We start from the raw sequence: 57,671 nt of genomic DNA, 5'->3' as shown, positions 1-57,671 counted from the left end.
AAGCAATGCTCTCGGTTTTGACCTTTATTTGGTTAAAATTCCGGGACTATTGGATAGAGAAAGTGTTTATGGCTATTGGGATGAGAGTCAGCAGTTCATTGCGTTTCAACACGCAGTTTTGCATTGGCTAAGTGCGATGCAGATCCGTCCAGATGTTTTTCATTGCCATGATTATCATACTGGATTGGTTCCCTTCATGATTGATAATTGTTATGAATTTAGCTTTTTGAAAGGCGTCAAAACTATTGGAACCATTCACAACGGTGAATATCAGGGAAGCATGGATTGGAAAATGTCAAGCTTCCTTCCACATTTTGATGGCTGGAGGTCGGGTCTTCTAGACTGGAATGGAAGAATTAATCCAATGGCGGCGATGATCAAAAGTTGTAATGCTTTCAATGCGGTTTCTGGTGGTTATTTGCAGGAATTGTTCTACAGTTTTCAAGGTCTCGAACCATTGATGAATCAGGAACGTCAAAAAGCTTTCGGAATTATTAATGGAATCGATATGGAAGTTTGGGACCCTCAAACCGATGAAATGCTAAAATTCAATTATAACAAAGACTACGCGGAAGAAGGAAAGTGGGAAAATAAAAAAGTGATCTGTGCAGAGTATGGCCTTAATCCTAATCTTCCTCTTTTTGGATTTATAGGCAGATTTGCTGGTGAGAAAGGCGCTGATCTGTTGCCAGAGATTGTGGAAAGAAGCATTCAGGAAACCAACGGCGCTTTGAATATCATCGTTTTAGGTTCAGGAAATCAGGAAATAGAAAATAAGCTGAAAGAATTGCAATATAAATTCAATGTCAATTTTGCGATTGATCTTGGTTATAAGGAATATCTTTCCCATCAGATCTACGCTTCTGCAGATTTTCTCTTGATGCCAAGCCGAGTAGAGCCTTGCGGACTGAACCAAATGTACTCTATGAGATATGGGACGATTCCAATCGTGAGATATACTGGCGGTTTGCGAGACACTGTTCAGGATATTTCGACAGGTGGAAGCGGACTTAATTTTACAAATGCTGGTGCAGAAGATGCGGTACATGCCATCAAAAGAGCTTTGCATATCTACAGCCAAAAGGATCTGATGAAGGGTTTGATCTATAATAATATGTCATTTGATTTCTCCTGGGAAAAATCGGCGCAAAATTATTTGGATCTTTATAATTATTAATAAATTTCGATTCACATTGGCGTAATATTGGTAAACAATTATTAACTTTAGTCAAATAATAAACTTATTAAAATAACCAAACACATCTATGAAAGAAAGTGTAATTTCCATTGTACTCGGTGGCGGTAGAGGTAGCCGATTGTTCCCATTGACAAATACAAGATCAAAACCAGCAGTTCCAATTGCGGGAAAATACAGATTGGTAGATATTCCGATTTCAAATTGTCTCAACTCGGGACTTAATAGGATCTTAGTACTGACCCAGTTCAATTCAGCATCATTAAATTCACACATCAAAAACTCTTATCACTTTGATATTTTCAGCAAAGGATTTGTAGATATTTTGGCTGCGGAACAGAATGTAGAGAACGAAAACTGGTATCAGGGAACGGCGGATGCAGTTCGCCAGACCATGAAACATCTGGAGAAATATGAGTACGAATATATTCTCATCCTTTCAGGAGATCAGCTTTATCAGATGGATTTCCAGAAAATGATAGATTTTCATAAAGAGCAGGGCGGCGATATTACCATAGCCACCATTCCTGTAAATGCAAAGGATGCCACAGGATTTGGGATCATGAAAGCAGATGAACAAGGCAATATCACTTCTTTTACAGAAAAACCAGGACTTGATATCTTGGATGACTGGAAATCAGAAGTGAGTGATGAGAGCCGATCAAAAGGAAAAGAATATCTGGCATCCATGGGAATCTATGTGTTTACCAAAAATGTTTTGAGAAAATTGTTCTCAGAGCATGAAGGTGATGATTTTGGTAAAGATTTCATCCCAGCTTCTATAGGTAATTACAGTGTTTTGAGTTATCAGTATGATGGATATTGGACAGATATCGGTACAATCGAATCTTTTTATGAGGCCAATCTTGACCTTGCCCAGGATCTTCCGCAATTCAATTTGTTCAGTTCCAATCCTATTTATACCAGAGCCAGGATGCTTCCTCCATCAAAGATCAACGGGTCATATGTGAGTAAAACGATCATTGGAGACGGTTGTATCATTATGGCGGATAAAGTGGAAAATTGCATCATCGGAAATAGGACCAGGATCGATCGTGGTTCTACGATCGTCAACTCATATGTGATGGGAGCGGATTATTATCAGACAGCGCAACAAGTTGTACAGAATGAGGCCAATGGAATCACAAGTATGGGGATCGGAAAGTATTGCTACATAGACAAGGCGATTCTTGACAAGAACTGTTACATTGGCAACAATGTCAGGATCATTGGTGGTAAGCACCATCCAGATGGAGACTACGATACGCATTCTGTGAAGGAAGGAATTGTGGTGGTGAAGAAAAATGCGATCATCCCAGACGGCACAAATATTATGTAATTTTAATATATATTTACAAAACCCTTCATCGAGAAGGGTTTTTGTTTTTTAATTTTGGCAAATAATTTGTCATAGAATATTTACAAACAACAATTAATGAAGAATATTTTTTTATTTGTCGGGATTTTCTTTTTTTCTGTGCTTTCAGCTCAATTTGATAATATCAATCCAGGTGAAGTCATTGGTTTCAGAATTCATTATGGTTTTATCACAGCCGGAAACGCAACTTTGTCCACAACCAAAACTTCTTATAAAGGCCAATCGGCTTTCTATGTGAGAGGCGTGGGTAAAACAAGTGGTGCAGCCAAAGCTTTTTTCAAAGTGGAGGATGTGTATGAAAGTTACATCAGTGACAAGAAAGAGCCTCTGTTCTATGTCAGAAATGTGTCCGAAGGTAGCTACACCCAACATTTGCAGAGTACCTTCAATACCTATAATAATACCTTGGTTTTGGTGGATAAGAAACATACAGACCGGCCAGCGAAAACAGTGAAAGTTCCAAACGATGTTCAGGACATTTTGTCTTGTTTCTATTATTTGAGGAGTGTTGACAATTTAAAAGTTGGAAGCGTTTTGAAAATGAGTGTCTGGATCGATGACGAATTATTTCCATTCCAACTAAGAGTCGCAGGAACAGAGAAGATCAATACCAAATTTGGTAAGATCAATTGTCTCAAAATTATACCGTCTGTCATAAGTGGACGTGTTTTCAAGGACAAAGAGGGTGTTACGATGTGGGTCACCAATGACCAGAATCGAGTCCCGGTTCTGATAAAAGCAGAACTCGCAGTAGGTTCTTTGAAAGCAAGTATCGATACCTATAGCAATGTTAAATATCCTATCAAATTCGAAAAATAAGTATATTGAAAATCACTCTTTTATGAGTGATTTTTTTTTGTCAAAATAATTTATTCAATTGAAATTGTGGGATCAAAAAGAAATTTAACTTTGAAATAGACAAATTCAAAACCAATAAAAATGCAAAAATTGACAGTAACCACAGAGATCAATAAACCAATAAATGAGGTTTGGATTTTCTTCAATGATCCCAAACACATCATCAATTGGAACTTCGCACATGAAAGTTGGGAATGCCCTTCAGCAAAAAATGATTTGAATGTACGAGGAAAATTAGAGGTAAGAATGCAGGCAAAAGACGGAAGTTTCGGTTTTGATATGGTTGGGATCTACGATGAGGTATTAAAAAATGAAATTATCAAATATCATTTCGAAGATGGCAGAAACATAGAAGTTATCTTTGAAAAATTATCTGACAATAAAACCCAAGTCACAGAAAACTTCGACCCGGAAAATCAAAATCCTTTTGATTTCCAGAAAGACGGATGGCAGGCTATCTTGGATAATTTCAAGAAATATGCTGAAAGTATTTAGTATCGATCAATGATTTACGGAACTTCATTGATCTAAAGTCTAATATCTAAATTATCAATTATGAACAACGATATTTTTCCCTGCATTTGGTTCAACCAAAATGGGAGTGAAGCTGCAAAGTTTTACACTTCGATTTTTAAGAATTCAAAAATAACGATGGACACTTCTATGGTGATCAATGTAGAGATCGAAGGGCAAAAGCTGATGTTTCTGGATGCGGGTCCGCAGTTCAAGCCAAATCTTACCTTGTCTCTCATGATGATCTGTAATTCTAAAGATGAGGTGGAAGAGTACTATCAAAAACTTTCTGAAAACGGAAAAGTAATGATGGAACTGGATTCTTATCCCTGGAGTGAGAAGTATGCTTGGGTGGAAGACCAGTTTGGGATATCTTGGCAACTCTATTACAGTATTGAACACTTTAGTCAGAAATTCTCACCCGTTATGATGTTCACAGGAAAGAATAACGGAAAATGCAAGGAAGCTTTGGGCTACTACACTTCAGTCTTTCCCAATTCCAAAATCGAAGGCGTTATGGAATATCCTCCCGGACAAGGCGAATCGGAAGGTAATATCGGACATTCACAGTTCATTATTGATGGTTATACGATGATGGCGATGGATAGTTCTCATCAACACAATTTCAATTTTTCCGAAGGGACATCGATGGTTGTGATGACGGATGATCAGGAAGAAACCGATTTTTATTGGAATAAATTGACTGAGAATGGCGAGGAAAGTATGTGCGGTTGGCTGAAGGACCAATATGGATTCAGTTGGCAGATTACACCAAAACGACTGATCGAGCTCACAAATACAGACAATCCTGAGAAAAACAAAAAAGCATTCGACGCAATGCTGAAAATGAAAAAGATCATCATCCAAGATATCGAAGACGCAGCAAATTCTTAAAAACAAAACGTTATGGAAACATTAAAGTATCAAACAGAAATTAATGCATCTGCAGCAAGAGTCTGGGATGTTTTGTGGAATGAAAATACTTATTCCAAATGGACACACTTCTTCTGTCCGGATTCCCAGATGACAACGGATTGGGAAGTGGGAGGCAAAACGTATTTCACAGATTCTAGCAAAAAAAACGGAATGATAAGTACCATCGAGAGAATAGAGGAGCCAAAATATTTGGTGTTCAAACATTTGGGTGAAATAGCTGATGGCGTAGAAGATGTGACCAGTGACAAAGTGAAAGCATGGAACGGCAGTTTGGAAGCATATTATCTTGAAGAAAATAATGGGAAAACTACATTAAAGGTAGAGGTAGATTCCCATGAAGATTTCAAAGATATGTTTGACAAAGGTTTCAAAAAAGGTTTGGAGGTCATCAAGGAATTGTCTGAGAATCATTAACTGTCAACGATCAGAAAATAAATAAAGAATGGCAACTGTCAATCCTTATCTCACATTCCACGGGGCGTGTGAAGAAGCTTTCAAATTTTACGAATCTGCATTTGGGGCCAAGGTTCCTTTTTGGGGAAGATTCGGCGAAATGCCACCGATGGAAGGAATGCCACCATTGGCAGACGCTTACAAGAACCAGATCATGCACGTCTCACTTCAAATTTCCAAAGAAACAACCTTGATGGGAAGCGATTCTCTACCGGGAATGGGCGAGCACAAAAGCGGAAACGATTTCTCGGTTTCCATCAACACGGATTCTAGAGAGGAGGCTTTGAATCTTTTTACCAAGCTCTCCGAAGGTGGGAAGGTGACCATGGAACTTCAGGACACTTTTTGGGGTGCTTATTTCGGTATGTGGGAAGACAAATTCGGGGTCCAATGGATGGTGAATTATGACGATCCGGAGAAAGTTCAGGCTCATTGATATTTAAGGATTTCGCTCGGCGGTCCGGCAGATCTCTGAAAATTGATATTAAAGGTCTTACAAGTAGTTGTCTTTAGCAGATCAACTTCATTAAAAATCAATCATAGTCATTAAACATTAAAAAAATCAAGCTATGCCAAAATTAAATCCATATCTCAATTTTGATGGGAAAGCAGAGGAGGCTTTCAAGTTTTATCAGTCCGTTTTCGGGGGAGAGTTTGTAGGAGGTGTGATGAAAATGGGAAATGCGCCGGGGACAGAAAACCTGTCCGAGGATGACAAAAACCGCGTGATGCACATTGCACTTCCTATCGGGAAGGACCTGCTGATGGCGTCTGACATCGTACCATCCATGGGGCAGGCGCTGCATCAGGGGAATGGGAATTATATCTCTATCTTCCCGGACAGCAGGGATGAGGCGGATAGGATCTTCAACGCGTTATCTGTAGGTGGCGAGGTGGAGATGCCTATGGAGGACCAGTTCTGGGGTGACTATTTCGGGAGCTTCAAAGATCAATTTGGGGTGTATTGGATGGTGAACTACAGCGAGGATGCTGGATATGAGGGGTAATGCTCACGATCATAACAACAAAAAGCTTTGCAATGGTGCAAAGCTTTTTTTGTGGAGGTGGTCTTCAAGCTAAATTCAGTTATGCTGTTGGTTATCGCTTTGTATTGTGAAGCTTTCACGTTACGGAAGCCATCATTCTCGTTACGGTTGGAATATTTCTCGTTACGGTTGGAATATTTCTCGTTACGGTCTTCATATTTCTTGTTACTGAGGTTATATTTCTCGTTACGCCTGTTATAATTCCCGTTACGATTGTCATATTTCCTGTTGCGGTAGCGATATTTCTTATTACATGATCGGTATTTCTTGTTACAGGAAGGTTATTTCTTGTTACGGAAGGTATCTTTCTCATTAAGGATGTTGTATGTCCTATTGAAGTGGTGACCTTGCTGCTTGTGATGGACCACATCTTTCTATTTTCTGAATCTCAGTGCATTGACCTGCTTGTACTGTGGGCTGGCTGCGCCGAATACGGATTTGACGTAGTTCTTGACCTCGCTGGCGGTCTCTAGGAGGTTGTCTTTGCCGTCGTAGATGATCTTGTCGCGCTCTATCCTTGCATTGCTGATCTTGGTGTATGCTTTGGCCACCTCGTTGTTTTTTGTGGTAAGGTCTGCGATAAGGTCTTCCAGGGTCGGGATCTGAAGGTCTGCCTCGTTGGGCATATAGGTGGGTTCATTTTGCAAAACGGTCTTGAGTCCAGTGAAATGCTGTGTGAGCTGGTCGTAGGACTGCTGGCTGGCGGAGATGCTGTTGGGTGCGGGCTGATCGGGGTCTGTGGGGACTGGAGGTGTGGCTGAGCGCTTGCCCTGGATCTTTTTGTTGATCGCCTTGGCGTCTTTGATGGTCTCTGCGGAAGCGTCTGTAGACTGAAGGGCATTGACAAGTCGTGTGGAAAGAGGCCTGAGGTCTGCAAATGCTTCTATGCGGGTATTGACCTTGCCGTTGTAGAGTGTGTTTTTTGTGATGACGTCCAGAAGTGCTGCGTCGGCATCTGCCTTCAAAGTGATGAGTGTGGGGAGTGTGAGGCTTCTTTTGGATGGGTTGTAATCTGCGCCGTACTCTGTGACGAACTCAATCATCTTTTGGAAGTTGGCAATGTTGCGGGCGTGCCCAGTTTCGTAGATGGTACTCATTTGTATTTGTTTTTAATTGTTTATTAAAACAAATATAAAATTAATATTGAATAGTACGGATTGTCCGATAAAATATTTTGTGTGAGTGGTGCTGGGTTGGATATAATACTTAAGTAGATTGACGGCCTGTGTGATATGCTGGACCTGGCAGAAGAATCTATTCAATTGAAATCGTTTCCTGTAAACGTTTTAAAAAAGTCCTTTGTGCTGTAGGTCTTATCTTCGTAGGCGAAAGTTTTTCTGAAGGGGTGGATTGCTACCTCATAGGTTTTGGCCCCGTGTGGATAAATCCGGAAAACGACATGTAATGTACTGCCGTCCGCCACATAGCGATCGAGATTGAAGATGTGGACCACAGGGATGATGACCTCTCCGGTGCGTGCATCCTGCAATCCAAAACCTGTGACCCAAAGACTCATCCTGAACTCTTCGAGTTCTGTAATGATTTTGAATTGGCCGTTTAAAATCAAGGTTTCCCTTCTGGTGTCATTTTGCATCCTGATGAAATGTTTGATCGTTGTGGTCTTTTGTGGATTGGTGTAAATATAAACATTAGAGGCATGGGTTTTATAAATTTGATGTATCCATGTTATCATTTGTTAACGTCAGAATAATCATCAAGTTACGGTGCCGGGCGATGCGAATGGGCTGTGTGAAATTTTGGTAATGTCCCGGAACCTCCCATCCAATGGCACAAATTCTGATAGGTAGACGATATCAAATCACAAACTATGGCACTAGAATTACAACTGGCCCATTGCGATACGTGCAATGGATATTACTCTTCGACAGTCTTGAATCCCAAAGACCTTCATCATCCTAGAATCATCGACCACTTTTTCTATCACGGGGAACCATGGTTCACGTTGGATAGAAAGACATTTGATCAAACTGTAGATCATCAGGCGGACAGTGTCCGTATTATAGATTTTGAGGACCACATCAAAGATGATCAGCGCTATTGCACCTGCGGCAAAAAGACCAAACATGTCAAAGAACATCTTTATTATCTGGCTCCAAGTACCAATAGAAATAAGAAGACACTGACGGAATATGTGGATCAGGATATCTATTTCTATGACCTGTACATCACGTACAATAACTTCCATCAGGACCTTCCGACGCGGCAAGCCATCTAGCAATGATATTTGCAGAAAGTGATACAGTATTGTCCTTGCCATCTGATCGGTATGATAATTTCAACCTTTGATGTCAACTTAAAAAATCAAGTATGATGGACGGAAAATTTATGCAGATCCTGGGATGGGTAGCGACGGTGACGGCCATGGCCATGTACTTTTCCTACATCCCACAAATCTCCCACAACATGGATGGTGACAAGGGCGACTGGCTACAACCATTGGTGGCAGGGATCAACTGCAGTCTGTGGGTGACCTACGGTTTTATGAAAAAGCCGAACCGTGACTGGCCTATTGTAGTGGCCAACTCTCCCGGAATCTTTTTTGGGTTGTTTGCTTTTGCAACGGCATTGTAGTCATGCGATGGTTCTTATTGATTTGAACCATTGGTAATGTAATATGTAATGCGTGGCTCAATTTGTGTAAGTAAGCCTAATACCAAAATCAATCTGATATGTACAAGAAAATAATTGCAGGTCTGGGTGGCGCGATCGCCCTGAACCTTTTGCACGAGATCGTAAGAAATAACTTTGACAATGTTCCAGAAGTGAACAAGGTAGGAGAGGAAGCACTTAATAAATCCTTGGAAACCGTGGATATGAAAATCACAGACAAGGACCAGCTTTACGCAGCCACGCTTGCCGGTGATGTCATTAGCAACGGAATCTATTATGCTGCTACGGCGACCAGCGGTTTCAACCTGGTTTCGGGTGTTGCGGCGGGTGTAGGAGCGGTAATGCTGCCTGAGAAAATGGGATTGGATGACTCTCCTGTTGCGGGAAGTACACAAAAGAAGCTGATGACGGTGGGTTATTATCTGTTTGGCGCAGTGGTGACGAAGCTGATCTATGATAAAATAAAATAATAGGATTATAAAAAAAACCTCGCTCCAAAAATGAAGCGAGGTTTTATTAATTAAAGAAAACAGAAACTTAAACTTTTAAGATTTCCGCTTCTTTTGTTTTGTAAGCGTCATCAGACTTTTTCACGTAAGCGTCTGTCAGATCCTGGATGTCCTTCTCAGCACCTTTGATCAGGTCTTCTGCAACACCTTCCAATCTTTTCAGTTCTTTGTTAGCATCTTGTCTTGCATTTCTGATCACGATCTTTGTTTGGTCAGTTTCACCTTTTGCCTGTTTTGCAAGGTCGCGTCTTCTCTCCTCCGTCAAAGGTGGAACGTTGATGATGATGACATCGCCATTGTTAGAAGGTGCAAATCCAAGGTTGGAGTTCACGATTCCTTTTGCGATCGCACCAATCGCCGTTCTGTCCCAAGGTTGGATAGAAAGCGTCATCGCATCTACCACAGAAACATTGGCCACTTGGGTGATAGGCGTTGGAGCACCATAATATTCTACCATCACGTCCTGAACCATAGATGTAGAAGCACGTCCGGCTCTGATTTTCTGAAAAGCGTGTTCCAAATGCTTGATTGCAGCATCCATCTCTTGCTTTGCGGAGGCTACAATGAGTTCTAATTCTTCCATTGTATATTTAAAATTTGATAATTATATTATTTAATAAATGATGTTTGATTAGCGATAAATGATATTATTTGGGCAGCTATTTCCGCCTTCCGTTCCCAAACCTAACGAAGTGGTTAGACGAAGTCAATCTTTTTTGCCTTAGCTTTCCAGCCACAAAAAAGGATTTCCACTCAAGTCGGGCTGCAAGGATTCTAGGTTCAAAAGTTACTGTCTAACAATATCTGAACTTTAAATTGAATCATTTATCAATCATCTTTGATCATTTATACATTCACTAGCGTTCCGATGTTCTCACCGTCTACCAGTTTTTCCAAGTTACCTTCTTTGTTCATGTCAAAAACGATGATTGGTAATTTGTTCTCGTGACTTAGTGTGAAAGCGGTCATATCCATTACTTTCAGGTTTTTCTCAAACACTTCATCGAATGACAAACTATTGAATTTCACTGCATCTGCATTTTTCTCAGGGTCGCTGTCGTAGATCCCGTCCACTCTTGTTCCTTTTAGAATCACGTCTGCATCAATTTCTATCGCTCTAAGTGTTGCAGCAGTATCTGTTGTAAAATAGGGGTTTCCTGTTCCAGCTCCGAAGATCACCACGCGTCCTTTTTCAAGGTGACGAACAGCTTTTCTTTTGATAAAGGGTTCAGCCACTTTGTCCATTTCGATGGCAGATTGTAATCTTGTGATGATCCCTGCATCTTCCAAAGCACCTTGCAAAGCCATTCCGTTGATCACGGTTGCCAGCATTCCCATGTAATCACCTTGAACTCTGTCCATTCCGGTTGCAGCACCTGCCAATCCTCTGAAAATGTTTCCACCACCGATAACGATTGCAACTTCGCAGCCTTTATCCACGACTTTTTTGATCTCGACCGCGTATTCTTTCAGTCTGTCATTGTCGATTCCGTATTGGCGTTCTCCCATTAGTGCTTCACCACTCAGTTTCAGAAGGATTCTTTTGTATTTCATTTATATTTTTATTACTTTTTACTGGTCGATTGAAACATTGGTCATTAATGTTTCAAATTTATTTTTGATTTTTGACTGTGCAAATATAATGAAAGGAAAAGAATTACGTTAATGAAAAAGATAGTCGTTGAAAAATTTTGATAAGCCTCAAAATAGATTATTTTTGCAAAGCTAAAAGACAGTGTTGAAGAACTTTTACAATCTTTTTTTTATCGTAATTTCCAGTGTGGTTTTTTCTCAAACGGGAACCACGATTTATCAATTTCTTAACATTCCGATCTCTCCAAGACAAGCTGTTTTGGGCGATGCAGTCTCTGTGCGTGATAGTGATGTTAATTTTACTGCTGCCAATCCAGCCTTGATGAACATTGATATGGATAATATGATCTCTGTGAATTATGCTTCATATTTAGCTGACACAAAGATTGGAAGTATCAGCTATGTCCGTGATCTGGAGTTTGGTCATCTCATGTCATTCAATGCAAGGTATATGGATTACGGCTCGATGCCAAGAACAGATGAGAATTCTATCATCAACGGAAATTTTTCTGCGATGGATGCTTCTGTGGGATTGGGCTACGCTTATCAGTTTGAAGATAATTGGACGATCGGTGCCAATGTCAATTATATCACTTCGAAGATCGATACCTACTCATCTTCTGCAATTACAGCAAATGTAGGTGTCACTTATTACTTTGATAAGAGTAATGAGACCTTAGCTTTGGTATTTAGAAATTTTGGTTATCAGATCCAGCCTTACAATGGTGTGCGGGAAAGATTGCCATTCCGGGTAGACCTGGGTTACACAAAGATCTTGGATGAGTTTCCGGCTGCACTTACCATTACGGCTCACGACCTTCAGCAACCTAATATTTCAGCAACAACTGACATCAATGGTCAACCGACGAAATTTGGGCGAAAAGTTTTGGATCACCTTTCTTTTGGTGCTGAGTTATTTCCAGGACAGGCCTTCAACATCCGATTTGGTTACAATGTGAAAAGAGGAGGCGAGTTAGCAGTTCTCGATCAAAGAAGTTTTACAGGTTTGTCTGCGGGTTTCAGCTTGAAGATCTCGTCTTTCCGTTTCGACTATTCCCACATGCGTTATCACAATGCTTCTAATGTCAATATGCTTGGGCTTACTTTGGATCTAATTGAATTGGGAGGAAATAGAAGATAGAAATTAAGACTCAAGAAAAAAGTATAAAGATTCAAAACTTAATTTCTTAATCTTTCAATTTCATAATGTCAAAATCTCAGAATTTTTTAATTTTGCGCTATGACAAAAAAACCGGTTATCGCAATCGACGGATTTTCATCCACGGGGAAAAGTTCCATTTCTAAAATCATTGCAAAGACTCTCGGCCTGATCCATATGGATACTGGTGCACTTTACAGAGGTATCACTTATTTTGCACTTCAAAACTGTATTGATGACAATAATGCTGTTGACATCGATCGATTAATAAAAAATCTTCCGAAAATTAATCTGGAGTTTCAGAATGTTGATGCTGAACTACAATTGTTCATGAATGGAAACAATATCAATAAAGAGATCCGTTTTCCACAGGTTTCAGACCATGTAAGTCAGGTTGCAAAGGTGGCGGATGTTCGTAATTTCCTCTTGAAAACCCAACGAGATATTGCCGAGAAAGGCGGTGTGATCATGGATGGCAGAGATATCGGGACAGTTGTCCTTCCGAATGCGGATTTCAAATTTTTTATGACAGCCAGTCAGGACGAACGTGCCAGAAGGCGTTTTCTAGAATTGGAATTGGCAGGTGAAAAAACAGATATTGAAACCGTGAAGCAGAATCTGATTTCAAGAGACAAGATCGACAGTGAAAGGGAGGTTTCTCCTCTGAAACAGGCAGATGACGCTATCCTCATCGATAATACAGACATCAATAAAGAGGAAACCATTGCTTTGATTTTATCTTATATCAAAAAGTTTTAACAAAATTTTAAGAGGTTGTTTCTTTCTTTGGCATTTTAGTTGTAAATTTAAAATCATTATTATCAATTTTAAATTAACTCAAAAATAATAACAATGTCAAAAAAATCAAACTCAGCAGCAGTATTGGCTGCATTATTAGCAGGAGCAGCAACAGGTGTAATTTTAGGTTTACTTTATGCTCCCGAAGAAGGTAAAGAGACCAGAAAGAAAATCAGAGACAAAGCCAACGATCTAAAAGATAAAGCGGTTGACGAATACGGAAAAACTTCTGAAGTTGTAAAAGATAAATATTCTGAAGTGTCTCACAACGTAAAAGATAAATACAACTCTTTATCTTCCACTTTCAAAGAAACAGCTCAAAATGTAGCTTCTACTGTAAAAGACAGCTATGACAAATATAAAGATCAGATCGTTACCAAAACTTCTGATGTTGTAAAAGACGTAGAAACTGAATTGGACGGTTTGAAATAAGCCTTATAATACAGCATTCTCGAAAAGGAATTTAGAAACTAAATTCCTTTTTTTGTAAATAATAGTGTTATTTTATATTTAACAAGATACATATGATTGATATTATAAAAGATTATACGACTAAGCGTCTGGATCTGATCAAGCTCCAATTCACGGAGAAGTCGTCACTTTCCGCTGGGATTATTGTATTCATTTCCATTGTGGTGATCGCATTTTCATTCTTTATCATTCTTTTCAATTTTGGGATAGCATTCCTGATCGGTCAATCGTTAGGAAATATGGGATATGGATTTTTGATCGTTGCAGGATTCTATTTTGTGCTGATGATCGCGGTTTTCTTCCTCAAGAAATTGATTGTCAAATCCATCGCAAATCAGGTAATTGACTTTCTAAAAAAATAAACTTATGGCAACTAAATATACTAATCTTGATGAACTAAGAAGTGAAAAAAGACTTCTGAAACAAGAAATCGGCGAGTTGGAAGATATTTTGACCTTCAAAAGTAAAAAGGACAGCCTGAGTGTCATGACCAATGGTCTGACAGATAAGCTCCTGAAAGAAACTGAAGATGAGGATGGCGAAAAATCACTTTCATTGGATACTCAAAATATCATGAGAGAGATCTCTTCCGGAATGAAAGAGACAGCATCTAAAAAAAATATTCTAAATTTGGCAAACGATGGCGTAAAGTCCGGATTGTTGGAAACGACCATCAAAATGGGAACTGTGGCGCTAGTAAGTAATTTTGCAAAAAAAAGTGTGATGAATAAAAATTGGAAAAGAAAAGCAGTTGGTTTGGCATTGGTGTATCTTGCACCTTATGCCCTTAGATTTATCAGAAAAAAATTGGATGAATATCAGAAAAACAAAACAACGTCCAGTTTAGAAAAATTAATCTAAAATTTATTTTTTAGAAAATACTTCGCCCAAGATGATTCCGGCGGACATAGAAACATTGAGACTCTCTGTTGACTGTGATTTTCCGAATCTTGGGATGGTGATCATTTTTGAAATAAGATCTTCCGTGGAAGGTCTTATTCCGTTTCCCTCATTACCAAACACCAAAGAAAATCTTTCTGGAAATTGGGTTTCATAGATGTTTTCTCCATTCATATCGGTTCCTAAAATGGGATATTGATAGTCTCTCAGATATTCATCAAGATTGGTGTAAAAAACATTTACCCTTAAGAAAGAGCCCATTGTCGCCTGTATCACTTTTGGATTATAAACATCCACTGTATCATTGCTACAAATGATCTGCTCTATCCCGAACCAATCTGCCAATCTGATGATCGTCCCAAGATTTCCCGGATCCTGAATTCCATCCAATATCAATTGAATTTTTACATCAGTTAAAATTTTACTTTCAGGAATCTTACAAACGGCCACAGAATCTTTCGGATGCTGAAGAAAACTTATCTTTTTGAGGTCATTAGGCAAGATTTTCTCAATTCCTTTCGTTTTGAAAGTAATATTTTCCGGATCTATGGAATATAGGTTTTCGATTTCGTAGTCAGAATTGGGTAGTTCTTTTATAATTTTATTACCCTCAACTAAAAACAAATTGTATTTTTGCCTGTATTTCTTTTTGTCCAGAGATTGTATAGTCTTTATAGTATGAGCCGTAAGCATATCAACAAATATTTCCAAAAATATCATATATTTTGTTACTCCGCAATTTTAAGTGCGATTTTGTACGCATGTAACGTCACTAAAAAAGTTCCTGACGGAGAATATCTTCTCACACAAAACAAATTCGAATACACGGATGGTAAAATTTTAGGCGATGAGCTTCCTGATCTGGTGGCCCAGAAACCAAACAAAAAAACATTGATGGTTGTTCCTTTGGGACTGATGTTCTACAATGCTGCCAACCCAAAGTATGATACGATCCTGAAGGAATATATGACCTACCCAAGTGAGATGAGAAATCAGAAACTCAGGGACTCCTTGTTCGTGAAATATGACCATCCTGAGTATGTGGGGAAAAATCTTTTTTGGAACAGATTCTTCCATACAGTAGGAAATGCGCCAGTGATCCTAAGCGATGCAAAAACCAATCAAAGTGCGAAGAGTATCAATAATAGATTGATCAATCGTGGCTATTGGGATGCAGAAGTTAAAACAACGGTAGATAAAGATTCTGCTGCTAAGAAAGCAGAGGTGGAATATGTCATCACACATAAAGACCCAACATACATCAAAGATTATTATTACAATATCCCGGACCCGAACATCAGAGCTTTGTACGAGTTCAAACTTGATAAAAGCCTTGTAAGAAAAGGTCAGATCTTGGACGAAGGTGTCTTGGAAAAAGAAATTGTGAGAATCAACGATTTGATGAGAGATGAGGGATATTATAAATTTAATAATGACAATCAGGACATCTATTTTATTGCGGATTCTTTGAAAAGCAGAAAGGATGTTCCTGTGGTAATGTCCATTCACAAAGATTCTTTGGATACGCCTTACAGAAAGGCTACTATCGGAAATATTAGTGTTTCTGTTGCCAGGAATATTAATAACGTCGGCAAACTGCCACTGAAAGACAGTCTTAGAGGGATCAATATCTATAGAAAAGACAGTGCATACACTGTGAATTCTTTATGGTTGCCAATCACTTTGAGGAGTGGAGAGGTCTATAAGCAGTCCAATCTGGACCTTACAAGAAGGAATCTGATCGCGATGAACAACTTCACGATCCTGAAAGCTTCTGATGAACTTAGAAAAAAGGGAACCGCTGCAGAAAGAGACAGCATTATTGATGTAGAATACGTTTTGAAACCTTTGCCAAAGTATGAGTTCAATATAGCAACAGATATCCATTATTCTCAGATCCTGAATTTTGGTTTTTCTCCGTCGGTTGATCTTACCACCAGAAATGTGTTTGGAGGCGCGGAGAATCTAGTGACCAGTTTTTCCGGGATTATCGGGACCACAAAAGATCCAAAAGACCCGAATGCATTTTTCAATGCGTACGAGTTGTCTGCGCAGACATCGCTTCAGTTTCCTAGGTTGCTGGTTCCTATAAGAAGATATTATAAGCTGATCCCCAAAAGATATTCGCCTACAACCAGTATCAATCTTGGAGCATCTGTCCAAAATAATATTGGATTGGGTAGGATCAACTTCAATACAGGGCTTTCTTATAATGCCAATGTGAACGACGGACTTGTACAACATAGACTGACCTTGTTCAATACACAGTTGAGTTTGACTCAGAATAAAGATAGATACTACGGTTATTTCCCAGCTGATAATGAATATCGGGAAAACATCTTCGACCTTTACAAAGTTGATCATCCTGAAGTTAATCCAAATAATTATTCTTTTGATCAGATTTCTGCAATCATTTTAAATGATACCCCTTTTATTGCCAACCTTTTAGCTACCGATAGTGGATTACTGTACAATTACATGCAGTCCATTTACAATAAGGAGCGCCAAACGCAGGACGTTATTATTTCTTCTATCCTATATAATTTTAGTTATAATGAGATCGGAAAAAAAGATTACAGAAATCCATTTGCATTTACAGGGAAAGTGGAGATCGCGGGTAATTTCCTTAATCTGATCACCAAAAAAGAAGAGAACTATTTGCTGTATGGCAATACAAAAACCATCTTCAATATCCCGTTCTCGCAGTTCATTAAGTTTGATTTTGATTTCCGAAAGTATTTTACCTTTTTCAATGATCGTGCAAAGCCGCACACATTGGCGGTTAGACAATTTGTTGGGATAGGGATTCCTTATGGTAACTCTACGGAGATGCCTTTTGTAAGGTCGTACTTCAATGGAGGTGCGTACGATATTAGAGCCTGGGTTGCTTTTGGTGGATTGGGACCTGCGGATTCCCAGTTGGATGAGCGCGTACGTTCTTATGCGATGGACAATGTGAAATTGACAACCAGTATAGAATACCGTCTTCCTCTTACAGATACTTTTGAAGCCGCACTCTTTACAGATGCAGGTAATATTTGGGGTCTTAAAGACAATGGATTCGGAGACCAGTTCAAATTCAAGAAGTTTATCAGTCAGATGGGTGTTGGTAGCGGATTTGGGATCAGGATGAATATCGCTTATGTGAATCTGAGATTGGATATGGCTTACAAAATACATGATCCTAACAGACCTGAGGGTGAAAGATGGGTGATTGACAAGATACAGCCATTGAAGCCAACCATCAACTTCGCAATCGGTTATCCATTCTAAATTTATTATTAAAAAATGCGTTTTCTCAAATTTATCATCATAATTATTCTCTGCTTATTCGGTGTATATTCTATTTCTATGAATTTTGTGGACGACAGCAAAAGTTTCGTTCATCATTCAGAGATTGCTTATCCTGTAGACAAAGTTTTTCCTCAGTTCAACAATCTTCAGAATTTTACGGCATGGAATGATTTCTTTAATGGGAAAGAAGACGTCAGCTATCGCTTTTTTACACCATACGAAGGTCTTGGAAGTTCGATGAAATTCTCTAATAAAAAGAACAATGAGTTCGGAGATATGTTTATCCGATATTCCAATAAAAACAGAACGCTGCGTTATCAACTTTTCGAAGGTGAGAGCGAAAATCCTTATCTGATCGATGTTAAGTTCATCCCAGCTGGCAACAAGACCAAATTAATTTGGAATATTCATACACCAAAAAGAAGTTATCTGGAAAGGTCACTGAATCTGGTTGCAGAAGATTTCTTTGTTGAGAACATCGATAAAAGTATGAAGAATCTCTATTCGCTTTTAGGGAACAAAGTGGACAGAGACCAGCAATTGGCATCGGTGAAATATGACAGCGTGATGGTTGAGAACAGGGAAGGTGGACTTTTGCTTGGCGTAAATGTAAGCACACGAAATACAAAGGAGATCATCTTTAAAAACGTTTTGATGAACCACAACAAAGTCCTCAACTTCATCAAGTCCGATCTTGCTAAAAAGGATGATGAATTCGGTGTTCCGGTACTCCTAACAAATGCGGCAAGTCTCAAAGATAAAGAGATCTCATATTTCTATGGCATTCCATTGTCAAAACGGGTTTCTGTCAGTGATAACAATTTCAATTTTCAAACCGTGAATGCCTCAAAGGTCTATGTGATCTATTTTCAGGGAAATTATAACAACCGCATAAAAAACATCCAGGAACTGCTGAAAAAGGCGAAGAAAGACACGCTCAGAAACGGGCAGCTTATGGAAGAGTTCCTTGAAGAACCAACTGATGTTCAGGATGTAAAGTTAAAATTATCTCTCCCCGTTTATCGATAGTTTATCTGATAAATATCACGTATATTTACGGTAATAAAACAGTACATTATGTGCCATTCCACAAAAATTTAGTAAATTTGTTGGCAATTATTTAATAATAAAATTTAACAGATAGTCTGTAATAATGGATAAATTTTCATTTCTAAATGCTGTACATGCTCAATTGATTGATGATATGTATGCGCAATACCAAAAATACCCGGATTCTCTTGAGCCTTCTTGGAAATCTTTTTTTCAAGGTTTTGATTTCGCTCTAGAAAACTATGGCGATGATAATTCGGATTCGGCAGCGCCATCCAGTTCTGCTCCTGTTCAATATGCTCAGCAAGCTGTCACTAACAATGCGGTTTCAGAAGATATTTCGAAAGAATTCAAAGTGGTGAGTCTGATCGAGGCTTACAGGTCAAGAGGACACCTTTTTACAAAAACAAATCCAGTAAGGGAGAGAAGATTCTATTTCCCGACACTTGATATAGAAAACTTCGGATTGTCCAAGGAGGATCTGAATAAGAAATTCAATTCTGCAACACAAACCGGAATGCCTGGTCCTGCAACTTTGCAGGAGATCATTACACATCTGGAGAACATCTATTGTGATTCTATCGGTGTGGAGTACATGCATATCCAAAATGTGGAGGAGAAGAAGTGGATCATGGAATGGGTAAACGTCAACGAAAACCACCCAACACTTTCTGCTCAGGAAAAAACTGAGATCCTTTTCAAATTAAACCAAGCGGTGGCGTTTGAAAATTATCTTCATACAAAATTCGTAGGTCAAAAACGTTTCTCTCTGGAGGGAGGTGAATCTTTGATCCCAGCTTTGGATCAACTGATTACAAGATCTTCACAGTTAGGTGTTGATGAGGTTGTTCTTGGAATGGCTCACAGAGGACGTCTGAATGTATTGACTAATGTTTTCCAAAAATCATACAAACAAATTTTCTCAGAATTCGAAGGGAAAGAATTTGAAGAAGATGTATTCTCTGGTGATGTAAAATACCACTTGGGATCTTCTAAAAAAATTACCACAGCAAATGGGGAAGAGGTTAGAATTAATTTAACGCCGAATCCATCGCACCTGGAAACGGTAGCTGCCCTTGTAGAAGGAATCTGCCGAGCTAAGGTAGATAATGTTTACAAAGACGACTATTCTAAAGTTTTACCAATCGTGATCCACGGAGATGGTGCTATTGCTGGTCAAGGTATAGTTTATGAGATCGCTCAGATGATGAATCTGGAAGGTTACAAAACAGGTGGAACAGTTCACATCGTTGTGAATAACCAAGTTTCTTTCACAACCAATTATACCGATGCAAGATCGTCTGTATATTGTACAGATATTGCAAAAGTGACAGATTCTCCAGTAATGCACATCAATGCCGATGATGTAGAAGCTGTGGTTCACGCCATCAGATTTGCGGCTGATTTCCGTGCGAAGTTTGGTAAAGATGTTTATATTGACCTTCTTGGCTATAGAAAATATGGTCACAATGAAGGTGATGAGCCAAGATTCACCCAGCCAAATCTTTATAAATTAATCTCAAAACATCAGAATCCAAGAGAGATCTACAAAGATCTTTTGATCAAAGAAAATGTTGTTTCTGACGAGGTTTTGAGCAAAATGGAGAAGGAATTCAAAGCGCTGCTTGATGAGAATTTTGATGCTTCCAAAGAGATCGAAAGAAATACGATGGACGTCTTCATGAAAGACGACTGGACAGATTTCCCATTGGGGACGAAAGGTGCTGTTGCCAATTCAAACGTTGACACCACATACGATCTTGAAAAATTGAAGGAGCTTGCGGTTAAGATTTCTACACTTCCTTCAGACAAAAAATTCATCAATAAAATTACCCGTCTTTTCGAAAACAGAGTAAAGATGGTTGAGAATAATTCTTTGGATTGGGCAGCAGGAGAGTTGTTGGCTTATGCGACACTTCTTACGGAAGGTTATAACGTAAGACTTTCCGGAGAAGATGTGGAAAGAGGAACATTCTCTCATCGCCACGCCGTTGTTAAAACTGAAGATACAGAGGAAGAATATATCCCATTAAGACAAATAAACGAACAAAGATTTGATGTTTATAACTCACATCTTTCAGAATATGGCGTTCTAGGTTTCGATTATGGTTATGCAATGGCCGCACCTAAAACATTGACCATCTGGGAAGCTCAGTTCGGTGATTTTACAAATGGTGCTCAGATCATTGTTGACCAATATCTAGTTGCTGCCGAGGAAAAATGGAAGATCCAAGATGGTTTGGTAATGATGTTGCCTCACGGATCCGAAGGTCAAGGTGCAGAACACTCTTCTGCAAGATTGGAAAGATTCCTGACGCTTGCTGCCAATGAGAACATCATTGTTGCAAACATTACTTCTCCAGCTAACTATTTCCACTTGTTGAGAAGACAAATGAAATTCGGATTCAGAAAACCATTGGTGATCATGACGCCTAAATCATTGTTGAGACATCCAAAAGTAGTTTCTCCACTAGAAGATCTTGCAACAGGAAGTTTCCAACCAATTTTGGACGATCCTACAGCTGATCCTGCAAAAGTGGAAAGATTGGTGCTTTGTACTGGTAAATTATACTACGATCTTTTGGCTAAGAAAGAAGAATTGAATGATGATAAAGTAGCCTTGGTAAGACTTGAGCAAGTTTATCCATTGAACTTCGAAAAAATTACAGCGATCTTCGATAAATATAATAATAAGAAAGACTTGATCTGGGCTCAGGAAGAACCTGAAAATATGGGAGCTTGGAGTTTCATCTTGAGAAACTTCCGTGATACCAATATCCAGTTGATCTCTCCAGTTGCAAGCGGAACGCCAGCGCCAGGAAGTCACAAAATGTTCGAGAAAAACCAGACGAAGATCATCAATTCTGTTTTTCAATGTAACGGTGAACCTGTAAAAAGACCTGTTACAGCTTAATAAAATTAATAAACTATAAAGAATAACAGTCTTCACGGATTGTTCTGAAATTAAAAACAAAAAAGAGTATGTCAATATTAGAAATGAAAGTTCCTTCACCGGGAGAATCTATCACAGAAGTAGAAATTGCGACTTGGTTAGTACAAGACGGTGATTACGTAGAAAAAGATCAGCCCATTGCAGAAGTAGATTCTGATAAGGCAACTTTGGAACTTCCTGCTGAGCAAAGTGGTATCATCACTTTGAAGGCAGAAGAAGGTGAAGTGGTTCAAGTTGGTCAGGTGGTTTGTCTTATTGATATGGACGCTGCAAAACCAGAAGGTGGTGCTGCTCCAGCTGCAGAAAAACCAAAAGAAGAGCCTAAAGCTGAAGTTAAAAAAGAAGAACCAGCTCCTGCTTCAAAAGTAGAAGCTGCAAAAACTGAAACTTACGCTGCTCAAACACCTTCTCCTGCTGCTAAGAAAATCCTTGACGAAAAAGGAATTGCGCCGAGTCAAGTAAGTGGTTCTGGCAGAGATGGCAGAATTACAAAAGATGACGCTGTTACAGCTTCGGTTCCTGCAATGGGAAGTGCAAGCGGCGGAAACAGAGGAACATCAACTACAAAACTTTCAGTCCTTAGAAGAAAGATTGCTGCAAGATTGGTTTCAGTGAAAAACGAAACTGCAATGTTGACGACTTTCAACGAGGTTGATATGTCTGAGATCTTCAGAATCAGAAAACAATATAAAGAAGAATTTGCTGCAAAACACGGGATTGGTCTTGGATTTATGTCTTTCTTCACGAAAGCTGTAACCAGAGCATTGAAACTTTATCCAGATGTGAACGCTTCTATCGACGGAGATTTCAAAACTAGCTATGACTTTGCTGATATTTCTATCGCAGTTTCAGGGCCAAAAGGTTTGATGGTTCCGGTTCTTAGAAATGCAGAAAATATGTCTCTAAGAGGTGTTGAAGCTAGCATAAAAGACCTTGCGCTTAAAGTAAGAGACGGAAAAATTACAGTTGACGAGATGACTGGCGGAACGTTCACTATCACCAATGGTGGAACTTTCGGATCGATGTTATCTACACCGATCATCAACCCGCCACAATCTGCAATCTTGGGAATGCACAACATCATCCAAAGACCAGTTGCTGTTGACGGACAAGTCGTGATCAGACCAATGATGTACGTTGCGATGTCTTATGATCACAGGATCATCGACGGTAAAGAATCCGTAGGTTTCTTGGTAGCCGTAAAAGAAGCAATCGACAATCCTGTAGAATTCCTTATGGATGGCGACGAGAAAAAAGCTTTGGAATTGTAAGAGATTTCATTGAGATAAAATTAAAAGAGAACAATTATTTGTTCTCTTTTTTTTATTATATTTATTTCCTAAAACACATATTATGGATCAAATGGAAATTTTTTTCGAATCACCTTTGTACAAAAAGGCAGAGGAAATAGATGACACTCTAAAATCTATCGCTAAACTCATTCCAGAAAGGAAAGTTTTTTTTGTTTTTATGAATGCGCTGATTCTCAAGGCAAGCGGTAGAATAACAAGTAACTTAATCAGGGCGCAGGAGAGCAACCGCTATGATAGAAAGATGCATTGTGCAGCATTGGTTAGAAGTTCTTGTTTAGAAGTTTCAGGATTAGGTGAAGAATTTCGTAAACGAGGTTTTTCTGATAGCAAATATTTCAGTATTGTAGATAGGCAAATAGAAGAATTTAGAATTCTTTTTCTAGACTGGGTCGCTAGTTTTGACAACAAACAGTTCATTACCGACAGATGGGGTATTTTTAATCCACCGGGAATTTCTATTAATCACAAACAAAATCCAGACGATATTGCCCATTTACTAGCCGAAGATGACGATAATAGCAATGACGAAGGTCTTATGGATAAACTTCTCGGAAATGATGATGATTAATAAAAAGTATTATATTCTTTAGAAAATAATTTGTTAAAATTACAATGAAATAGTTTGTTCATAATTTTGAGGAAATTTCACGCCTCAATTTTAATAGGCAGAAAATTTGTCTTTATCATATATTAATCTTAAAGCTAATTTAACTCAGAAATATCTGGAAAAACCATTTCCAAAATTCACAATTAATCCTTACTTTTGAGCAATGGAAAATTTCATCGTATCCGCACGCAAGTACCGTCCGCAAGAGTTTGACACTGTTGTTGGGCAATCACACGTTACCGATACTTTGGAACACGCCATCGAAGAAAGCCAGTTGGCTCAGGCTCTGCTTTTCTGCGGACCAAGAGGTGTTGGTAAAACAACCTGCGCGAGAATCCTGGCACGTAAAATCAATGAAAAATCAGGTGCCGCAGATGATGATGGTTTCGCATTTAACATTTATGAATTAGATGCCGCTTCCAACAACTCTGTTGATGACATCCGTGAATTGATCGACCAAGTGAGATTTGCGCCTCAAGTCGGGAAGTATAAAGTTTATATTATTGACGAGGTTCATATGTTGTCTCAGGCTGCTTTCAACGCGTTTCTGAAAACTTTGGAAGAACCGCCGGCGCACGCTATTTTCATCTTAGCAACGACTGAGAAGCACAAAATCATTCCAACGATTCTTTCCAGATGTCAAATCTATGATTTCAAAAGAATAACAATTGAGGATATTCAGGAGCATTTGCGAAAAATTGCCGAGAAGGAAAATATCACTTACGAAGACGATGCACTTTATCTGATTGCTCAAAAAGCTGATGGCGCTTTGAGAGATGCGTTATCTATTTTTGATAGACTAAGTACATTTTCTCAAAAAAATATCACGCTTGAAAAAGCAGCGGAAGTACTTAATATTCTGGATTACGACCAATATCTGAAAATTGCTGATTTAGCGAAGGAAAATGATATTCCTGGTGTTTTGACAGCGTTCGATGAGATTGTGAAAAAAGGTTTTGACCCACATATTTTCATCGCCGGATTGGGAAATCATTTCCGCGATCTGATGATGGCTCAAAATCCCAAAACTTTGAACTTGATCGAAGTTGGAGAAAAAACCAAATCCAAATTTGCAGAGCAATCCCAAAAATGGAAAGCCCAGGAATTGATAGACGGAATCGAGATTTGTAATTTCGCCGACATCAATTATAAAAATTCCAAAAATCCACGTTTGACTGTTGAGATTGCCTTGATGCAATTATCAAGTCTCACGGCAGGTTTGGAAGCTAAAAAAAAAAGTTCTTAATATTAGCGCCGCTTCTTGAAGCTAATTTAATTTCCGAAACCAAACCAGTTTCTACTGAGCCAAAACCTCAGACAGAAATCAAACCAGAACCTGTAAAATCAGTTTTCGAAGAACCTAAAAAGGTGATTCAGAAAGCGTCTGAACCTATCGCGAGGAGTTCTTCCAATTCTAAGTTCAGCATCAAAGCGGCTTTGGAGAAAAAGGAGGAAATTAAGAAGGATGAATTTGCAGAAATAAAAGATGAAAATCTCCCTTCCAACCATTTCTCTCAAACTGATGTTGATAACGAGTGGAATATCTTCCTGAAGGATCTAGCAAGAACAAACACCTTTGTTTACAACGCAATCAGCAGCTTCAAATTAGAAAAAACAGATGAACACATCATTACTGTCAAATATTCTTCCGAATTTGCAAAGTCAGAATTCGACAGATTAAGTATTGAGTTCTTCAACCATTTCAAACATAAAGTCAGTAATTTCAAGATTGAAATCGAATATCAGACTGATTTAACCATCAAAAAAGAAGTTTTGACAAAGCGTAAAATATTCGAAAAATTTGTGGAGATCAATCCGCTTTTGAAAGACTTGGATGATTTGATGCGTTTCGATTTGACGTAGTTCTATAACCTTATTTGGTACCATTGGATAAGTTCAGCTTTTTAGAAATCACTGCTTGCATCGGAATTTTCGTCATTCTATTTCTTGCCTTGTTTTTGCTGACCGTGAAAACGAAACACAAATTAGGAAACCGACTTTTCGCTTTTTTTCTTATCGCAAATGCCGTAGATGCTAGTAAATTTTTGATACATCATGTTCCTGAAAATCTCATCAACCTTGAAGTTTTCCGTTGGAGTTTTGTGTATCTGGTTCCGGCCTCGTTTTATCTCTATGCAATGTCGGTTTGCTATTCTAATTTCCAATTAAAACCGAAACATTTTCTGCACGCCATTCCATTTGTTGCTTACAATTTGAATTTAGTTTCTGGGGTATATTTCGAGAATACTGCGATGAAATTGGATTTTATAAAGAATATGAATCAAATGCCTATCACTCATTTTTTTCAATTTCTTTTCGAATTGCTATTTCAAGTTTATTTTATCGCTTCATTTCTGGTTATTAGAAAATCCAGAACTGTTTATCTCGAGAATTATACGAATCCGAATATTTCTGTAATTAATGCACTTTACAAAATAACGATTCTATATTATCTCTTACATTTTTTGGTACTTCTAAGATGGCTGGTTACTTTTATCATTGGTATGGGAGAGGTCAGAGCCTGGATTGTAACCCTTGATGGTTTTTCGTTTTTATTTTGTACTTGTTGGTATTTATTTGTTGCATTAAACAATCCTGAATTTTTCAGAGGAGTGAATTCCAATCTTAAACCTATTGTAGATGTTGTTCCGAAACAAAAATCTTCCACTTTAATTAATGACGAAAAAAATAAACAAATAGAATCTTTGAAAGATTTTATGATTAAAAATGAACCCTATTTGGATTCATCGTTGACGATTCAGGATTTGGCAGAGCAGGTGAAAATGCCGGTCAAAGATTTATCCGCTTTGATTAATCTGTATATGAACAAACATTTTTTTGATTTTATTAATGAATATCGAATCGAAAAAGCGAAAGAAATATTGAAAGATTCTTCACAAAAAGACCTGACAATTCTGGAAATTCTTTATCAGGTTGGTTTCAATTCCAAATCTTCATTCAGCACTTCTTTTAAAAAACATACGGGAAAGACGCCTACGGAATTTCGGAAAAGTTCATTTTAAGCATCGAATTTATTGAAAAATGAGTTCGACTTTTTTTAATCGGTCGTGTTCTGAAACGTTTTAAAGCATCTTTGCAGAAAGCTTTTCAAAAATCAATCAAATCCTGTCTCCAAAAAATTAATCAAAATGAAAAACCGATTTTTCTTATTATTACTAACTGTTTTATTTACAAATGTTCTTTCTGCCCAAGAATTAGATAATCCAAAAGAAACAAAGAAGCTACATCAAAATTCGACTGAACAAAAATCAGAAATCAATCAAATTGATTCCTTAATGACAAAATCTTACGAAAGAGGTTTATTCAATGGAAATATCCTTATTTCTAAAAATAATAAAATAATCTATCAAAAATCATTTGGTTTTACTGATGAAACGAGACAAACAGCTCTAACTGATAAATCAATATTTAACATTGGTTCTATTGCAAAAGAATTTAATGCTGTCGCCATAATGATTTTAGTTGAACGTGGTCTTCTTAATCTGGATGACCCGATTTCCAAATTTAATTTGGAATTACCAAAATGGGCGGAGAAAGTGACCATACGTCATCTGATTAATTATGCAAGTGGTATTCCTCCAATAGAGTCAGGGCTAAATCCGGTAAGTGATGCAGATGCGTGGAAGATTTTGAGAAGCATTGATAATTTATTGTTTGAACCTGGAACAAGTTACAAATACGATAACGGCAATGTATTTTTGCAAAGAAGAATCATTGAGAAGGTAACTGGAATGTCTTTTCAGCAATTTGTCATTAAAAATATTGTTAAACCTTTGAAAATGACAAATTCAGTTTTTGACCCCAAATTGGGCTATAAAAATCGAACGTCTTGTTATGATATGGACAATGTACGATGTCCGGAAATGAATTTCATTAGTGGATGGCTTTGGGTAGACATCAATAATCTCTATAAATGGATTGAAGCGCTGAATTATAATCGATTAATATCCAAAGAATCTTTTCAGACTCTGTTAAATAATCCATACGCCAAAGATGAAGGTGGTTCACTTGGCAGATACTTTGAAAAGGAAGAACTACAGAGACACAATGGCGTATCATATAAATTTGAATCCATTTTTTTAAACGATTTTAAAAATAATATTACGATAATTCTAGTGTCCAATAATCTAAATAGAGTTTGGGATTTAGGGCATATTATTCACAATTTAATGTTAGGAAAAGATTATGAAATTCCTAAAAAATCTGTTTATCAAGCGATAAGAAAAGAATCTTTCACAGATATAAACAAAGCTGTAGAAACTTACTATTTACTCAAAGAAAATTCTAAAAATGAATATAGCTTTGAAAAACCAGGTGAACTGAATAAATTAGGATATGAATTATTAAGAGGTGGTAAAAATAATGAATCAATAGAAATATTTAAATTGGCTACAAAAGAGTTTCCTAAAGATGCCAATCTATTCGATAGTTTAGGAGAAGCCTATTTTATAAATAAACAATATGATTTAGCATTAGATAGCTATAACAAAGCAATCAGTTTTGGTGGAACCAACGGTAATGCAGAAAAAATGATAGAAAAAATCGGGAAAGAAATAGGAAAATAAAACCTTCTCCAATGTAACAAACATTTTTCTGAGTTGTCTTATTAAGTAGAAAATCAATTATCCCAAATGAAAAAACTAAACCTAATCCTCCTTCTTTTTTTATCGCTCAGCATTTTCGCACAAAATGTAAATTCAAAAGTTGATGAAATTATCAATCGTGAAATGAAAGAAAGACGAATTCCCGGATTACAATTGGCTGTTGTTCAAAATGGAAAAATCGTATTAAGCAAATCGTACGGTTACGCAAATATTCAAGACAATATTCCTGTCAAAAACACCACCATTTTCCCCATTAATTCAAACACAAAAATTTTCACTGGTGTTTCTGTAATGCAATTGGTAGAACAAGGCAAAATAGAACTCCATACGCCTATCAAAAAATATCTGAATGATTTACCTTCGGAATGGCAAAATATAACGGTTGACCAATTGTTGACGCATATTTCTGGTTTGCCAGAAATCCTACAGCTTCTTGATCCTCTCACAGGTAACATAGGTCCGTTAAAAACCGAACAAGCCATTTGGGAAAAACTGAAAACACTTCCTTTAGAATTTAAAACAGGCGAACAATTCAGTTACAATCAAACCAATTATTATTTATTAGGAAAGATTATCGAAAAAGTTAGTAATCAATCATTTCCGGATAATTTCGAAAAGAAACAGTTTGAAGTTGTTGGGATGAAACACACATTATTTGGTGATTCAAGAGATTTGATACCGAATTTTGCGCCCACATATCGTTACAGAAATTTCTTTGATGGTAAAAAAACTGATGATAAATTGGTAAATAATTATACCGAATTTCCTGATTTTACAAGAACCGGAGCAGGAATCAATAGCACAGCTGAAGATATGGCAAACTGGATAATTGCTTTGCAAAATGGTAAATTATTTCAAAAATCTGCAACATTAGATTTGATGTGGTCGCCAAGCAAATTCAACAATGGAAATCCGACCAACTGGACACGGGGTTGGGGAATTGCAAAATTTAGAAAAAACCACAAAGCAATAGGAATGTCTGGTGGAAATAGATCTGCTTTGTTGATTTATCCAGATGATAAATTGGCAATCATTGTTCTGACCAACTTAGGCGGAAGTGCTCCTGAAGATTTTCTGGAAGAGATTGCAGGGTGTTACAATGCCGATATTTTAGAAGCTGATCCTTTAACTTTTTTGAGGAAAAATCTGCGAGAAATTGGATTTGATAAAGCGATTGATTTTACAGAAAAGACAAAAAAGAAAAATCCCGCATTTGATCCACAAGAAGTAGAATTGAATAATTGGGCTTACAGAATGATGGCAAATAATCAGCAAACTGAAGCTTCAGAAATTTTCAAACTTAATGTCCATTTGTTTCCCAATAGTTGGAACGCTTATGACAGTTATGGCGAAGTATTATTAAAAACAGGAAATAAAAACAAGGCAGTTGAAATGTATAAAAAATCGGTTGAGCTGAATCCTAAAAATGAAAACGGGAAGCAAATGCTTTTGAAAATCAAAAAGGAAATTGGGAAATAAAACCTTCTCGAATGTAACAAACATTTTTCTGAGTTGTCTTATTAATTAGAAATCAATTATTTCCAAATGAAAAAACTACTTTCCATTATCATATTAACATTCGGATTTTCCGTTTTTGCTCAGAAAACAGCAACTGAAAAGCAAATTTATACAGCAATGGATGCTCAGGCAGAATTGTTTTTGAAAGAGTCAAAAGCGAATTCCTTTTCTATCGGAATCGTAAAAGACGGGAAAACCTACACCAGACATTACGGTGAAATTGATAAAGGAAAAGGCAATAAAGCCAATAATTCTACATTGTTTGAAGTCGCTTCCATCACCAAATTATTTACCGGAACATTGATGGCAAAAGCTGTTTTGGATGGAAAAATTAAACTGGATGACGATATCAGAAAATATATTACAGGCTCTTATCCTAATCTTCAATTTAATGGAACACCAGTAACAATCAAAGATTTGGTTTCACTGAAATCCGGTTTCAATAAAGATTTACCTGACAGAAGTAAGCTTTTTAAAAATAGAAATGATAGTCTCGCTTTTAAAGTTGAAAAATTAGAAAAAGCTTATACGAAAGAACAGTTTTTCAAGGATTTAAAATCAATAAAAGTGGAGACTTTGCCAGGAACAGTTTACAATTATAACAATGGAACAGTTCAGCTGGCGGCTCATATTCTGGAGAATGTGTACGGGAAAAGCTATGAGACATTATTGAAGGAAAATATATTAATTCCTTTAAAATTAAATAACACAAAACTTCATATCAATCCAAATGAAACCATTGCCAATGGTTATGATGGGAACGGCGTTTTGATGCCATTTTTGCCATACTCGCTTTGGGGTTCTCAAGGTTATTTGAAATCGTCATTAATTGATTTGACCACATTTTTGAAATTTGAACTTGATAAAAATAATCCGCTTGTTCAGGAATCACAAAGAGATTTATTGAATAATAAAACCTATTGGAACGCTTATTTTTGGGATGAAGTGACCGTCAATCACAACGGGCGAAATGCCAGAAAACACGGTGGCGCTTTCGGAACGCAGAATTTGTTTTGGGTTTTCCCGGATTACAATATGGGAATTTCTGTCATTACAAATCAGGGTGGAGAAAATACTTACGGGAATTTGTATAGTGCTGTCCAAAACCTGATGGATGATTTGAAGCCTTTTGGACAAAAATTAATTGGAAGAGAAATCGAGAAAAAATGCTTTGAAAATATCGATTCCGGAATAGCTTATTACAAAGAACTAAAGAAAAATAAACCAGATGCTTACAACTTTTCTAACGAATCTGAACTCAATATTCTTGGTTACAAACTGATGAGAAGTGGAGCCGTAGCGTCTTCTATCAAACTATTTCAACTTTATGTTTCCGAATTTCCAAATTCAGCAAATCCTTATGACAGTTTGGCAGAAGGTTATTTTAACAATAAGGAATATGCACTCTCGAAAGAAAATTATCAAAAATCTTTGGAACTAAATCCAGATAATTCCAATGCTCAGGAAATGCTCAGAAAAATTGAGAAAATAAAATAGTACTTATTTGATATTGTGGGGTTTAAGGTGAGATAGTTTTCAGAGCTTGAAAATTTTCACGACCACTCGCTACATCTTTTTGCCTTTTCTTTATAAAATCAGTTGGCCTTATGCCATTGATCTCCTGAAACAAATTAGAGAAATTGGTTCTCGACGCGATGCCGCATTTTTCTGCCAAGGTCTCTATCTTATAGCTGAGATATACGTTGTCATTGTAAAGTTTATTTGTTATGTAGTTGATTCTAAGTTCACTTAGATATCGGTTGAAGTTCATGCCTTTATGTTCATTGATGATCTGAGATAAATAAGTGGAATTGGTGTGAAGCTTTTGGGCCAGTTTGTTGATGGTCAAACCATGTTCTATGAAACCGTGCTTTTCCTCAAAGCATTTCAGTTTTCCTAAAATGGTAAAGATGAGTTCAGAATTCAAAATGCATTTGTCGTCTTCCTTCAAAATGTGTTCAGAAGGTTGAGCTTGCAGATAGGCGTTGTTGAGTATCTTATCCTCCAGCATTCTGTAGTTTATTTTGATGCTTTTCTCAATCTTATACTTTCGGATGATAATTAAGCCCAAGACAATGGCAAGCAGCGAAAGTCCGAATATGATCCATTCTCCCCAAGATGTTTTAGCTTCCAGTCGTTTTTTTTCATCCTGAAGTGCAATGGTGTCGTATTCTTTATGGATTTTAGACGAGAGATAAGAAAAATCATTGGAAATGATCCTATCTGCTTTTAGAAGTTGTTTCGTGTAAAAAAGTTCCTTCTGTTCGTCTTGTTGCTTTTTGTAATAATTGATCAACAATTCATAATTTTCCCTCAGTTCTGGAAGCATGAAATTGTGTTTTTGAAAGAACGAGTCCACCGTTTGAAAATGCTGAATAGCTCTTTGCTCATCATTCATTGCCAAGTAAGCTTTACCAATGTAGAAGTGGTCAACTGTTGCCCATGCAAAATCATTAATGTGCGTAATAGGTTTCAAGGCGTTTTGCAAATTGATCAGCGCATTATTATAATCATTTTTTCTAAGGTCTTGAATGCCTTTTTCCTTTAAAAAATACCCATATTCCTGTTGATAGTCTGCATTATTCTTGGTTTGTAACAAGCCTAATTTGATCAGTGAATCTGCGGACTTGTGATCTTGAAGATTTCTATGGCAGATGATGATCCTGTGCAAGCTGTTGAGATAACCTTTTTTATTATTGAAGGTAACATTTGGATGGGCACTTTGCAGCATTTTTTTTCGGAAGTATTCGTTGGCTTTTTGAAAGTGGATGATGGCAGAATCGTAATATCCCAAATAGCTTTTCAAAACACCGAGGTGGTACAATATCTCATTTGTAAGATACTCATTGCTAGAGTTTTTTGAGTATTCGTAAGCTTTCATATACTCATCCAGCGCAGGTTTGTACTTTTTATAATTGAAATAATAGATAATGCCTTTTCCCAGATAGGCGTCGCTTATAAGGTCATTATTCTTTGTTATCAGGGCGGATAGGATAGTGCTGTCAGCGTATTTGATTTTAATAGTCTCGGAAGCTGAAAAGTAATTACGGGTCAAAAACAGGTTCAAATTCTCTTATTTCCCTTGGTCTAGGAGGTGGATGGGCTAAAGTTAATCTTACAGGTTCTGCAAATACAAAATTAGGAAATCCCGCACTTTTCACAGACGGAGTCTATACGGCTAGCCAGGCCGGAATTTATGCTGTTAATTATGAATATCAGTTTACCGAGGGCGTAAACATAGAACTATTAGGAGGAAAGCAGTTAGGGCTAATAAAAAATGGAACGACAATCTGGGAAGAAAAACCGTTTGAGGGTGTTAGGGTAGTTGTTGCAGGGTTGATCAATTTGGCAAATGTCCCTTTGACCTCCACAAAACTAACCTCGTTGATACAACTCAATACTGGTGATACGGTCACTTTTGCGGTCAATTCACCTGGTTTATTGCCAGCGGATCTCACATTATTGAGTAGTGCAAAAGTCAATATCTACATGTATAAAATTTCAAATTAAACATCAAATTATTCAATACAAAAACGCATAATGTTTATAGATAAAGTACAAATGTTGAAACCAAATTTTAGAAAAGCAAAAGAATATTCTGCTTTTCTTTTTTTAATGAATTAATTCAGACATTTATCAGTTAACGAAAAATTAATTGCTAAATCATAGTTCTCATTTCCCATTAATTTATATATTTGTTCAAGATTTCGATGAAAGTGATTGAAATCAATTAAACCAATTAAGCTAAAAAGCCTTCCAGTAAGGTATTAATAAATGGAATCAATCCAATTTCCATATCTTTCAAATATTGCATCTGCCGAGTATTTTGGTGGGTCATTTAGCTTTTTTGGAACTTATTATAGAAATTTTAGAACCTATTACCGATTTTATTGGTTTAGCTAAAAAATTTCTTTCTCAAAAATCTACGGAAACATTCAACTATCCGTATCTCATTTAAAGTTTTTAAACGTTTTTTTTGGAAAAGAATTATAAAGTAAAATTTATAACAGATATACTATTGTATTAATTTAAAATATATAAAATTAAAAATATGAACTTAAACGAATTGAAGAACGATTGGATCAACGACTTCGCAAATCCAATGATCATCGCAGGACCTTGTAGCGCAGAAAGCGAATCTCAAATGCTTGGAACAGCAAAAAGGCTTAAAGAAAGTGGTGCACAGATCTCCGCTTTCCGCGCAGGAATCTGGAAACCAAGAACAAAACCAAACGGTTTCGAAGGTGTAGGCGTGATCGGTCTCAACTGGCTGAAAAAAGTAAAAGAAGAATACGGTTTCAAAACAGCGACTGAGGTTGCAAATGCGCATCACGTTTTCGCAGCTTTGGAAGCAGACGTTGACATCCTTTGGATCGGCGCACGTTCTACAGTGAATCCTTTTACAGTTCAGGAAATTGCTCAGGCATTGAGAGGAACCAACAAACCAATTTTGGTAAAAAATCCAGTAAATCCAGATCTAGCACTTTGGATCGGCGCATTGGAAAGATTATTAGGTCAAGGCATTGAGAATGTGGGTGCGATCCACAGAGGTTTCTCCACTTACCAAAAAACAAAATACAGAAATATCCCGAACTGGCAGATCGCTTTGGATTTCAAAAATCAGTTCCCGAATATCCCACTGTTCATCGATCCATCTCACATTTGTGGGAACAGAACAGGTTTGGCTAGTGTTGCGCAGGAAGCTTTCAATGTAGGTTACCAAGGGGCGATCATAGAAAGCCACGAAGATCCGGACAACGCTTGGAGCGATGCTTCTCAGCAGATCACGCCAGAAGTTTTGGCAGAGATGATCAACAATCTTCAGATCCGTAATTCCGATATCTCAGGTTATGAAGACGAGATGGGAAAACACAGAACACTCATCAGCGATATGGATTTCCAATTGATCGAATTGCTTTCTCAAAGAATGAAGATCTCCGAAAAGATCGGAACTTTGAAAAAAGAAAACAACATTGCCATCTTCCAGCCAGAACGTTGGAAAGTGATCACAGAATACGCCAACCAAAAGGCGAGCGAAACAGGAATGTCTCAGGAATTCATCGAGAAAGTTTTCAAAGCGATCCACGAAGAAAGTATCGAAGTTCAGAACGGAATTATGATCAACAAATAATTGTCAGTCTGAGGTTTTCAAGACTTAGAATAATTTGGGCAGCTTTTCCGCCTTCCACTCCCAAACCTAACGAAGTGGTTCGACGAAGTCAATCTTTTTTGCAAGATGTTTTCAGTTCAAATTGAACATTAAGACAAGCAAAAAAGGATTTCCGTTCAAGTCGGGCTGCAGATTCAACGTAGAACACTTTTTTTCAACCAAATACAAACAACCCTTTTAGATTTAAACTCTGAAAGGGTTTTTATTTGTCAACACGATAAAAGCTTTAACTTTGTGAAATATTAAAATCTACTTTTTGAAAGGAATCATCATCAAATCTACAGGAAGCTGGTATCAGGTTTTGGAAGAAAAAACTAAAACAGTTTACGAAGCCAGGATCCGAGGCAAATTCAAACTCATAAAAACAAGACTTACAAATCCGCTTGCAGTAGGAGATGAAGTCGAATTTTCTTTGGAGCAAGATGATGTGGCCTGGATCACAAAGATTTTCCCGAGAAAAAATTATCTCATCAGAAAATCGGTGAACCTTTCCAAAGAAGCGCACATTATTGCGTCCAACGTGGATGTAGCTTGTTTCATTTACACTTTGAAATTCCCTGAAACGTCTTTAGGATTTTTGGATCGTTTTTTAGCGTGCTGCGAAGCTTACAATATTCCAACTTTGATATTATTCAATAAAATGGATACTTTGAATGACGAGGAAAAACAAATCGTAGAAAACATCGAAGCCATGTATCAAAACATCGGTTACGACACTTTGAATATCTCATCCTACACAAAACTGAATCTCAATTTCTTAATTGATAAAATTAAAGATAAAACCTCTGTATTTTTCGGACATTCTGGTTGTGGAAAATCAACTTTGGTGAATGCGATGCAACCTGATCTTCATATCAGAACTGGCGAGATCTCAGAATCTCAACTCAAAGGAAAACACACCACGACTTTTGCGCAGATGCATTTCTGGGATTTTGGAGGGTCGGTAATCGATACGCCAGGTGTTCGGGAATTTGCAATGATCGATGTTCAGAAAGAAGAAATTCAGCATTACTTTCCTGAAATTTTCAAAGCGGGAAGAAGTTGCAAATATCACAACTGTATGCACATCAATGAACCAAAATGTGCTGTTCTTCAAGGCTTGGAAACAGGTGAATTGGAGGAGACAAGATATATCACTTATCTTAAGTTGATGGAAGAGGCAGAAGAGATGAATAAAGATTAAAAAAAGTCCTGTAAAATATTTACAGGACTTTTGCTTATATAAAATTGAAACTTTAGAATTTCCAACCAACGGTTACAAAGAAATTATTTCTTGTATTCTTAACTTTAGAAACGGCGTATGCATCGCTGTTGACATCAAATCCACCATTGAAATATCCCGAATTGTAATCTATATTTCCTTGAAGGAAAGGACTACTATATTCAGAAGTGATACTTTGGTAAGATGCGTCGATATAGAAAGCTCTGAAATCATAGCCCAAACCTGCGCCAATGATGTTTCGTTTTCCAACCAAAAGATCAGAAAAAGATTGATTGGAAGTTGAGCCATCATTGTTGTAACCTAACAAAGATAGATTATCAAAACTGTTGCCTTGGTAAGCGTATCCACCTCTTAATCTAAATCCAGATATTCTATATTCTGCACCAACTCGCACTTCAGAAGAATTTTTGTAGCTATCATTGAAGAAGTCGTTCAGTTCTCTTTCTGCATTTCCATATTCTTTATACTTTGGTTTTGTGATCCCTTGGATAAAATCGACATTCAGAGCGAAGTTCTTGCTTGGAACAAATGCGGCACTTAGTGTGGCTTTCATTGGTGTCACCAAACTTCTATCTTCGGTAAATACGTCGGGTTGATCGTAGTTGTAATAATATTGATTATAAACACGGTCAATACTCCACCAGGTAGGAGATTCTAATGCTGCACCCACTCGGAATTGATTACTCAATTTCGCAATGACACCTATATTGGCTGAAAATCCATCTGAATGTTCCTCATATCCTGTGTATTGTTTATGATAAACAAGTGAGGTGTCATCATAGTCTGAATAGAAACCTGCAGAGTCATTTTGACTTAGGAAAGAGTTGTGAAAATTAAGACCTGCTCCGAAATATAATCTGTTATCGTAATTGGCCCCAACTGCAAAATTCATTTTCGACTGATCACCGTATCTATCGTAGGCATGGCCTTGGAATGTATAATTGATTGGTGTTCCTGGAGTGGTCAGATTATCAACAATTTTGATATTGCCATTGGCAGCAGATTCAGAATAATTATCTAATGATTGTGTCGCGTAATTGACTCCAATGTTCACAAACTTCCATTTGGAATTGGTATCGCCAAGATTGATGGTTAAAACACCTCCAGTATTGCTAATGTCAGTATTATTAGTTTTATAATGAAGCGAATTTCCTGCTAGGCTAGTCGTATTCTTGTTACTGTTAACACCAAGTGTCAAATTCAAATCGTTTGTGATGAAAACGCCGATACCAGCTGGGTTTACATTGGCAGATGATACATCACCTCCCAACGCGCCAATCGATCCTGCCATTGCATTGTACTTCGCTGTTCCATTGATTGGATTTGCTGAATAAACATCTACTGTATTTGTGATCACCGAAATATCCTGAGCTTTCAAATAAACGAAAGAAACTGGAATGCTTAGCAGTAATAAAGTCTTTTTTAGCATTTTTATATGAAATGTATTTTAAATTTAAAGTTATCTTCTTCCACCGCCACCGCCGGATCTCATTCCGCCGCCAGAACCACCAGATCTCATTCCGCCTCCAGAATTGAAACCGCCTGAGTTGCCACCAGATCTAGATGGGGTCGAGTAACTTTCGTTTCTGAATCCACCATTATTAGGGGTAGTTCTGATATTACCACTGTTAGGATAGGTTTGAGTCCTAATTCCTCCGTTATTTGGATAAGAGTTTCTTACGTTTCCGTTGTTTGGATAGTTTCTTATGTTTCCGTTATTTGTTCTAATACCATTGGGATTTCTCATTCCGTTATTAGAATTTCTGATGGCACTATTTCTTGTTCCAACATCATTTCTGATATTTCCTGTTGTTCTCATCCTGCTATTATTAATACCTTGGAAACGGCTGTCATTTCTACTTGTAGATCTATTTTGAGAGATCATCCCGCCAAGTCTTCCGCCACCATTAGCACCTGATCTGTTGTAGTAGATTGGATGAGAATATCCGCCACCGTAGTAGCCTCCCCAGCCACCATAACCGTAGCCCCAGAATGGATCATAAAATCCACCACCCCAGCCCCAAGGCGAGTAGAAGGAGTTACCCCAACCGAAGCCCATTCCCCAACCCCAAGAGTTGAAAGGACTGTTCCAGCCATACATGCCGTAACCTGGATATCCCCATCCACCACCAAAACCTCCGTAGCCAAAGCCCATTCCCCAGCCGCCATAGCCCCAATTGTTGAAGCTTGTATAATTGGTTTCTGTTCCAGTGTAAGATCCCCAATCGGAATCATTGGTCAAGGCATATCTATTCTGCTGATCCTGGATGTTCTGTTGGTTATTGTCATAGATGCTTGGATAAGTATCTTGATAATTATAATAGTCATCAACCTGATTATTTCCGTAAGAATAAGTTCCCGCGGGTAAAGAATCTTTATTTGGGTCGTAGTAAACACCATCAGTTTCAGAATAACCACCTGTGTAGATCACACAAGAGGTCAAAAGAGAACTGCTGGCAATCAAGATCAAAGCTTTTGATTTGATCAGATTTAAAAAGCGATTATTGTTGATAATTTTCATTTTATGAGAAGTATTAAGTTTGCTATATTTGTATTCTTAAAAGAAACCAAATTTTATACCAGTAATTATTTACAAAGTAGCGTAAAATTAGGCTTTTTATTTAGATTACGAAAAGTTAAAAAAGTTAAAAATTAGTTTAAAAAATATGGCAAAATTAACATCAAGAGCAGAAGATTATAGCAAATGGTATAACGAATTGGTTGTTAAAGCAGACCTAGCAGAGAATTCAAGTGTTAGGGGATGTATGGTGATCAAACCTTATGGTTACGCGATCTGGGAAAAGATGCGTGACGAAATGGACAAAAAGTTCAAAGAAACCGGACACCAAAACGCCTATTTCCCCCTGTTCGTTCCCAAAAGCTTATTCGAAGCGGAAGAGAAGAATGCAGAAGGTTTTGCCAAAGAATGTGCTGTGGTAACACATTACAGATTGAAAACTGACCCGAATAATCCATCGAAGTTGATTGTAGATCCAGATGCAAAACTGGAAGAGGAATTGGTTGTACGTCCAACCTCCGAAGCAATCATCTGGAGTACTTATAAAAATTGGATCCAATCTTACAGAGATCTGCCGATATTGATCAACCAATGGGCGAATGTTGTACGTTGGGAAATGAGAACGAGACTTTTCCTTAGAACTGCCGAATTCCTTTGGCAAGAAGGACACACAGCTCACGCAACAAAAGATGAAGCTGTAGAGGAGACCGAAAAAATGCTTGAGGTTTATGCAAAATTTGCTGAAGACTTTATGGCAATTCCAGTTTTCAGGGGGATCAAAACACCATCTGAAAGATTTGCAGGAGCGGACGAAACTTATTGTATCGAAGCTTTGATGCAAGATGGAAAAGCGCTACAAGCAGGAACTTCCCACTTCTTAGGTCAAAGTTTCCCTAAAGCTTTTGATGTGAAATTTACCAATAAAGAAGGAAAACAAGAATATCCTTGGGCTTCATCTTGGGGAACTTCTACAAGATTGATGGGCGCGTTAATTATGACGCATTCCGATGATCTTGGTTTGGTCTTGCCTCCGACTTTGGCTCCGATTCAGGTTGTGATCGTTCCAATCTTTAAAGGTGAAGAGCAATTGGCCGAGATCAGTGAAGTGGCTTTGGAAATTCAAAGCAAATTGAAAGCGAAAGGAATTTCGGTTAAATTTGATAATGACACGCAGAACAAACCAGGTTGGAAATTCGCTGAATATGAATTGAAAGGTGTTCCATTGAGAATTGCGCTTGGACAAAGAGATCTTGAAAACAGAACAGTAGAATTGGCAAGAAGAGACAACTTGACGAAAGAGACTGTTTCCATCGAAGGTCTTGATGTTTACATTGAAGAGTTGTTGAAAACAATTCAAAGTGATATTTACAACAAAGCACTGAAATTCAAAGAAGAAAATATTACGAAAGTTGATTCTTACGAAGAATTCAAAAAAGTCCTTGTGGAAAAAGGTGGATTCATCTTGGCGCATTGGGACGGAACTGCAGAGGAGGAAGAGCAGATCAAGCAGGAAACCAAAGCGACCATCAGATGTATTCCTTTGAACAATGAGCAGGAAGATGGGATTTCATTGATATCAGGGAAACCATCCAAGCAGAGAGTTGTATTCGCAAAAGCTTATTAATACTATATTTCTATAAATTAAAATCCGGAGAATTTCTTCGGATTTTTTGTTTTAAAATAAATTCGAAATTCAAAAGTTAAATCATAATTAGTTAAAGTTTTATTAAAATTTTTAACAATGAAAATTTGTGGATTAATATTTGGTAACATTACAAAACATCAAACTTTAAAAAATAAACTATTATGTCAATTAACTTAATCGACCTGATCAAAGGTCAACTAGGACCAGCTACGGTCTCTCAAACTGCAACTCAACTTGGAGAAAGTGAATCTGGAATTTCAAAAGCGATTTCAGCTTTACTACCTGCTGTGGTTGGAGGTTTTGCAAACAGCAATACACAATCTGAACTTTTCAGTACGGTAAAAGAAGCGGCTTCATCTGGCGTATTATCCAATTTATTAGGAAATCTTAGCGGAAGTGATTCTGTCATCTCAAAGATTTTAAGTCTGATCTTCGGAGATGGAGATAAACTTGCTGCTATCACAAATGCTGTTTCATCATACGCGGGCATCAAAACTGAATCAACAAATTCATTATTAAACCTTGTGACTGGCGCAACTGCCGGGACTTTGGGAAAATATGCCAACGATAATAACCTAGATGTTTCCTCATTTGGAAATTTACTGAGTGATCAGAAAGGATTATTATCATCCATACTTCCTGCAGGATTTAGCTTTGCTTCTTTAGGTTTGGGTAATTGGTTTGGATCAGTAGACGCTGAACCAATCAATGTTGTTCCAGAACCTTTGCAGACGCCCATTTCAGATGTAAATCCAGTAACACCAATTACAGAAGAGCCTATTATAACTGAAACGCCGAGACCTGTAGTGACAGACGCTCCAAAAGTAGATGTTACTAGAAGTGGATCAACACACGAGATTGTTCCGGATAACTCGGGAGGTGGCAGTATTTGGAAATGGTTGTTACCATTGCTTTTACTATTACTTTTGGGTTGGTTCTTCTGGAAGCAATGTGATAAAAAAGTAGAACCAGTTCCGGTATCAACTGTTGATTCTACGACTGTTGTTTCAGATTCTACCACGCCAAAAGGTGATTCTATAGTGATAACTAGAGAAACTTTGGTTGTGACTCTGCCAAGCGGTAAAACCTTACAAGCTTACAAGGGCGGAATTGAAGATCAAATCGTGACCTTCTTGAAATCTGACGAATATAAAAACTCTACAGAAGCACAGCTTAAAGACAAATGGTTCAACTTCGATAATTTGAATTTCGAATTCGGAGCTACGAAATTGACACCTGAATCTCAAGTTCAGTTGAATAATTTGAAAGCGATCTTGGTAGAATTTCCAGATGCTAAAATCAAAATTGGAGCTTACACAGATAAAAAAGGCGATGCTGCTACAAACTTGAAATTATCAGGAGACAGAGCTGCTGCTGTGAAAACTGAACTTAACTCAGCACAGGTTTTAGAAGCAGAAGGATATGGATCCAAATTTGCAAAAGTTCCTGCTGAAGCCACTGACAAAGAAAGAGAGTCTGACAGAAAAACGGCTGTGAGATTTACAAAGTAAAATCAATATCAAATTAAATAGAAACTGCCAAGCAATTGGCAGTTTTTTTATTGTTAACTTGCGAGTTAAGTACAGTATAACTATTTTTGTTAGTCTAATCTAACAATGAAAATCATTGAATCCATCAAATCATAATACAGGCTGGAGAACCGAGAAAAGTTCGAATTCACTCAATGAGGTTTTTTCCAGCGTCAACATTCCCAAAGATGGGAGTTTCAAAAAGAAATTATTGGCCTACATGGGACCAGGATTATTGGTCGCAGTTGGTTATATGGATCCTGGAAACTGGGCCACAGATATTGCCGGTGGAGCGCAGTTTGGATACACGTTGCTCTCGGTCATTTTAATTTCAAACTTATTTGCCATTTTGTTGCAACATCTTTCCGTAAAGTTAGGTGTCGTAGCGGAGCGTGATCTGGCTCAGGCTTGTAAAGACCATTTTCATCCGGCTGTTAATTTTGTCCTTTGGATCTTTTGTGAAATTGCCATTGCTGCTTGTGACCTTGCCGAAGTGATCGGATCAGCGATTGCCCTGAATTTGTTATTTGGAATTCCGCTCAGTGTGGGTGTTGTGATAACGATCATCGATGTTTTTCTGATCTTATTCCTGCAAGCCAAAGGTTTCCGATACATCGAAAGTATTGTCGGTGGTTTGATCTTTATCATTTTCATTGCATTCTTCTACGAGATATTTCTGAGCAAGCCTGAGATATTCCCATTGTTGGAAGGGCTGATCCCCAAGAAAGAGATCATCACAAACCCTTCGATGTTATACATTGCTATTGGAATATTGGGTGCCACAGTGATGCCTCATAATCTTTATTTGCACAGCAGTATTGTGCAAACGAGAAATTATCCAAGGACGACGGAAGGGAAAAAAGAAGCTTTGAAGTTCGCAAGCATCGACAGTAGTCTTTCGTTGATGTTGGCTTTCGTCATCAATGCGGCAATCCTAATCATTGCTGCGGCAACTTTTCATACATCGGGGAACAAAGATGTGGCTGATATCAATGATGCCTATATGCTTTTGACGCCGCTTTTGGGAACGACTTTGGCGAGTATTTTCTTTGGAATTGCTTTGTTGGCTTCTGGACAGAATTCTACTTTAACAGGAACATTGGCCGGACAAATTGTGATGGAAGGTTTCCTTAATATCAGATTAAAACCTTGGGTCAGACGATTAATCACGAGGACAATCGCGATCATTCCAGCGTTGGTCATTTCTATTATTTATGGTGAGAAAGGAACGGCTGAACTTTTGGTTTTCAGTCAGGTGATATTGTCGATGCAGCTGAGTTTTGCGGTGGTTCCATTGGTCATGTTTACAAACAGCAAAGCGAAGATGGGAGAGTTTGCCAATAAAATGTGGCTCAAAATCCTGGCGTTTGTCATCAGTGCTATTATTATCGTTCTGAACCTTTATCTTTTGAAAGAGACTTTCTTCCCTCAATAATTAGAAATTAATAAATAAAAAAACCGTCTCAAATAAGTGAGACGGTTTTTTTATGTTCTAAAGTTGTATCGAGGACCACCTTTCGTTCTTGCGAAGCGCGCCCCGACCTGAGTGGAGCTCTTTTTTTGCGGCTGGAAAAGCTAAGGCAAAAAAAGCGGGAACGGAGGGCGGATAAAGGCGCCCAAATCATCTTACCCCAACTTCTTGGAATCAGCAACAAATTGCGCCAATCCAGAATCTGTCAGTGGGTGATTCAATAGATTAAGGATCGATGGTAGAGGAGAAGTGATGACGTCTGCACCGATCTTCGCACAGTTGATGATGTGCATAGGACTTCTGATAGAGGCTGCAAGGATCTCAGTTTCGAAGTGGTAGTTATCAAAGATCAAACGGATCTCCTCGATCAAGTTAAGACCGTCAACAGAAATGTCATCCAATCTTCCTAGGAATGGAGATACATAACTTGCACCAGCTTTTGCTGCCAAAAGTGCTTGTCCTGCTGAGAAGATCAATGTACAATTGGTTTTGATGCCTTTGTCTGAAAAATATTTCAAAGCTTTGATCCCGTCTTTGATCATTGGGATCTTCACAACGATTCTTTCGTGAAGTGCAGCTAGCTCATCACCTTCCTTAATCATTTCTTCGTAAGTCGTGGAAAGAACTTCGGCTGAAACATCGCCATCCGAGATATTGCAAATGTCAACATAACGTTTGTTGATCGCTTCTTTGCCGGAGATTCCTTCTTTTGCCATAAGAGAAGGATTTGTAGTAACGCCATCCAGAATTCCAAGATCTTGTGCTTCTTTGATCTGTGCTAGGTTGGCTGTGTCAATAAAAAATTTCATATGTAGAATTTTATAAAATTGTTATGTAAATATATCATTTTAATTAGCATCTGAAAAATAAAAAAAAGAAGCCCGAAGGCTCCTTTATGATTATTTCAGTGCAGTTTCTTTCGCTTTAAATTCATTATACTTGGCAGTATTTTGTGTCGTCATGTACATTCCTTTCAGAAGACCTACGATCTCTTTGTTATTGGGATCTGCCTGGTACATTTGTTCTGCGTATGGCAATGCTTTTTGAAATCTTGCTCTTCTTTGTTCTAGAACTTTATTTGCAGCATCGATCTTGCCATCTTTTCTTAATGCTTTGTACTCATCAATAGCTTTTGCATCGTCTTCACCTATGATTGTGAAAACGAGATTGTTAAGTGCATTTGGGTATTTTGAGTCCATTTCTACCAATTTTTTATAAGTAGCTTCTGCTTCTGCTTGTTTAGATGGATCCTTGCTGTACATCACCCCAAGATTGTAAAGGCTTTCTTTGTCACTTGGGTTTGCTGCGATCTTCGCTTTCAAATTATTCACAAACTCATCTGTCTTACCAGATTTGAAATATGAATTGCTCTGAACCTGAGAAAGGGATTGGTTATTTGGGAACTTCTTCATACCCTCGCTTGCAAGGGCTGCAGCTTCGTCATATTTTTTCTGTTCGAATAACAATGATGCTGTCACTTCATAAAGCTCTTCTAACTTACTAGGTGTCGTTTCCGTTTTGAAGTCTGTATAACCTGCGCCATCTGGAGTTTTCTTATAAAGGTCATATGCAGCCTTGTCAAGATTTTCCTTGTTTCCTGTTTTGGAATTCTTCGCCGTGTACACCGTTTCAACACCTGTGTAGCCAGATTTGATAAGTGAATTTAGGATTTCGGTTGCTTTATCTTTGTGGTCCGCTGTTTGTGCGAAAGCTACACCAGCGTAGTAAAGATAATTCTTGTCGTCCTGTCCAGCTGCTTTGAAAAGATAATAGGTCTCAGCAAATTTTTCTCCAGCAACATCATACTTTTTCTCGTTGTAACTTGTAGTTGCAATTTGATTTGCCTTTTGCAAAAGTGGATTTACAGATTCTCTTAATTTATCACCTAAAGAAGGAGAATATTTATCCTGTTTCAGAGATAGTCCAGCACCAAACTTATCGGCAGCTTCTTTTCCTACAAAATAAACTTTGTTCTTGTCAGCATCTTTTCCAGTGTAGATCGCATCTTTCCCAAGACTTGAAATCTTGGAAAGGTACTCTGCGCCTTCTGTATTTTTTCCTGATTTAAGCAATGACAATCCTTTGGCATAATAGTATTGCTCAAGAACTGAAGGTTCCAATAGATATGTTTTTTCACCAAAAACACCTTCTGCTTTTGATATTTCTGTGTTGGCAGTTGCTAGGTCTCCTGAATCAACTGCTTTTACAGCGTTAGCGATCTCCTTTTTCTGCGCACTAACCAATGCTACAGACAAAACTGCTAAACTTAAAATTAATCTTTTCATATTAAACTTTTTAATTTTTTTTATTCGTTATCTTCGATTTCGTCAGCGCTTTCACTATTATCAGCGACTTCCTCGTCTTCGATCTTCTTCAACTCTTCTTCGTCACCAATGTTGATTTGATTGTTTCCTGTCTGAGGTTTCACTTTGAATTCCGGATTGTTGCTGTCGTTTTCTGCAGCTTCTTCGCCTTCTTCTTCCACAACTTCACTGTCCATTTCTACTTTTGCAATCGCTGCGATTTCGTCCTTGGTTTTCAGATTAATAACCTTAACACCTTGAGTATTTCTACCCATCACGCGCATTTCGTTCATATTCATTCGGATGGCAACACCAGATTTGTTGATGATCATCAATCCATCTTCGTCTGTCACACTTTGAATAGCGATCAGGTTTCCAGTTTTCTCGGTGATGTTAAGGGTAATTACACCTTTTCCACCTCGGTTTGTGATACGGTAATCTTCTACAGCTGTTCTTTTTCCATAACCTCTCTCTGATACAACCAAAACCGTATCATTTTCCAAGTCATTAACAACAATCATTCCGATTACTTCATCACTGTCTTCAAGAGAGATACCTCTTACACCGATGGATCCTCTGCCGACCGCTCTCGCTTTTTCTTCAGGGAAACGGATACATTTACCATTTTTGGTAGCTATCATGATCTGGGAATTTCCGTCTGTCAATCTTGCGCCTAATAGTGCGTCATTGTCACGGATCTCGATGGCATTTACACCATTTGTTCTTGGTCTAGAGTAAGCTTCCAAAGATGTTTTCTTGATGGTGCCGTTCTTGGTGATCATCACAACATTCATTTGGTTGATATATTCTTGATTTTTAAGATCTTTGGTTCTGATGTAAGCCTTGATCTTATCGTCTTGTTCAATATTGATCAAGTTCTGAACCGCTCTTCCTTTCGAAGTTTTAGATCCTTCCGGAACTTCAAATACCCTTAGCCAGAAACATTTTCCTTTTTCTGTGAAGAATAGGAGATATTCGTGGTTGGTTGCTGTAACAATATATTCAAGGAAATCCTCGTCTCTTGTCGTTGCTGCTCTGTTTCCAACACCACCTCTGGATTGTACTTTGTATTCAGAAAGAAGTGTTCTTTTGATGTAACCTGCGTGAGAAATGGTCAAAACAACCTTTTCATCCGGGATCATATCCTCGATAGAAAATTCTCCACCTGCATAATCAATCTCTGAACGTCTTTCGTCGCCGTATTTTTCCTTGATCTCCTGAAGTTCTTCTTTGATGATCTCATAACGTCTTGGTTCATTCGTTAAAATGTCTTCCAAGTCTTTTATTAAGGCCATGATCTCTTCATACTCTGCGCGGATCTTGTCCAATTCCATTCCTGTAAGACGAGCCAAACGAAGATCTAGAATTGCCTGAGCCTGAAGCTCGGAAAGTTCAAATTCTTCGATCAAGCCTTCTTTCGCTGCTGCAGGATTTGCACTGTGACGGATGATCGCGATTGCTCTGTCAAGAGAATCCTGAGTGCCGATCACTTTCATGAAGCCTTCAAGGATGTGTGCTCTTTCCTGTGCTTTTCTCAGTTCGTATTTTGTTCTTCTTACAATCACTTCGTGACGGTGATCTACGAAATGCAGGATCATATCTTTCACATTCAGTTGTACAGGTCTGCCTTTGACCAAGGCAATGTTGTTCACTGAAAAAGAAGTTTGTAGGGAAGTATATTTATATAAAAGATTTAATACAACATTTGGAATGGCGTCATTCTTAAGTTCGTAAACGATACGCATTCCGTTTCTGTCAGACTCATCACGGATCTCATAGATCCCTGGAAGTTTGTCATCCTTCACCAATTCCGCAGTTCTGGCAATCATCTCTGCTTTGTTCACTTGGTAAGGGATTTCTGTTACGATGATTGCATTTCTGTTCCCGATCTCTTCGAAGTTAACCTTCGCTCTCAAAACGATACGGCCTCTTCCTGTATGGAAAGCGTCACGAACGCCATCATAACCGTAAATGATTCCACCTGTTGGGAAATCCGGTGCAATGATGTGCTTCATCAACTCATCGATGGTAATTTCTTTATCATCGATGTATGCGCAAATTGCATCAATACTTTCAGATAAGTTGTGAGGCGCCATATTTGTCGCCATACCAACGGCAATTCCGGAAGCTCCATTGACCAAAAGACTTGGGATTCTTGTAGGAAGAACGGTAGGTTCTGTTAAACTATCATCAAAGTTGTTTTGGAAATCAACAGTTTCTTTATCAAGATCGGCAAGGATCTCATCAGATATTTTTTTAAGTCTTGCTTCCGTATAACGCATTGCTGCTGGTGGATCGCCGTCCATAGAACCAAAGTTACCTTGGCCGTCAACCATCTGATAACGCAAACTCCACGGTTGCGCCATTCTTACCATTGCATCATAAACCGACCTGTCACCGTGTGGGTGATATTTACCTAAAACGTCTCCAACAATTCTCGCAGATTTCAAATGTTTTCTGTTAGAAAAGACATTAAGACCATACATACCGTAAAGCACTCTTCTGTGAACGGGTTTCAGTCCGTCTCTCACATCTGGCAAAGCTCTTGATACGATTACTGACATCGAATAATCGATGTAAGAGGTTCTCATCTCGTCAACAATGTTGATCGGTATTAACCTTTCTCCTTCCTTATGCATAAATATTTTTTAATTTATTGTATATCAGAATATTAAAATATGTTCTGACACTTATAGTTTTTGTCTTTTTTATAACGCGCTAATTTACAAAAAAAAACCGATTTTTGCATTCTGAATTTATCAACATTAATCATAAAAAAATATAAAAAATGAGCATCCTTAGTATTACATTTCATACAATCGAAAATAAAATTGAAGAATGGGACCTCTATGTGGAAAGTGATCTGCATCAGATGGTGGAAAATCTTTTGGATGTTGAAAAATATATTCTTTCTGAAGTTCGGTCCGATATGTTGGGTGAGGGGAAAAACACCAATTTGCTTTTGGTTTTTGACAATGATGATATGAGAGATCAGTTTATAGAAAGTGAGTTGGTGAATCTGGAAGAAAGAATCAATTTGAAATTTGGAGAATACGTGATGGTCTTTCCAACTTTTCTTGATCCGAAGAAAAAGAGGTTTTAATTGTCTTAATTTTATAATGTAAGCACTTCGACTCCGCTCAGTGTGACATCTCTGACACTTAACTTGTCACATTGAGCGGAGTCGAATGTTTTAGAATTGTCAGTCTGAGCGGAGTCGAAGATCATAAGGTTGTCAGTCTGAGGCTCTCGAAAACTTTTTGATTTCTGGGAATAATTTTTGGAGTTACTTTGTAGCTCCTTTATTTTTTTAATTATGTTCGATAAACAACAGCGAAAACTCAAACGTTCTGCCAGATTGATCTCCGTTCTCAGTAAGTATGGTTTCAAAGATATGATTGCCAGAATGGGAAAAAAGCCGGAAGAAAACTCTGTAAATTCTGACGAAATTATTTCGAAAGAAACCGTTTACGAAAGAATCAGATTGGTTTTGGAAGAATTGGGTCCAACCTTTGTGAAGCTTGGTCAAACGTTCAGTAATCGTGAAGATCTGCTTCCGCCGGAACTGATTCAGGAATTGCAAAAACTTCAGGACAGGGTGGAAGTTGTTGATATGAATGTTAATGAAATTTTGGAGAATGAATTCAATATTTCGGTCAAAGAATACTTCTCGGAAATCGTTGCAAAACCTTTGGCGACGGCTTCTATTGCGCAAGTTTATAGAGCAACTTTGATTACTGGAGAAGAGGTTATTTTAAAGGTCAAAAAACCTGATGTTCTAAGTGTGATCGAGGATGATCTACTGCTGATAAAGGACTTGGTGAAATTGATTTCCACTTATTCAGAAATTGCTTCAAAATTAAATTTAAAACAAGCCATCGCCACTTTCGAAAAGTCTTTGCTGGAGGAAGTTTCGTTGGTCAATGAACGCAATAACATCAAACAGTTTGCTTTGAATTTCAAAAATAATAAGGAAACTTACGTTCCAATTGTCTATGACGAATTTTCCAATAATAATGTCCTTTGTATGGAGTTTATTGACGGAATTAAGGTCACAGATAAAACTGAACTTCTTCATAATAACATTAATCCAGTTGTAATTTCCGAGGTTGGGTTAAGGCTTTTCGTTTCTCAGATTTTGGATTACGGGTTTTTCCACGCCGATCCGCACGCAGGAAATATTTTGGTGAAGAAAGATGGGCGAGTAGTTTTCATTGATTTTGGCGCAGTCGGGAAAATCCAGCCGAATGATAAAGAGATTCTTGAAAGTTTGATCGTCGCATTTGTTGCTAAAAACTCTAATAAAATTGTTAGGTCATTAAAGAAAATGGCGGTTAGTTACGAGATTCCGGATGACAGGCGATTTGAAAATGATGTGGAGGAAGTTTTGAATTTCGTTCACAGCACATCACTGAAAAATATCGATCCGCATATTATCATCAATAAAATGAAAGATGTTTTGAAGGACAATCAGCTTTATATGCCGGATTATTTTTATCTTCTGTTCAAAGGAATTGGCCTGATAGAAGGCGTTGGGAGAACAATTAATCCCGACTTGGACATTGTGAAAAGTCTTCATCCTTATACTAAAAAAATCCTGACGAGAAAGATCAGTCCAAAAAAACTCTTCAAATCCGGAATGGACAAAATGATGAATTTCACAGATAACGTGGATGAAATTCCGAAAGAATTGCGCTCCGTTTTGCAAAAACTAGATGATAATAAATTCACGATTTCCAGCGAGATCAAAAATATTGAGAAAACCAATCAACTTATCAAATCGAGCATCATTAATCTGATTTTAGCAATGGTATTGGGTGCGAATATTATCGCTACATCCATCGTTTTCGTTTCAGAATCCGGACCTAGGATTGGCGAAATGTCGTTGGTGGCTGTTTTGGGATTTTTGTTTTCGATTGTATTGGTTGTCACTCTTCTGTTGAGAATTATGAGAAAGTAGTCTTCATCAAATTTTTGAAATTTTATAATAATATATTACCGATCATGCTTTTTGGCTTTCAATGTTAACGGTGTGTTAATTGATTATTACTTCAGTTTAACACAATGTTAAGTTTAGTTAAAAACCTATTCCTGTTATTTTTATTTAATCTAATTAAACGTTATTTTCGCGCTGAAAATATGCTTGAATAGGCTAATGCTTCTTTTTTGAGGTGACGGGTTATTCAAATACAATTCACGTTGAAAATATTGTACTAACAACTTCTCATTTAATTTTTATGAATAAAAAGATCACTTTGATAAGTGCTTTAGCTCTTTTATTTTTTGCTTCGGAAAATTTGTCCGCTCAGGAAACAGATCAAAATAGACCAATTACTGATAGTATTTCATCCAACAAAATAAAGAAAGATACATTAGATGATTCTGCTGTCCAGATCCAAACAGTTGAGATCACCGGCCGCAAGGAACGTGGCTACAAAAATACAAGAACCTTCAGCGCCACAAAGACCGATGCTGATCTGATAGATGTTCCGCAATCCATCAACTACGTTACGAAAGAAACCTTGGATGATCAGGCTGCTTTCAAAACGAGTGATGCGGTGAAGAATATCAGTGGTGTCAATCAAAGTTCTTACAACAACAATGATTTTGTTTTGCGTGGTTTCCGGGCTTGCAATACATTGATCAACGGACAAAGGATCTCTACCCGAGGTTGGGCGCAAAACCTGACACCTTATGTAGAAAGGATCGAAGTAATCAAAGGACCTGCATCCGCTTTGTTTGCCAATACAGATCCAGGCGGAACGATCAATACGGTGACCAAAAAACCACTGAAAGAACTTAGAAACTCCGTGAATTTTTCGACTGGTAGTTTTAAGACGAATAGGATACTGGGAGATTTTACAGGACCGATGAACGAAAAAAAGACGCTTCTCTATCGTTTCAACTTAGCGTACCAAAATACTGAATCATTCCGTATTCTACAGGACCAGACGGCTTTTGTTGTCGCACCTTCGTTCTCTTTCATCCCGAATGAAAAAACAAGCGTCAATTTTGATTTTGTCTATCAGAATACAGATGGCAGACTGGATCGCGGACAGCCTATTTTTGGTGCGACGGAGGGAACAGATTTATATTCGGTTCCAATCTCATTTGCCATTGGTAAAAAGAATGATTACCAGAAGGAACTTAGTATTTTCACGACTGTTTCTTTGCAGCACAAATTCAATGACCATATTTCATTCAATGCTTCTTATCTGAGGTCTATGTACGATGAAGATCTGTTGGAACACCGTACGTCCAACAATTTTGCAGTCGACGTCAATGGCATTCAGATCCCGACTTTGATGGGAATGCAGACGATTCGCAGACTTCGCAAGAATTACATTGATAATTTTACAGGTTATCTGACATTCGATTATAAAACTGGGGAATTCAATCACAAAACTTTGGTTGGATATGACCATATTCAGGAGATCTTTCCTGAGGGAAATTCCACTTACAATGCATCAGGATTTCTGTCTGCAGATGGTAAAAGCGTGATTGCGAGATTTGATCCGAAATTTCCTGAAAGATATATGATCAAAGATGGTATTCCGGTTCCGAATGTTCCTTATTTTAATTTGGACAACCCGGATTATTCCATTTCCGAGATCTCGAATTATATCAATGTCAGCCAAGAAGAAACGCCTTCGAAATATTTTCTTAACGGTGTTTATGTACAGCATCAGATCTCGTGGAGAAAGTAGAAAGCTTTGATCGGTCTAAGACAGGAATTCTATACTGATGTTCAAGGTTATACGACCAATTCGGAAAAGAATATCTAGCAAAAAGCATTCACGCCAAGATTGGGACCAAAAGGCTGACTGATGTGGCTATCTTAGAATTACCGGCCTATGTTGTTGCAAACGCAGCGGTCTTTTATCAGATCGATCATTTCAGAATGGCACTTAATCTCAACAATGCTTTTAATAAAACGTATTGGGTGGGCGGTTTCAATTATGCGCGACTGTTTCCAGGCACACCTCGTAACTTTATGTTGTCTGTAGGATATTCATTTTAAATGGTCTCGATGAAAAAAAAGAAAAAGCCGTCTTTCTTCAAAGGATTGGTTTCTACGGTTCATTTGTGGGTAGGCTTGGTCGTTGGGATTGTTTTCGTTCTTATAGCAGCGAGTGGTGCAGTTTTGTCTTTTGAAGATGAGTTGGAACCTATCATTTATCCTAAATTCTATTACGCCTCAGAAGGTCGAAATACAGATCAGTTATTACCAATAGAAAGTTTACTTGATTCCGCTAAACAACATTCAAACGATAATGAGATCGCAAGAATTGTTCTGACGAAAGATCTGGGGAAAGGCGGAAATATTCTTTTTGTGACCAAAGGTTCAAGACTTGAGAGAAGTTTTATTGGGGTTGATCCTTACAATGGAAAAGTTCAGGAAGTGATCAAACCAGGTCGCCACCTTTTCACTTGGATGGAGGAATTTCACAGAAAACTAATTATGGGAAAAATAGGTAAGACCATCACTGGAATTTGCTGTGTTGCTTATATTTTGATCATTTTGACAGGCGTCATTTTATGGTGGCCAAAAAATAATAAGATCTTAAAGCAAAGAATCAAGATCAAATGGGACGCGAGCACAAAGCGATTGAACTGGGATTTTCACGCTGTTGGTGGGATTTATTCAACACCCTTGCTCATGCTGATGTGCCTTACGGGAATTACCTGGAGCTATTCGATATTTGAATCAGAGGAAATAAAATTTGACACACAAAGTCATCAGGTGAGTGCACAAACTTATGCGATGATCACTCATAAATATTATTTGACGGAGCGTGACGAAAAGGTGCAGATCGGTCTGCCAGATAAGAAAAAGGATTATCTAGATGTCTCAGTAGGAAAAGATGATCTCTATTACCATCCTGAGACTGCAGCTTTGTTGAAAGAAGATTCTTACGAAAAAGTTAGCCTTTATTTTAAAGTCAAATCATGGATGAAACCACTGCATACGGGAAGTGCCTTTGGTTTCGTAGGTAAATTGATTTATTTTCTGATGACGCTTATCGGCGTTTCTTTACCTATCACTGGATTCATCATCTGGTTCGGCAAAAAGAAAAAGAAGAAAAAACCAAGCATCCGAGCAAAGGTTCTGACTTAAATTATTTAGGTAATAATTTCATCAAACCCCGATATTCCTTATATAAATTATCTTAATTGGATGAAGTATCTTCGGGTTTTAAATTTCCAGTTTCTCTCAGAAAAATAGTGATGATGATAGCACAAGTTATCCCGATCACGAAGAATAATAGCGAATGCTGTAACAATGAATTGCTGTCCAAACTCGCTGTCAACTTCGAACCATATAGTGAGGAAAATAGCGGTGCTAAAAGTGTTGTCACGCCAAACGTCAAGAAATTGATCGCTCCTGTTGCACTTCCTTTCACTTTGTCAGGATTCACTTCTTTGATGATGGAGTAAGGGATCATGGCAGCACCAGAACCAATTCCCATTAGTAAAAGAGAAATATTAACGGGGATCAAACTTGGTAAATAAGCAATTTGCAACAGAGAAAGAATCATTATAAGCGCTCCGCCAACGATCACAGGAATTCTGCGTTTTATTTTATCAGCGATCCAACCCAAAAGCGGACATCCAATGGCCCATCCGATTGGTACCAGCGCACAAGCTACTGTAGCACTTTCCTGAGAAAGACCTCTGCTTTTTTGCAGAAAATCAACACCCCAGATCATAGCGAAGATGGTGGTCGGCGCAAATAGAAATCCAGACACCAAACCGGACAGATAACTTTGAGGATTTCCGAAGATGATCTTATAATTGTCAAGAAAATTCTTTTGCTTTTCGATTTTTTCTCCTGGTTCTGATTTAGGTGTAAAAAGGAATGCCAACAAAGCCAAGATCAAAGAGCTAATACCAAAGATGATCCAAATGCTGTGAACACTATTTCCGTTTGTCAGATACGTGTTGCTTAATTTTTGACCAGCCGATCCACCGAGCATTCCCAAAGTCTGGGTGATTCCGATAGCTGTTGCGAGATTCTTTCCTGAGAACGCTTTCACTGCGATGTAAACTGCTGCTGGAAAAGCCATTGCAGAACCCATTCCCTGCAGTAATCTTCCTGTGTAACCGACAATATAATTTGATCCTCCAAAAAGCAGACATCCAGTTGCTAAAACCAAGATCCCGAAAAATACAGGTTTCCTCGCTCCCAATCTGTCAAGAAATAAACCTGCGGCCAAACTGGTGATAGAGTAGCTGATGTAATAGGCGCTTGCCAATGAACTTACTTCGGTCGAGTTGACGCTGTAGGAATTTTCAAGATGGCTGATCATGACACTTGGTGAGGACCTTACTGCATATTCCAAAGCGTAAAAGATTAATGCTAACACCCAGGATATAAAAAATGGATTTTTGATAAATGAAGTTTCGGTTTTCATAAAAAAATATTGAACGTGAAAACAATGATTTTCACGGGATTTTAAGAGTACTGTGCAGCTCTTTTAATTAAATGAATTGTAAAAATAGAATATTAAAATCTATATTTCAATGGAATTTCAGAAAATCCAAACAAAAACAGTAAATTTGCACCACATTTTTAGACGAAATATAATTAATTAAAGCGCTCAATACGGAGTGCAACACAAAACAATTTATGAGTATACCTCAAGCAATTACAGAAACGGTCATTCTTGCAGACGGCAGAGAGATCACAATCGAAACAGGGAAATTGGCAAAACAGGCTGATGGATCTGTAGTAGTAAAAATGGGTGGAACAATGCTTTTAGCAACTGTTGTGGCCAGCAAAGAAGCAAAAGATGGCGTAGATTTCTTGCCATTGACAGTAGATTACAGAGAAAAATTCTACGCAGGTGGGAAAATCCCTGGAAACTTTTTCAGAAGAGAAGCTAGACCATCCGATCAAGAGATCTTGACAATGCGTTTGGTGGACAGAGTTCTTAGACCATTGTTCCCAGAAGATTTCCACGCGGAAGTTCAGGTCATGATCTCTTTGATCTCTTACGATGGACAATGTATTCCAGATGACTTAGCAGGTTTTGCAGCATCTGCAGCGATCGCGATCACAGATATCCCTTTCAACGGACCAATGTCTGAGATCAGAGTGGTAAGAATTGAAGGAAAACTTTCTGTTAATCCAAAATTAGAAGACCTTAAGATCGCTGACCTAGATATTATGGTTGGTGCAACGAAAGATTCTATCGTAATGGTAGAAGGTGAGATGAAGGAGATCTCTGAAGCAGAAATGCTAGAGGCTATCCAATTCGCTCACGTTGAAATTAAGAAACAAGTGGAAGCTCAGGAGAGATTGGCTGAAAAAGTAGGCAAATCTTTACCAAAAAGAGAATACAGCCACGAGAATCACGACGAAGCGATCCGTGAAAAAGTGTGGAAAGAAACTTACGATAAAGTATATGAAGTAGCGAAATCGCCTTCTAGTAAAGAAGAAAGAGGAGAGAAATTCAAAGCGGTGCGTGAAGAGTTTTTGGCTCAATATGTTGATAACGCTGAAGAATTGGAAAGAGTAACACCTTTCGTAAAAGTATATTACCACGATGTTGAGAAAGAAGCGATGCGTCAGATGATCTTGAATGATAAGATCAGACTTGATGGTCGTGATCCTCAAACCATCCGTCCAATCTGGAGTGAGATCGATTATTTGCCAGGAGCACACGGTTCTGCGATCTTCACAAGAGGTGAAACTCAATCTTTGACAGCAGTAACTCTAGGTTCTGTGAAAGATGCGAATATGGTTGACAGCGTGATGATCAACTATGACGAGAGATTCTTCCTACACTATAACTTCCCACCATTCTCTACAGGTGAAGCAAGACCTTTGAGAGGAACTTCCAGAAGAGAAGTTGGTCACGGAAACTTGGCTCAAAGAGCTTTGGCGAATATGATCCCGGAAGAAAATCCTTATACTATCCGTATTGTTTCTGATATCTTGGAATCCAACGGTTCATCTTCTATGGCGACTGTTTGTGCAGGGACTTTAGCATTGATGGATGCAGGTGTTCAAATCAAGAAACCAGTTTCTGGGATTGCAATGGGATTGGTAACTGATGTAAAATCAGGGAAATTCACAGTGCTTTCTGATATCTTGGGTGATGAAGATCACTTGGGAGATATGGACTTCAAAGTAACCGGAACTGCAGACGGAATTACCGCTTGCCAGATGGATATCAAGATCCAAGGTTTGTCTATGGACATTATGGAAAAAGCCCTTCTACAAGCTAGAGACGGAAGATTGCATATCCTTGATAAATTAAATGAAACCATCTCTGCACCAAGAGAAGACGTGAAACCTCACGCTCCGAAAATGGTGATGCTAGAGATCTCTAAAGATTTCATTGGTGCTGTAATCGGACCTGGTGGAAAGATCATTCAGCAGATGCAGAAAGATACAGATACTGTTATCGCTATCGAGGAAGTTGGAGAGATCGGAAGAATCGAAATTTCTGGTGTGAGTAGAGAGAAGATCAACGAGGCTATCGCGAAGATCAACGAGATCACTTTTGTACCAACAGTTGGCGAAATCTACCAAGGTAGAGTTGTTAAAGTAATGGACTTCGGAGCATTTGTAGCGATCGCTAAGGGAACTGAAGGACTACTTCACATCTCTGAGATCGAGTGGGCGCGTCTTGATAAAGTGCCTTACAACGAAGGTGACCAAGTGGAGGTGAAATTTATGGGTTATGATGACCGTAAGAAAATGAAACTTTCCAGAAAAGTATTGTTGCCAAGACCAGAAAGACCGGCACCAAAACCAAGACCGGAAAGTCAAGTGAACCCTGAAGGTAAAGACCAACCAGGAGAGCACAAGCCTTTGAATGAAGCTTAAGATTAAGCCTTAATTATATTGAATCCCCCGAGTTTTCGGGGGATTTTTTTTTGTGTGGATTGTGTGTGAGGAAAGGGTGGTATGGGATAAAAGAATATTAAATACGGATGCGAGAATATGGTTTCCGGATGCGAGAATATGGTTTCCGGATGCTAGAATATAACTTCCGGATGC

The 57,671-nt window shown here is 38.1% G+C and carries 51 protein-coding genes (1 of these 51 running past the window's edge); 38 read left to right on the top strand and 13 right to left on the bottom strand.

Annotated features, from left to right (window positions below; genetic code table 11):
* The 8 genes from AXA65_RS05580 to AXA65_RS05545 form a co-directional block, all read left to right on the top strand.
* Positions 1-1,177: the 3' portion of a glycogen synthase gene (locus AXA65_RS05580; protein ID WP_063969133.1), read on the top strand. Its footprint begins 230 nt before the window's first position; only the last 1,177 of its 1,407 coding nucleotides appear in the window; its start codon lies off the left edge, out of view; the stop codon is at positions 1,175-1,177.
* 88 nt (positions 1,178-1,265) lie between these two features.
* Positions 1,266-2,534: a glucose-1-phosphate adenylyltransferase gene (locus tag AXA65_RS05575; RefSeq protein ID WP_063969132.1), complete on the top strand. Its 1,269-nt coding sequence runs from the start codon at positions 1,266-1,268 to the stop codon at positions 2,532-2,534.
* 96 nt (positions 2,535-2,630) lie between these two features.
* On the top strand, positions 2,631-3,392 hold the full coding sequence (locus AXA65_RS05570) for a DUF3108 domain-containing protein (protein WP_063969131.1): 762 nt from the start codon (positions 2,631-2,633) through the stop codon (positions 3,390-3,392).
* 120 nt (positions 3,393-3,512) lie between these two features.
* A complete protein-coding gene (locus AXA65_RS05565) occupies positions 3,513-3,926 on the top strand; it encodes an SRPBCC domain-containing protein (RefSeq protein ID WP_063969130.1) in 414 nt (137 codons plus the stop codon).
* A gap of 60 nt (positions 3,927-3,986) precedes the next feature.
* Positions 3,987-4,838, top strand: a complete 852-nt coding sequence (locus tag AXA65_RS05560; protein ID WP_063969129.1) for a VOC family protein — start codon at positions 3,987-3,989, stop codon at positions 4,836-4,838.
* A gap of 12 nt (positions 4,839-4,850) precedes the next feature.
* A complete protein-coding gene (locus AXA65_RS05555; protein WP_063969128.1) occupies positions 4,851-5,294 on the top strand; it encodes an SRPBCC family protein in 444 nt (147 codons plus the stop codon).
* Between the two features lie 28 nt (positions 5,295-5,322).
* Positions 5,323-5,769, top strand: a complete 447-nt coding sequence (locus AXA65_RS05550) for a VOC family protein (RefSeq protein ID WP_063969127.1) — start codon at positions 5,323-5,325, stop codon at positions 5,767-5,769.
* Positions 5,770-5,902: 133 nt separating this feature from the next.
* The gene (locus AXA65_RS05545; RefSeq protein WP_063969126.1) at positions 5,903-6,340 is read left to right on the top strand and encodes a VOC family protein; all 438 of its coding nucleotides are present in this window, start codon (positions 5,903-5,905) and stop codon (positions 6,338-6,340) included.
* A 115-nt stretch (positions 6,341-6,455) separates the two neighbouring features.
* Here AXA65_RS05545 and AXA65_RS05540 read toward each other — a convergent pair whose 3' ends face one another.
* The 3 genes from AXA65_RS05540 to AXA65_RS05530 form a co-directional block, all read right to left on the bottom strand.
* Entirely contained in the window at positions 6,456-6,692 is a 237-nt protein-coding gene (locus tag AXA65_RS05540) for a hypothetical protein (protein WP_063969125.1), read from the bottom strand.
* 61 nt (positions 6,693-6,753) lie between these two features.
* Positions 6,754-7,476 carry a hypothetical protein gene (locus AXA65_RS05535; protein WP_063969124.1) on the bottom strand — a complete coding sequence of 241 codons (723 nt, stop codon included), beginning with the start codon at positions 7,474-7,476 and terminating at the stop codon, positions 6,754-6,756.
* 161 nt (positions 7,477-7,637) lie between these two features.
* Positions 7,638-8,072, bottom strand: coding sequence for a hypothetical protein (locus AXA65_RS05530; RefSeq protein WP_218281606.1), 435 nt, complete (start codon positions 8,070-8,072; stop codon positions 7,638-7,640).
* 135 nt (positions 8,073-8,207) lie between these two features.
* Here AXA65_RS05530 and AXA65_RS05525 point away from each other — a divergent pair, with 135 nt between their 5' ends.
* From AXA65_RS05525 to AXA65_RS05515, 3 genes are all read left to right on the top strand, one after another.
* Positions 8,208-8,615 (top strand): hypothetical protein, encoded by a 408-nt coding sequence (locus tag AXA65_RS05525; protein WP_063969123.1) that lies wholly within the window; start codon positions 8,208-8,210, stop codon positions 8,613-8,615.
* Between the two features lie 92 nt (positions 8,616-8,707).
* Positions 8,708-8,971 (top strand): SemiSWEET family transporter, encoded by a 264-nt coding sequence (locus AXA65_RS05520; RefSeq protein ID WP_063969122.1) that lies wholly within the window; start codon positions 8,708-8,710, stop codon positions 8,969-8,971.
* 98 nt (positions 8,972-9,069) lie between these two features.
* Complete coding sequence (locus AXA65_RS05515) at positions 9,070-9,480, top strand: hypothetical protein (protein ID WP_063969121.1); 411 nt, start codon at positions 9,070-9,072, stop codon at positions 9,478-9,480.
* A gap of 67 nt (positions 9,481-9,547) precedes the next feature.
* On the opposite strand, the gene frr is transcribed toward AXA65_RS05515, so the two are convergent.
* Positions 9,548-10,102 (bottom strand): ribosome recycling factor, encoded by a 555-nt coding sequence (frr, locus tag AXA65_RS05510; RefSeq protein ID WP_063969120.1) that lies wholly within the window; start codon positions 10,100-10,102, stop codon positions 9,548-9,550.
* Positions 10,103-10,365: 263 nt separating this feature from the next.
* The gene (gene pyrH / locus AXA65_RS05505; protein WP_063969119.1) at positions 10,366-11,073 is read right to left on the bottom strand and encodes a UMP kinase; all 708 of its coding nucleotides are present in this window, start codon (positions 11,071-11,073) and stop codon (positions 10,366-10,368) included.
* 184 nt (positions 11,074-11,257) lie between these two features.
* On the opposite strand from pyrH, the gene porQ reads away from it, so the two are divergent.
* The 5 genes from porQ to AXA65_RS05480 all read left to right on the top strand — a co-directional run bounded on the left by porQ (position 11,258) and on the right by AXA65_RS05480 (position 14,401).
* Positions 11,258-12,253, top strand: a complete 996-nt coding sequence (gene porQ, locus AXA65_RS05500) for a type IX secretion system protein PorQ (protein ID WP_063969161.1) — start codon at positions 11,258-11,260, stop codon at positions 12,251-12,253.
* Between the two features lie 99 nt (positions 12,254-12,352).
* Entirely contained in the window at positions 12,353-13,030 is a 678-nt protein-coding gene (gene cmk, locus AXA65_RS05495) for a (d)CMP kinase (protein WP_063969118.1), read from the top strand.
* Positions 13,031-13,123: 93 nt separating this feature from the next.
* Positions 13,124-13,501, top strand: coding sequence for a YtxH domain-containing protein (locus tag AXA65_RS05490; protein ID WP_063969117.1), 378 nt, complete (start codon positions 13,124-13,126; stop codon positions 13,499-13,501).
* Positions 13,502-13,593: 92 nt separating this feature from the next.
* Positions 13,594-13,902, top strand: coding sequence for a hypothetical protein (locus AXA65_RS05485; protein WP_063969116.1), 309 nt, complete (start codon positions 13,594-13,596; stop codon positions 13,900-13,902).
* 4 nt (positions 13,903-13,906) lie between these two features.
* A complete protein-coding gene (locus AXA65_RS05480) occupies positions 13,907-14,401 on the top strand; it encodes a hypothetical protein (protein ID WP_063969115.1) in 495 nt (164 codons plus the stop codon).
* 3 nt (positions 14,402-14,404) lie between these two features.
* Here the strand turns inward: AXA65_RS05480 and AXA65_RS05475 are convergent, their stop codons facing one another.
* Positions 14,405-15,133 (bottom strand): TrmH family RNA methyltransferase, encoded by a 729-nt coding sequence (locus AXA65_RS05475; protein WP_063969159.1) that lies wholly within the window; start codon positions 15,131-15,133, stop codon positions 14,405-14,407.
* On the opposite strand from AXA65_RS05475, the gene AXA65_RS05470 reads away from it, so the two are divergent.
* The 11 genes from AXA65_RS05470 (at position 15,119) to AXA65_RS05420 (ending at position 31,297) form a co-directional block, all read left to right on the top strand.
* Entirely contained in the window at positions 15,119-17,713 is a 2,595-nt protein-coding gene (locus AXA65_RS05470; RefSeq protein WP_086048086.1) for a BamA/TamA family outer membrane protein, read from the top strand. The genes AXA65_RS05475 and AXA65_RS05470 overlap by 15 nt on opposite strands.
* Before the next feature lie 15 nt (positions 17,714-17,728).
* Positions 17,729-18,763, top strand: coding sequence for a hypothetical protein (locus AXA65_RS05465; RefSeq protein ID WP_063969114.1), 1,035 nt, complete (start codon positions 17,729-17,731; stop codon positions 18,761-18,763).
* Positions 18,764-18,887: 124 nt separating this feature from the next.
* Positions 18,888-21,698, top strand: coding sequence for a 2-oxoglutarate dehydrogenase E1 component (locus tag AXA65_RS05460; protein ID WP_063969113.1), 2,811 nt, complete (start codon positions 18,888-18,890; stop codon positions 21,696-21,698).
* Between the two features lie 68 nt (positions 21,699-21,766).
* Positions 21,767-23,008: a 2-oxoglutarate dehydrogenase complex dihydrolipoyllysine-residue succinyltransferase gene (gene odhB / locus AXA65_RS05455; protein WP_063969112.1), complete on the top strand. Its 1,242-nt coding sequence runs from the start codon at positions 21,767-21,769 to the stop codon at positions 23,006-23,008.
* Positions 23,009-23,090: 82 nt separating this feature from the next.
* Positions 23,091-23,618 (top strand): hypothetical protein, encoded by a 528-nt coding sequence (locus tag AXA65_RS05450; RefSeq protein ID WP_086048085.1) that lies wholly within the window; start codon positions 23,091-23,093, stop codon positions 23,616-23,618.
* A gap of 202 nt (positions 23,619-23,820) precedes the next feature.
* On the top strand, positions 23,821-24,903 hold the full coding sequence (gene dnaX, locus AXA65_RS05445) for a DNA polymerase III subunit gamma/tau (RefSeq protein WP_063969111.1): 1,083 nt from the start codon (positions 23,821-23,823) through the stop codon (positions 24,901-24,903).
* A 122-nt stretch (positions 24,904-25,025) separates the two neighbouring features.
* Positions 25,026-25,520: a hypothetical protein gene (locus tag AXA65_RS20105; protein WP_228391628.1), complete on the top strand. Its 495-nt coding sequence runs from the start codon at positions 25,026-25,028 to the stop codon at positions 25,518-25,520.
* Between the two features lie 23 nt (positions 25,521-25,543).
* Positions 25,544-26,680 (top strand): helix-turn-helix domain-containing protein, encoded by a 1,137-nt coding sequence (locus tag AXA65_RS05435; protein ID WP_063969156.1) that lies wholly within the window; start codon positions 25,544-25,546, stop codon positions 26,678-26,680.
* Between the two features lie 126 nt (positions 26,681-26,806).
* Positions 26,807-28,243, top strand: a complete 1,437-nt coding sequence (locus tag AXA65_RS05430; protein ID WP_063969110.1) for a serine hydrolase — start codon at positions 26,807-26,809, stop codon at positions 28,241-28,243.
* Positions 28,244-28,309: 66 nt separating this feature from the next.
* Positions 28,310-29,761 carry a serine hydrolase domain-containing protein gene (locus AXA65_RS05425; RefSeq protein ID WP_063969109.1) on the top strand — a complete coding sequence of 484 codons (1,452 nt, stop codon included), beginning with the start codon at positions 28,310-28,312 and terminating at the stop codon, positions 29,759-29,761.
* A gap of 66 nt (positions 29,762-29,827) precedes the next feature.
* Positions 29,828-31,297, top strand: coding sequence for a serine hydrolase domain-containing protein (locus tag AXA65_RS05420; RefSeq protein ID WP_063969108.1), 1,470 nt, complete (start codon positions 29,828-29,830; stop codon positions 31,295-31,297).
* Positions 31,298-31,319: 22 nt separating this feature from the next.
* Here the strand turns inward: AXA65_RS05420 and AXA65_RS05415 are convergent, their stop codons facing one another.
* The gene (locus AXA65_RS05415) at positions 31,320-32,855 is read right to left on the bottom strand and encodes a helix-turn-helix domain-containing protein (protein ID WP_063969107.1); all 1,536 of its coding nucleotides are present in this window, start codon (positions 32,853-32,855) and stop codon (positions 31,320-31,322) included.
* A gap of 996 nt (positions 32,856-33,851) precedes the next feature.
* On the opposite strand from AXA65_RS05415, the gene AXA65_RS05410 reads away from it, so the two are divergent.
* The gene (locus AXA65_RS05410; protein ID WP_063969106.1) at positions 33,852-34,931 is read left to right on the top strand and encodes a chorismate mutase; all 1,080 of its coding nucleotides are present in this window, start codon (positions 33,852-33,854) and stop codon (positions 34,929-34,931) included.
* A 295-nt stretch (positions 34,932-35,226) separates the two neighbouring features.
* A complete protein-coding gene (rsgA, locus tag AXA65_RS05405) occupies positions 35,227-36,153 on the top strand; it encodes a ribosome small subunit-dependent GTPase A (protein WP_063969105.1) in 927 nt (308 codons plus the stop codon).
* A 52-nt stretch (positions 36,154-36,205) separates the two neighbouring features.
* Here the strand turns inward: rsgA and AXA65_RS05400 are convergent, their stop codons facing one another.
* On the bottom strand, positions 36,206-37,621 hold the full coding sequence (locus AXA65_RS05400; protein ID WP_063969104.1) for an OmpP1/FadL family transporter: 1,416 nt from the start codon (positions 37,619-37,621) through the stop codon (positions 36,206-36,208).
* Between the two features lie 30 nt (positions 37,622-37,651).
* Positions 37,652-38,713, bottom strand: a complete 1,062-nt coding sequence (locus tag AXA65_RS05395) for a hypothetical protein (RefSeq protein ID WP_063969103.1) — start codon at positions 38,711-38,713, stop codon at positions 37,652-37,654.
* A gap of 145 nt (positions 38,714-38,858) precedes the next feature.
* Between AXA65_RS05395 and proS the strand changes: the two genes are divergently transcribed.
* The 3 genes from proS (at position 38,859) to AXA65_RS05380 (ending at position 43,319) form a co-directional block, all read left to right on the top strand.
* On the top strand, positions 38,859-40,334 hold the full coding sequence (gene proS, locus AXA65_RS05390) for a proline--tRNA ligase (protein WP_063969102.1): 1,476 nt from the start codon (positions 38,859-38,861) through the stop codon (positions 40,332-40,334).
* A gap of 182 nt (positions 40,335-40,516) precedes the next feature.
* Complete coding sequence (locus tag AXA65_RS05385) at positions 40,517-41,866, top strand: OmpA family protein (RefSeq protein WP_063969101.1); 1,350 nt, start codon at positions 40,517-40,519, stop codon at positions 41,864-41,866.
* 115 nt (positions 41,867-41,981) lie between these two features.
* Positions 41,982-43,319, top strand: coding sequence for an Nramp family divalent metal transporter (locus AXA65_RS05380; RefSeq protein WP_063969100.1), 1,338 nt, complete (start codon positions 41,982-41,984; stop codon positions 43,317-43,319).
* A gap of 191 nt (positions 43,320-43,510) precedes the next feature.
* Here AXA65_RS05380 and fsa read toward each other — a convergent pair whose 3' ends face one another.
* From fsa to gyrA, 3 genes are all read right to left on the bottom strand, one after another.
* On the bottom strand, positions 43,511-44,164 hold the full coding sequence (gene fsa, locus AXA65_RS05375) for a fructose-6-phosphate aldolase (protein ID WP_063969099.1): 654 nt from the start codon (positions 44,162-44,164) through the stop codon (positions 43,511-43,513).
* 90 nt (positions 44,165-44,254) lie between these two features.
* Positions 44,255-45,640 carry a tetratricopeptide repeat protein gene (locus AXA65_RS05370; RefSeq protein ID WP_063969098.1) on the bottom strand — a complete coding sequence of 462 codons (1,386 nt, stop codon included), beginning with the start codon at positions 45,638-45,640 and terminating at the stop codon, positions 44,255-44,257.
* A 20-nt stretch (positions 45,641-45,660) separates the two neighbouring features.
* On the bottom strand, positions 45,661-48,297 hold the full coding sequence (gene gyrA, locus AXA65_RS05365) for a DNA gyrase subunit A (RefSeq protein WP_063969097.1): 2,637 nt from the start codon (positions 48,295-48,297) through the stop codon (positions 45,661-45,663).
* 149 nt (positions 48,298-48,446) lie between these two features.
* Here gyrA and AXA65_RS05360 point away from each other — a divergent pair, with 149 nt between their 5' ends.
* From AXA65_RS05360 to AXA65_RS05345, 5 genes are all read left to right on the top strand, one after another.
* Positions 48,447-48,761 carry a DUF4286 family protein gene (locus AXA65_RS05360; RefSeq protein ID WP_063969096.1) on the top strand — a complete coding sequence of 105 codons (315 nt, stop codon included), beginning with the start codon at positions 48,447-48,449 and terminating at the stop codon, positions 48,759-48,761.
* 213 nt (positions 48,762-48,974) lie between these two features.
* Complete coding sequence (locus tag AXA65_RS05355; RefSeq protein ID WP_063969095.1) at positions 48,975-50,618, top strand: ABC1 kinase family protein; 1,644 nt, start codon at positions 48,975-48,977, stop codon at positions 50,616-50,618.
* Between the two features lie 277 nt (positions 50,619-50,895).
* Positions 50,896-52,365 carry a TonB-dependent siderophore receptor gene (locus tag AXA65_RS05350; RefSeq protein WP_063969094.1) on the top strand — a complete coding sequence of 490 codons (1,470 nt, stop codon included), beginning with the start codon at positions 50,896-50,898 and terminating at the stop codon, positions 52,363-52,365.
* Positions 52,366-52,487: 122 nt separating this feature from the next.
* A complete protein-coding gene (locus tag AXA65_RS20100; RefSeq protein ID WP_218281605.1) occupies positions 52,488-52,679 on the top strand; it encodes a TonB-dependent receptor in 192 nt (63 codons plus the stop codon).
* A gap of 9 nt (positions 52,680-52,688) precedes the next feature.
* On the top strand, positions 52,689-53,777 hold the full coding sequence (locus AXA65_RS05345) for a PepSY-associated TM helix domain-containing protein (protein WP_063969093.1): 1,089 nt from the start codon (positions 52,689-52,691) through the stop codon (positions 53,775-53,777).
* 52 nt (positions 53,778-53,829) lie between these two features.
* Here the strand turns inward: AXA65_RS05345 and AXA65_RS05340 are convergent, their stop codons facing one another.
* Positions 53,830-55,074 (bottom strand): MFS transporter, encoded by a 1,245-nt coding sequence (locus AXA65_RS05340; RefSeq protein ID WP_063969092.1) that lies wholly within the window; start codon positions 55,072-55,074, stop codon positions 53,830-53,832.
* 215 nt (positions 55,075-55,289) lie between these two features.
* Here AXA65_RS05340 and AXA65_RS05335 point away from each other — a divergent pair, with 215 nt between their 5' ends.
* The gene (locus AXA65_RS05335; protein WP_063969091.1) at positions 55,290-57,497 is read left to right on the top strand and encodes a polyribonucleotide nucleotidyltransferase; all 2,208 of its coding nucleotides are present in this window, start codon (positions 55,290-55,292) and stop codon (positions 57,495-57,497) included.
* Positions 57,498-57,671 lie beyond the last annotated feature (174 nt).

Origin of the sequence: Chryseobacterium sp. FP211-J200, from assembly GCF_001643375.1 — a bacterium.
GTDB classification, from domain to species: domain Bacteria; phylum Bacteroidota; class Bacteroidia; order Flavobacteriales; family Weeksellaceae; genus Epilithonimonas; species Epilithonimonas ginsengisoli.
This window is presented reverse-complemented; position numbering and strand designations above follow the sequence as displayed.

Excerpts from the sequence above, each read along its gene's own strand:
- AXA65_RS05575 (WP_063969132.1), top strand. The coding sequence starts at position 1,266 with ATGAAAGAAAGTGTAATTTCCATTGTACTCGGTGGCGGTAGAGGTAGC.
- AXA65_RS05570 (WP_063969131.1), top strand. The coding sequence starts at position 2,631 with ATGAAGAATATTTTTTTATTTGTCGGGATTTTCTTTTTTTCTGTGCTT.
- AXA65_RS05565 (WP_063969130.1), top strand. The coding sequence starts at position 3,513 with ATGCAAAAATTGACAGTAACCACAGAGATCAATAAACCAATAAATGAG.
- AXA65_RS05560 (WP_063969129.1), top strand. The coding sequence starts at position 3,987 with ATGAACAACGATATTTTTCCCTGCATTTGGTTCAACCAAAATGGGAGT.
- AXA65_RS05555 (WP_063969128.1), top strand. The coding sequence starts at position 4,851 with ATGGAAACATTAAAGTATCAAACAGAAATTAATGCATCTGCAGCAAGA.
- AXA65_RS05550 (WP_063969127.1), top strand. The coding sequence starts at position 5,323 with ATGGCAACTGTCAATCCTTATCTCACATTCCACGGGGCGTGTGAAGAA.
- AXA65_RS05545 (WP_063969126.1), top strand. The coding sequence starts at position 5,903 with ATGCCAAAATTAAATCCATATCTCAATTTTGATGGGAAAGCAGAGGAG.
- AXA65_RS05540 (WP_063969125.1), bottom strand. The coding sequence starts at position 6,692 with ATGAGAAAGATACCTTCCGTAACAAGAAATAACCTTCCTGTAACAAGA.
- AXA65_RS05535 (WP_063969124.1), bottom strand. The coding sequence starts at position 7,476 with ATGAGTACCATCTACGAAACTGGGCACGCCCGCAACATTGCCAACTTC.
- AXA65_RS05530 (WP_218281606.1), bottom strand. The coding sequence starts at position 8,072 with ATGATAACATGGATACATCAAATTTATAAAACCCATGCCTCTAATGTT.
- AXA65_RS05525 (WP_063969123.1), top strand. The coding sequence starts at position 8,208 with ATGGCACTAGAATTACAACTGGCCCATTGCGATACGTGCAATGGATAT.
- AXA65_RS05520 (WP_063969122.1), top strand. The coding sequence starts at position 8,708 with ATGATGGACGGAAAATTTATGCAGATCCTGGGATGGGTAGCGACGGTG.
- AXA65_RS05515 (WP_063969121.1), top strand. The coding sequence starts at position 9,070 with ATGTACAAGAAAATAATTGCAGGTCTGGGTGGCGCGATCGCCCTGAAC.
- frr (WP_063969120.1), bottom strand. The coding sequence starts at position 10,102 with ATGGAAGAATTAGAACTCATTGTAGCCTCCGCAAAGCAAGAGATGGAT.
- pyrH (WP_063969119.1), bottom strand. The coding sequence starts at position 11,073 with ATGAAATACAAAAGAATCCTTCTGAAACTGAGTGGTGAAGCACTAATG.
- cmk (WP_063969118.1), top strand. The coding sequence starts at position 12,353 with ATGACAAAAAAACCGGTTATCGCAATCGACGGATTTTCATCCACGGGG.
- AXA65_RS05490 (WP_063969117.1), top strand. The coding sequence starts at position 13,124 with ATGTCAAAAAAATCAAACTCAGCAGCAGTATTGGCTGCATTATTAGCA.
- AXA65_RS05485 (WP_063969116.1), top strand. The coding sequence starts at position 13,594 with ATGATTGATATTATAAAAGATTATACGACTAAGCGTCTGGATCTGATC.
- AXA65_RS05480 (WP_063969115.1), top strand. The coding sequence starts at position 13,907 with ATGGCAACTAAATATACTAATCTTGATGAACTAAGAAGTGAAAAAAGA.
- AXA65_RS05470 (WP_086048086.1), top strand. The coding sequence starts at position 15,119 with ATGAGCCGTAAGCATATCAACAAATATTTCCAAAAATATCATATATTT.
- AXA65_RS05475 (WP_063969159.1), bottom strand. The coding sequence starts at position 15,133 with ATGCTTACGGCTCATACTATAAAGACTATACAATCTCTGGACAAAAAG.
- AXA65_RS05465 (WP_063969114.1), top strand. The coding sequence starts at position 17,729 with ATGCGTTTTCTCAAATTTATCATCATAATTATTCTCTGCTTATTCGGT.
- AXA65_RS05460 (WP_063969113.1), top strand. The coding sequence starts at position 18,888 with ATGGATAAATTTTCATTTCTAAATGCTGTACATGCTCAATTGATTGAT.
- odhB (WP_063969112.1), top strand. The coding sequence starts at position 21,767 with ATGTCAATATTAGAAATGAAAGTTCCTTCACCGGGAGAATCTATCACA.
- AXA65_RS05450 (WP_086048085.1), top strand. The coding sequence starts at position 23,091 with ATGGATCAAATGGAAATTTTTTTCGAATCACCTTTGTACAAAAAGGCA.
- dnaX (WP_063969111.1), top strand. The coding sequence starts at position 23,821 with ATGGAAAATTTCATCGTATCCGCACGCAAGTACCGTCCGCAAGAGTTT.
- AXA65_RS05430 (WP_063969110.1), top strand. The coding sequence starts at position 26,807 with ATGAAAAACCGATTTTTCTTATTATTACTAACTGTTTTATTTACAAAT.
- AXA65_RS05425 (WP_063969109.1), top strand. The coding sequence starts at position 28,310 with ATGAAAAAACTAAACCTAATCCTCCTTCTTTTTTTATCGCTCAGCATT.
- AXA65_RS05420 (WP_063969108.1), top strand. The coding sequence starts at position 29,828 with ATGAAAAAACTACTTTCCATTATCATATTAACATTCGGATTTTCCGTT.
- AXA65_RS05410 (WP_063969106.1), top strand. The coding sequence starts at position 33,852 with ATGAACTTAAACGAATTGAAGAACGATTGGATCAACGACTTCGCAAAT.
- AXA65_RS05400 (WP_063969104.1), bottom strand. The coding sequence starts at position 37,621 with ATGCTAAAAAAGACTTTATTACTGCTAAGCATTCCAGTTTCTTTCGTT.
- AXA65_RS05395 (WP_063969103.1), bottom strand. The coding sequence starts at position 38,713 with ATGAAAATTATCAACAATAATCGCTTTTTAAATCTGATCAAATCAAAA.
- proS (WP_063969102.1), top strand. The coding sequence starts at position 38,859 with ATGGCAAAATTAACATCAAGAGCAGAAGATTATAGCAAATGGTATAAC.
- AXA65_RS05385 (WP_063969101.1), top strand. The coding sequence starts at position 40,517 with ATGTCAATTAACTTAATCGACCTGATCAAAGGTCAACTAGGACCAGCT.
- fsa (WP_063969099.1), bottom strand. The coding sequence starts at position 44,164 with ATGAAATTTTTTATTGACACAGCCAACCTAGCACAGATCAAAGAAGCA.
- AXA65_RS05370 (WP_063969098.1), bottom strand. The coding sequence starts at position 45,640 with ATGAAAAGATTAATTTTAAGTTTAGCAGTTTTGTCTGTAGCATTGGTT.
- gyrA (WP_063969097.1), bottom strand. The coding sequence starts at position 48,297 with ATGCATAAGGAAGGAGAAAGGTTAATACCGATCAACATTGTTGACGAG.
- AXA65_RS05360 (WP_063969096.1), top strand. The coding sequence starts at position 48,447 with ATGAGCATCCTTAGTATTACATTTCATACAATCGAAAATAAAATTGAA.
- AXA65_RS05355 (WP_063969095.1), top strand. The coding sequence starts at position 48,975 with ATGTTCGATAAACAACAGCGAAAACTCAAACGTTCTGCCAGATTGATC.
- AXA65_RS05350 (WP_063969094.1), top strand. The coding sequence starts at position 50,896 with ATGAATAAAAAGATCACTTTGATAAGTGCTTTAGCTCTTTTATTTTTT.
- AXA65_RS05345 (WP_063969093.1), top strand. The coding sequence starts at position 52,689 with ATGAAAAAAAAGAAAAAGCCGTCTTTCTTCAAAGGATTGGTTTCTACG.
- AXA65_RS05340 (WP_063969092.1), bottom strand. The coding sequence starts at position 55,074 with ATGAAAACCGAAACTTCATTTATCAAAAATCCATTTTTTATATCCTGG.
- AXA65_RS05335 (WP_063969091.1), top strand. The coding sequence starts at position 55,290 with ATGAGTATACCTCAAGCAATTACAGAAACGGTCATTCTTGCAGACGGC.